This window comes from Streptomyces lacaronensis (assembly GCF_047337785.1).
GTDB lineage: Bacteria > Actinomycetota > Actinomycetes > Streptomycetales > Streptomycetaceae > Streptomyces > Streptomyces lycopersici.
On record NZ_JBLHDK010000003.1, the window covers coordinates 10817542 to 10875212 of the forward strand.

Genomic DNA, 57671 nt, shown 5'->3' on the forward strand with positions numbered 1-57671 from the left:
GCTCATCCCGACCGACAGCTACGCGGCCCTCCCGCCCCAGGAGCGCGAACGCCTCTACGAACTCGCCGACTTCCAGAAGATGAACGGAATCCGCGACCGAGTGGACTCCATCGTCGAGAACACGGCGACGGCCGAGGCCCTCAAGCCCTGGTACCGCTATATGTGCAAACGCCCCACGTTCAGCGACACCTATCTGGACACCTTCAACCGGCCCAATGTCACACTGGTGGACACGGCCGACCACGGGGGAGTCGAGCGCATCACCGAGAAGGCGGTCGTGGTCGGCGGGGTCGAGTACGAGGTCGACTGTGTCATCTTCGCCACCGGCTTCGAGGTCGGCGTCTCCGGAATCACCTCCGGACTCCTCCCGGTGCACGGACGGGGCGGTATCACCCTGACCGAAGCCTGGAGCGGTGGCCCGAAGACACTGCACGGCTTCTACAGCCACGGCTTCCCCAACCTCTTCCAGCTCGGCCCGCTGCAGAACGCCAGCTCCGTCAACTATGTGCACATCCTCGATGAGCAGGCCATTCATGTCGCCGAGGTGCTCGCCGAGGCGCGCAAGCGCGGGGCCCGGTATGTCGAGCCGACCGCCGAGGCCGAGGCGGCGTGGCGTGCCACGATCCGTGAGAAGGCGGCGGACCTGTACGCCTTCCATGCCGAGTGCACCCCCGGCTACTACAACAACGAGGGCATGCCGAGGGAGCGCAGCGAGTCCTTCGGCGACGGTCCGATCGCCTTCCACGAACTGCTCAGGCGCTGGCGCGCGGACGGCGGCATGGACGACGTCCTGGTCCCCTGACACCGATGTGTGCCACTTATACGGAAGGAGAGGCGATGCACCCCAGCCGGTTCGACAACACCGGCCGTACGCAGGTCACGAGCGATCGCATGGAGGTGCGGCGACTCACCCGGGCGAATCGGCTGTGGGGTTCCAACGGCGTCACCTTCGGCCCCGACGGGCGGCTGTACGTGGCGCAGTTCCTCGCCGGACAGATCAGCGCCGTGGACCCGGCCTCGGGTGACATCGAGGTGGTGGTGCCGCTCGACGGCCCGGTGGAGGCGCCGGACGACCTGGCCTTCGGGGCGGACGGCTCGATGTACATCGCCGATCTGACCCCCGGCCGGGTGTGGCGGCGCGGCTCCGAGGGCGAGTACACGCTCGTCTCCGACCAGGTGTCGGTGCCCAACGGCATCACCTGTGTCGGCGACCGCCTCTTCGTCAACGAGATGAAGATGAACGGCCGCCTGATGGAGCTGTTCCCGGACGGTGGCGACCCGGCGGTGCTGACCGACGGACTGGCCCTGGGCAACGCGATGCAACTCGGCCCGGACGGCTGTCTGTACTACCCGCAGATGATGCGCAACCAGGTCTGGCGGATCCCGCTTGACGGCGGGGTGCCCGAGCTGGTGGCCGAGGAGGTGGACGACCCGGTCGCGGTGCGGTTCGACCGTGGCGGCGTCCTCGTCGTCCTGTCCCGTGGCAGGGCCGGGGTGGTGACCCGTATCGATCAGAACACCGGGGCCCGGTCGGTCGTCGCCACCGGCGTCGTGGGACTGGACAACGCCGCGTTCGACCATGAGAACCGGATGTTCGTGTCCAGCTTCGCCAGTGGCGGGATCGCGGAGGTGCACACGGACGGCCGGACCCGGGTGGTGGTCCCGCAGGGGTTCGACGGGCCCTTCGGCATCACGGTCGACCTCGGTGGCACGGTGTACGCGGCCGATCACTTCCGGCTGGCGAGCCCGGATGCCACCGGCCACGACGGGCAGGAGCCCGGTGTCGTCACCCATGAGCTGATGTACGCCGTGCACAACGTCACCGCCGACGACGGCCTGCTGCACCTCACCTCACAACTCGGCGATGTGCGCACCCACGACCCCGTGGACAGGACCACCCGGGTGCGCGCGACCGGGCTGGACCAGCCCACCGGGATCGCCGTCGCACCGGACGGCTCCCTCGCGGTCGCCGAGACCGGTGCCGGCCGCATCCTGCGCATCGATGACACCGACACGGTCAGCGTGCTCGCCGAGGGGCTCGACCACCCTTTGGACATCGCCTTCGACGGCCGAGGGCGCTGCTATGTCAGCGACGACCGGCGCGGCGCGGTGCTCCGGCTGGAGGACGGCGGGGCGGTGGTCGTCGCGGACGGGCTCGGCGAACCGCAGGGGCTGGCCGTGCGCGGCGACGAGCTGTTCACGGTGGAGGTCGCGCACCGGCGGCTGCGGGCGATCTCGCTCGCCACGGGCGAGAGCAGGACCGACGCGGAGGACCTGGCGGTCGGCCTGCCGCCCGGGATCACTCGCACCGAACCCGAGCCGATTCCCGGAGTCCCCGGCCGCCCGCGCCAGTTCGCCGGGCTCGCCGTCGCACCGGACGGGGCCCTCCTCGTATCGGCCAACGGGGAGGGGAGTGTGCTGCGTCTGGACGCGCGTACCGAGTGAGCCCCCGCGGCTCCAGGATCCCATCCGGGGTGATTTTCCCTCCTTCGTGTGATCTTCCAGGTGCATGCCCCCATGTACTGGTCTGTTCCTGAACACTGGACGGACAGGGGAGGCACGCCGAGGAGGGGGAGATGGTGGGCGACACGGTTCTGTTCGCGGTGCGGGAGCACCCCGGGGACGACACGGTCGGAGCCGAGCAGCTGCGCAGGATCCGCAAGGAGTTGGAAGCCGGCGGGTTCGCGGTGCGATGGGCCGACACCGGCGCCGACGCCCGGACGGTGTTGCGCACCGAGGCCGGTCTTGCCGCCGCGCTGGTCGACTGGGGACTCGACCCGTGCGGCGGCGCGCATGGTGAACCGGGCGGCCCACCGCGCGACGAACCAGACGGCGAGTTGGGTGGCGCCGCGGTGCTGCGCCAGGTCGGCAGGCGGTTCCAGAATCTGCCGGTCTTCCTGATCGCGGCCGATGAGAGCCTTGAAGAACTGCCGCTGTGGGTGTCGGAGACCGTGGTCGGCTATGTCTGGCCCACGGAGGACACCGCCGCCTTCATCGCGGGACGGATCTCCAGCGCCGCCCGCGCCTACCGCGAGGCCGTTCTGCCGCCGTTCTTCAAGGCGCTGCGCCGCTTCGACGATACGCATGAGTACTCATGGCACACCCCCGCCCACTCCGGCGGTGTCGCCTTTCTGAAGTCACCGGTGGGCCGGGCCTTCCACGACTACTTCGGGGAGCGGCTCTTCCGCAGCGATCTGTCGATCTCGGTCGAGGCCCTCGGTTCGCTGTTCGAGCACACGGGCCCGATCGGCGACGCGGAGCGGAACGCCGCCCGGGTCTTCGGCGCGGACCTCACCTACTTCGTCCTCCACGGCGACTCCACCTGTGACCGCCTGGTCGGCCACTTCAGCGTCACCCGGGACGAGATCGCGCTGGTGGACCGGAACTGTCACAAGTCGGTGCTGCACGGCCTGGTCGTCTCCGGCGCCCGGCCGGTCTACCTGATCCCCACCCGCAATGGCTACGGACTGTCCGGGCCGCTGCCCCCGGATGAGATCCGGGCGGCCACGGTGGCCGCGCGGATCGCGGGAAACCCGCTGACGCGCGGCGCGCTCTCCGCCGAGGCCCAGTACGCGGTCTTCACCAACTCCACCTACGACGGGCTGTGTTACGACGCCGTGCAGGCCGCCCGAGGGCTCGCGGCCAGCACCCCACGCGTCCACTTCGACGAGGCATGGTTCGCCTACGCCCGTTTCCACCCCCTCTACGCCGGGCGCTACGGCATGTCGGTGGGGCCCGACACCTTCCCCGGGCCCGACCGGCCCACCGTCTTCGCCACCCAGTCCACCCATAAGCTGCTGGCCGCGCTCTCGCAGAGCGCCATGGTGCATATCAGGCCCGCGCCCCGGGCCCCGGTGGAGCACGACCGGTTCAACGAGGCGTTGATGATGCACGGCACCACCTCGCCGCTGTATCCGATGATCGCCTCCTTGGATGTGGCCACCGCGATGATGGACGGGCCACAGGGCCGCTGGCTGATCGACGAGGCGCTGGCCGAGGCGGTCCGCTTCCGTCAGTCGGTGGTGCGGATCGGGCGCCGTATCAAGGCCGCTGGGGACCGCCCCAGCTGGTTCTTCGGGATCTGGCAGCCGGAGACCGTGACCGACCCGGCCGGCGGCGAGCGGCTGCCCTTCGACGAGGCCCCGGCCGAACTGCTGCGCACGGACCCCTCGTGCTGGGAGCTGGAACCGGACGCCGAGTGGCACGGTTTCCCGGGGCTCAGCCATGGCTACTGCATGCTCGATCCGCTCAAGGTCACCGTGACCTGCCCGGGGATCGACGCAAGTGGCCGGATGGCCGATTGGGGCATCCCCGCCCGGGTCCTCACCTCCTATCTGGCGACGCGGCACGTGGTGGTCGAGAAGACGGACAGCTACACCACCCTGGTCCTGTTCTCCATGGGCATCACCAAGGGCAAATGGGGGACCCTGCTGGACGCCCTGATGGACTTCAAAGCCCTCTACGACGAGGACGCACCACTGGACCGCGTCCTGCCCGAACTGGTCGCCGCGTACCCCGGCCGCTACACCGGCCGGACTCTGCGTGAGCTGTGCCAGGAGATGCACGACCAGCTGCGTGAGGCGAGCCTGGTCCGGCTGCTGGACACCGCCTTTCAGGAGCTGCCGGAGCCGGTCGTCCCGCCACAGCTCTGCTACCAGCGACTCATCCGCGGCGGCACCGAGCGGGTGCGGCTTTCCGAGGCGGCGGGGCGGGTGGCCGCGGCCATGGTCACCGTCACACCACCCGGTATCCCGGTGCTGATGCCCGGCGAGGGCATCGGCACGCCCGACGGTCCACTGCTGCGCTATCTGACCGCGTTGGAGACGTTCGACCGGCGCTTTCCCGGATTCCGCAGCGAGACCCATGGCGTGACCCTCGACCCGGAAACTGGCGACTACCTGATCGAGTGTCTGTCCCAGGGCGAGGAGGCTCCCAGAGCGGCCCTGGGCGATGCGCGCGGGCTCACTGTCCCGGCTCCGGCCACGGCTCCGGTCGCAGCTCCGGCGGAGCGCCCCTGAGCCCGTCGGCGGCGCCCGCCACCAGGGCGGTCGCCCCTCCGACGCCTCAGGACAGGTCGACCCACACCTTCCCCGACGCGGTGTACGCCGCGGTGAACGCCTCCTGGACGTCGTCCAGGAGGTAACCGTCGCTGACCACCGCGCCGAGCCGGGGTGGGGTCTGGGACTCCAGGGCACTGACGGTCTGTGCGAAGTCCACCGGATGGTCGTAGATCATGCTGCCGATGAGGGTGATCTGGCCCGCCACCAGATCGCGCGGCGAGATCCCGAGCGGGGCGGTGTTCATCCCGATCAGCACGGCGGTGCCGTGTTTGGCGAGTCGTCGCAGCCCCTGCTCGACCACGCCGGGGGCTCCGGAGGTCTCGAAGAGACAGGGGAGCCCTGCCACGTCCGCCGGCAGGGGCGTCGCGCCGAGGGAGCACGCACGGTCGAGCCGGGCCTCGTTGGGCTCCTGGACGAACACCGTCACTCCGTGGTCGACCAGCGCCTGGCACAGCAGCAGACCCTGGGAGCCGGCCCCGATAACCAGGCAGCTCTGCCCCGGTGCGATCCCCGAGCGCCGCATCGCCGCCCGTGCCACCGTCGCGGGTTCCACACAGACCAGATCCTCAAGGGGCAGACGCGGGGCGACCGGCCATACGAACGCGGCCGGAGCGACCACGTAGTCACTCAGCAGACCGGGGACGGTCAGTCCTACGGCGGCCCGTCCTTCACAGGCCGATGTGCGCCCGGCGAGGCAGGGATCGCACATCAGACAGCAGTAGTCCGGTTCGATGACCACGTCCTGGCCGATGCGCAGACCGCTGACCTCATGGCCCAGCTCAACGATCCGCCCCGTCCCCTCGTGGCCCAGGACCCAGGGCAGGCTCGGTGGCCGCCGGCGTCCCGCGTGCACCGCGAGATCGGAGCCGCACAGCCCCGTGCCCCGCATACGGATCAGCACATCCCCCGGGCCGCAGGACGGCTCCGGCACGGACACCACGGACAGCGCGCCGGGCTCGGTCAGCACGGCGGCCCTCACGGGAACGCCTGCTTTCCGATGGGACGCGCCGTCGGCATCATGCCAAGAGCGTGCCACACATGATCCGCGCGGCGGTAGACCACGCCGCCTGACCAACACCACATACCCATGCCACCAGCCCACCTGAGCGAGTCCCCGGCCACCGCACACCTCGTACGCGTACGCTGTGGGCGCAATCGACTTATCTGAGTTAGGAGTTGGAACGGCCATGACGGACAGCACCCTGGCCCCCGATATCGATCAGGCCCTGTACGCACTCTCACCCGAGGGCCGGAAACTTCTCTTCACCGAGGCCAAGACGGCCTATGACTTCAGCGACAAGCCGGTGGGCGACGACCGTCTGCGGGCCATCTACGAACTGTTCAAATGGGCCCCGACATCGGCGAATATCAATCCGCTGCGCATTCTGTACGTACGGACCGAGGAAGGAAAGCAGCGGCTGCTGCCCGGGGTGGCGCAGCCCAATCAGGAGCAGACCGCCTCGGCCCCGGTCACCGCGGTGCTGGCCGCGGACACCCGTTACCCGGAGTATGTGCCGTTCCTCGCTCCGTCCAACCCGCAGTTACAGCAGATGCTGGAGGCCAACCAGGAACTGCGCGAGACCCACATGGACTTCAACGCGGTACTCCAGGCAGGCTACTTCGTGCTGGCCGTCCGCGCGGCGGGGCTCGCCGCCGGGCCGATGAAGGGATTCAACGCCGAGGCGGTGGACAAGGAGTTCTTCCCCGATGGCCGGTGGCGCTCGCTCCTGCTGGTCAACATCGGCTACCCGAGCCCCGAAGCTTTCCGGGACCGGCTTCCTCGGCCCTCGTACGAGCAGGCGGTACAGCTGGTCTGACCTCAGCGGAGTGATGTGAGGCGCCCACCTCCATGGGGTCAGGCCACTCTAGCCGCGGTGGCCTGATCCCCCTTCGCGCCGGTCTTCGCCGGGGTCTCCACCTGGCTTTCGCGCCGGGCGGCGCGACCCTCGGGCGTGTCCGTCCCGCCCGACAGCGGCACGCCGAGCCCCTACGAGGAACCCATCAAGCACCGTCGATTTTCGGCCCAATCGCCGAACCCACCCCCTCGCCCACACCGCCCGTACGGTGCCTTCCCACGGCGACGAGGGCCACGTAGCATCGGCCGAAAAGTGCGGCGTGATCGTTTCGTGATATATGACTCATTCGCTTGACAGCGCGGTGCGCCGGGACCTACGCATAGGACCCGAGAGTGCCCCCTACCCGGTGCATGTCGCCCCCTACTCGGTGCATGTCACAGCCGCCACACGCTGTTTGCATGCTGTTGAAACACAAGACTCCGGCCGGCTCGCGTCTTTCCCTCATCCATTTCCCTCCCCCTGGCGGTAGGCCACGGGCATCAAGGGTGGACAACGCACCTGTGCCGCTGAGGAGTTCTGCCTGCTCGTCATGCGCTTTCGCGCGGGCACGCCCCATGAGGGCCGCGCGGATGGAGAAATGTCAGAAAGCGGGGTGCCTGTGAGCTTGTTGGAATGCCACGATTCCACGGTTGGCGCCGGTCGGTCGGCGATCGGTTTCCGGAAGGACCAGGAGGACCGGGGAGACGAGGGGGGCCGCGCGCCCGGCGGGGCGCTCCCCGACCTGGTCGACCGCGATGACGTCCTGGCCGGCCTGGGCCGGCTGCTCGCCGATGCCACGAGGGGCAAGGGGCAGCTGGCCGTCGTGGACGGGCCGCTGGGAAGTGGCAAGAGCAGGCTGGTGCACGAGTTCCTCGAATCCCTCGAACCGGGCGGCGCCCGCGTGCTGAGGGCCACCGCCTCGCTCCGCGAGCACCTTCTGCCGTTCGGCGTGGTGACCCAGCTCTTCCACGGCATGACGATTCCGCCGCCCAGCCGGGACCGGGTGCGCGGGCTGCTCGCCTCGGCGGTCGAACACACCGTCACCGATGGGCGGTTAGCCGGCGGCGGCTGGGAGACGCAGGTCGTCGACGTCTTCCAGAAGCTCACCATGGAGCTGGCCCATCTGGCCGAGGCCACCCCCTTGGTGATCTGCGTCGACAACGCCCACTACCTGGACCCGCCCTCGCTGCACTTCCTCGCCGGTATCGTCCCCTGGCTGCATTCCGCCCGCATTCTGGTGCTCCTCACCGATGACCACACTCTGCGGTGGCCGCGTTCGCCCCTGCTGGCCGGGCTGCTCTCGCAGAGCCCCAACGCCCACCGGATCGCCGTGCGGCCCCTGAGCCGCAGCGGAGTCGACGCCCTGGCCATCCGGCTGCTCGGCCCGCACACCGCGTCCCCCCGGCTCACCGCGGAGTTCCACCGCATCAGCGGCGGCAACCCCTTGGCCGTGCAGGCCCTGATCATCGATCAGCAGGCGGGTGGCGCCTGCTACCCCGAGGGCTACGGACGGGCGCTGCTCGAGCTCGTGGCGCACTCCCGGCCGTCGATGCTGTCCGTGGTGCGCGCCCTCGCCGTGCTCGGCGGTGCGGCACCGGTGGCGGACGTGGCCCGGCTGGCCGGGGTGGACGCCACGGTGACCGGCTGGGCCCTGCACGCCCTGGCCAGCGCCGGACTGCTCACCAAGGGCCAGGCGTTCCGCCATCCGGTGGCCGCCACCGCCGTGCTGGACGACATGCCCGCCGACAGCCGGGCCGCACTGCACCGCGCGGCCGCCGAGCTGCTGCACGAGGCCGGGGCACCCGCGCTGACGGTGGCCGGGCAGTTGCTGAGCGCCGGGAGCCCCGGTGCCGACTGCGCCACCGAGGTGCTGGTCACGGCCTCCGACGAGGCGCTGGCGACCGGCGATGTGGGCACCGCGCTCAGCTGCTTGGACCTCGCCCAGCACACCCGGGCCGACGACCCCACCGCGGCTCGCATCCGCGCCCGGCTCAGCAGGCTGGAGTGGCAGCTGAAACCGCAGGTCGCCGTCCGTCATCTCCGCCCCCAGCTACGCGACTTCACTGCGGGCCACCTGGACCGCCGGGAGGTCTCCGAACTGGTGCTGGGCCTGGCCCAGGCCGGTGCGCTCGATGAGCTGACCGCCCTGCTGGACGCCCTGCGCACCCGCGCCCACCGGGGCGCCGGCCCCGGAACCGAGGACATCCGCCCCCTGACGGACTGGGCGGCGATGGCGTACCCCCTCCACACCGGACTGCGGAAACTGGCCCACTCGGTGGCCGCCGCCACCCCGGAGGCCGCTCCCTGCCACGACCCATGGCTGCCCTCGGCGGTCACCCTGGCCGACGATCTGGTCCGCGGACGCAACGACCAGCTGACGCACCGCGCCGAACTGCTGCTGCGCACCTTCCACCTCGACCACGGCTCGCTGTGGAGCGCCGAGTCCGGAGCGCTCGCCCTGCGCGCGCTGCTCCACGCGGGCCGCCCGGACGAAGTCGTGGTCTGGTGCGAAAAGCTCGAGACCGAGGCAGCCGCCCACCAGGCCGTCGCCTGGCAGGGGAAGTTCCTCGCCCTCCGCGCCGAGGCCCATCTGCGGCAGGGACACCTGATCTCCGCCCACGACCTGGCGGCCCGCGCCATGGTCCTCGTACCGCCCCAGGGCTGGGGCATCGACCTGGCCGGGGTCCTGGGCTGCGCCATCCTGGCCGCCACCCGCTCCGGCAGGCTGGAGCAGGCGGAGAAGTATGTGGCCCAGCCGATCCCCGAGCAGGCCCTGTACAGCCGCCACGGCGCGCACTATCTGCACGCCCGGGGCCACTACCGGCTGGCCACCCACCACCCTCAGGCCGCGCTCGCGGACTTCCTGGCCTGCGGCAGATTCGCCGAGACCTGGCAGGCGCCCGGCGCCGACGTGGTCCCGTGGCGCACCAGCGCGGCCGAGGCATGGCTGGCACAGGACGACCAGGAGCAGGCCAAACGTCTGGTACGGGAGCAGATGGCCCGGCTGCTCCCGGGCCCCTCCCGGACCCGCGGGTTGTCTCTGCGCACCCTGGCGGCGGTCAGCCGGGTCACCCGCCGCCCGCAACTGCTCACCGAGGCCGTCGACATGCTCAAGGACAGCGGTGACGACTACGAGCTGGCCCGTGCGCTGATCGACCTCAGCATCGCCTTCAAGGACACCGGGGACCAGCGCAACGCGCGCCGGGTGGCCCATCGCGCCTGGCACCTGGCGAAGCAGACGGGGGCCGAGCACCTGTGCCGGGAGGCCGCGCTCGATCCCATCGACCCCGAGGCCGCGATGTCCGCGCACCACCGCCAGGACGGGCTGTCCGCGCTCACCACACAGGAGCGGAGGATCGCGCTACTGGCTGCCAAGGGTTACACCAATCGCGAGATCGCCGCCAAACTCTACATCACCGCCAGCACGGTCGAGCAGCACCTCACCCGGGTGTTCCGTAAAGTCAACGTCAAGCGGCGGCAGGATCTGCCGCACTTCCTCTAGCCTCCTTCTCGGTCCGGTCACTTCAACAGCCCGGACCTGAACTGACCGACCAGTCCGGTCAGTTCACGTGAGGTGCGGGCCGCGCCGTAGATGTGGTGATCCGGGCGCACCAGCAGGAACCGTGCCCGTGCCGCCCGCAGAACCGGCAGATACACCTCGTCGACGTCGATGACGGCGCCCGGTGCCGCCTCGGCGCCCGCCGCCACCATGTGCACCACACGCGTACCGAGCCCGGTGAGGAAGGTGAGCTCGGACTCCTCCAGCGCCACGGCCGGATCCGCCGACCCCAGCAGCACCGGACCGGTGCCCACCACCTCGTCGAACAGACCGGTCACGCCCTCGTACCGCACCCGGCCCTGGGGCATCACCTCCCCGGCCGGTGGCACCGGCGCCGTGCCGATGCCGGTGTACAGCAGGCCGGTCCGCAGTGGCGGACCCGCGACGCCGTGCTGCCCGCCCCGGCCGGTGTCGGTGCCGCCCGCGAGCAGCGAGGCGTCCCGGCTCGCGGCGGTGGCGGCGTCGGTCACACACAGCACTCTGCCCAGCCGCACCGCCGTGTCGATGGCCTCCCGCACATGATCGACGCGCTCTCGCGGATAGGTGTCCAGCAGCCCCTCACCGCCGGCGCCCCGCAGCACCAGATCCAGCTTCCAGGACAGATTGAGCACATCCCGGATGCCCGCACACATGCCCTGACCGGTGAACGGCGGCATCAGATGGGCGGCGTCCCCGGCCAGCAGCACTCGCCCCCGCCGCCACTCGTCCGCCCAGGCGGCCTGGAAGCTGTAGACGGTGTGCCGGTGCAGGGTGGCGTTCTCCGGGCTGACATCGAAGCGCTCCAGCAGCCGCCAGGCCGTCTCGGCCCGGTTCAGCTCGGCCACGCTCTCCCCGGGCAGCCGCATGAACTCCCAGCGCCTGCGCCCCGGTCCGCTGCCCACCGCCGTCGTGGGCCGGGCCGGATCGCAGTGCTGCACATTGAGCGGGGAGAACACCCGCGGTTCGTGGAGCACCACATCGCACAGCAGCCAGTCGAAGGAGAAGCCGAGATCCGTCCGGCGCACCCCGATGTGGTCGCGGACGAAGCTGTTCGCCCCGTCGCACCCGACCACCCACGAGGCGCCGCACCGCAGCAGCTCGCCCGCCGTGTCCATCGCGGTGAGCTCCACCCCGGTGCCGTCGTCCACCAGGTCCGTCGCCTCGTAACCGCGCAGTACCCGCAGATTGGGCAGCCCCTCGGCACGGGCGCACAGCACCGCCTCCAGCGCGGGCTGGTGCATCGTGGTCGTCTCCGGCCAGCCGTGCACACCGCGCTCGGCGAGCTCGACCCGTAGCAGGGACCTGCCCTCGGCGTTGCGCCAGTCGTAGGCGTCGGCCGACAGACCGATCTCCGGATACGAACCGGCCACCCCCAGGGACGCCAGGGTCCGGGCCGTCTCACCGTCGAAGCTGGTCGCCCGCGGCAGTGTGTACGGCTTCTCCCACCGCTCCACGACCAGCACCCGCCACCCCTGGGTGGCCAGCAGGATGGACAGCACCTGACCGATGGGTCCATAGCCGACGATGAGCACATCCGCATCCGGCGTTTCCGGCTCCCTGCCAGAGCCCGCAGAGCACATCCGCGCCTCCCTCCTCCGGTGCCGCGAAGCTATCAGCGGAGGCCGAACGGACCGGGACAAAGGGGGCTTGACGATCACGAAGTAAGGGGGGATGAGGGGGGTGAATCAGGGGATTCTCCTAGTTTTCCGGTGTGAAGCTGGAGTGGGTGAAGCCGCTGACGCGTCACCTGGAACCCTGACCGCAGGGAGGGTAGAGGTGGCATGCTGCGCACCGAACTGATCCGCCCGATCCAGGACCTCCTCACCGAACAGAGTCGCCGTTTCGGCGCCAAGACCGCTTACGCCGACGCCCGGCGCGCCATCAGCTACGCCGAACTGGAGGCGCGCACCCGCCGGCTCGCCGGCCATCTGGCCGGACTGGGCCTGCTGCCGGGCGACCGCGTGGCCATGTACCTCGGCAACCGCGTCGAGATGGCGGAGAGCTACTTCGCCGTCGTCCGCGCCGGGGGGATCGGCGTCCCGGTCAATCCGCATGTCTCCCAGGCCGAACTGGAGCATCTGCTCACCGTCAGCGGCAGTCAGGTCGTCATCACGGACTCCGCCCACCTGCCGCTGCTGCGCCGGCCCGACCCCGCAGCGAGTCCCCTGACCGTGCTGGTGGTGGGGGAGGACCAGGTCCCCGCGGGCTGCCTGTCCTACGAGCGGTTCGCCACCACCGAGCCGGACACACCGGCCCGCGACGACCACGGCCTCGACGACATCGCCTGGATGCTCTTCACCTCCGGCACCACCAGCAAGCCCAAGGGCGTGCTCGCCACCCAGCGCAACTGCCTCTGGTCGGTCGCCGCGTCGTACGTACCCGCGCTCGGCCTCACCGCCGAGGACCGTGTGCTCTGGCCGCTGCCCCTGTTCCACAGCCTCTCCCACATCGTGTGCGTGCTGGCCGTGACCGCCGTCGGAGCGACCGCCCGGATCACCGACGGACACTCCGCCGAGGACGTGCTGGAGCAGTGGGGCCAGGAGCGCTCCACGGTCATCGCCGGAGTCCCCACGCTGTACCACTACCTCGTCCGCGCCTCCAAGGCGCCCGGGTTCACCGCCCCGGAGCTACGGGTGGGTCTGGTCGGTGGTGCCGTGACCACGGCGGCGCTGCGGCGCTCGGTCGAGGACGCCTTCGGGGCCCCGCTCATCGACGCGTACGGCAGCACCGAGACCTCCGGCTCGATCGCCATCAACTGGCCGACCGGGCCCAGGGTCGAGGGCTCCTGCGGACTCCCCGTCCCCGGCCTCGCCCTGCGGGTGGTCGACCACCGCACCGGCCTTGACGTGCCCGACGGGACCGAGGGCGAGGTGTGGGTCCGCGGCCCGAACATCATGGCGGGCTACCACGACCAGCCCGAAGCCACCGCCGAGGCGCTGCGGGACGGCTGGTTCCACACTGGCGACCTCGCCCGCCGCGACCGGGACGGCTATCTGACGGTCACCGGGCGGCTCAAGGAACTCATCATTCGCGCCGGGGAGAACATCCACCCCGTCGAGGTGGAGGACGTCCTGCGGATGGCGCCCGGCGTGGCCGACGCCGCCGTGGTCGGCAAGCCGCACGACGTCTTCGGTGAAGTCCCGGTCGCCTTCATCGTCCCCGCACCCGGCGGATTCGACCCGGCCCGGGCGCTCGCCCTGTGCCGGGAGCGGCTCTCGTACTTCAAGGTGCCCGAGGAGCTGTACGAGATCGAGCGGATCCCGCGCACCGCGACCGGCAAGGTCACCCGGCACCGGCTGCTGGACGGCCCGGCACGGCTGCGCGCGGTGGGCAACGCCTACCATGACGCGCTCTTCCGTACGAGGTGGATCCCACAGCCGTCTGCCTCACAGCCGTCGGCCTCTCAGCTGTCTGCCTCACGGCCTCGGCCTGACCGTTGGATCCTGCTCGGACGGCATGCCCCCGGGTTCGTCGGCCTGCTGCGGGCCTCGGGCGGTGCCGAGTTGGGCGAGCACATCGACGCGGCCGACCTGAGAGCGGCGGTGGCCGCCGGAAGTCCCCCGCCCGCCGTAGCTCTGCTTTCGGCCCCCGTGGACACCACCGAGGGTGTCCTGAGGGACGTCGAGACGTGGCTGGACTCGGCAGAGCTGTCCGATGCGCTGCTGGTGGTGGTCACGCAAGGCGCCGTGGCGACGACCGCGGGCGAGGATGTGCCGAACCCGGAACAGGCCGCGCTGTGGGGGCTGGTGCGCTCACTGCAGACCGCTCATCCCGGCCGTATCGCCATCGCCGACCTCGACGCGCCCGATGACGAGAGGTGTGTGGGTGGGCTGTTGGCGGCGGTGGCGTCGGGCGAGCCCCAGAGCGCGGTGCGCTCGGGCGTCGTGCTGCTGCCACGGCTTGAACGGGTGGCCCTGGACGTGGGTCTGGGCATGGGTCCGGATGCCGAGCGGGATGCGTCCGTGGCCTTCGACCCCCATGGCACCGCGGTCGTCACGGGAGTGGACACCAGGCGCGGCGCCGCGATCGCCCGGCATCTGGTGACCGGTTACGGCGTCCGCCAACTGTTGCTGATCGCTCCACCGGGGCAGGGCGGCCGGGCCAACGAGCTCTGTACCCGGCTCACCGATGCCGGAGCCGATGTCCGACTGGCCGAATGCGACCTGGACAACCGCACCAAACTCAGGCGGGCACTGGCCAAGGCCACCAGCCCCTTGAGCGTGGTCGTCCACGCATGGGAGGCCGTGGACGAGCCGTCGGACGGTCGGGTGGCCGCCGAGGCCAGGACGCTGTACGAGCTCACCCGGAACGCCGATCTCACCGCGTTCGTGCTGTCCTCCTCGACCAAGGGGTTGCTGGGCGCGGCAGGGGAGACCACCGAGGCCGCCTCCGCCGCCTTCCTCGATGCCTATGCCCAGCATCTGCGCGTGCGAGGGGTACCGGCTCAGTCCATCGCGTGGGGGCCGTGGGAGGGGGAGACCGGCGAGACGACCGGTGCTCTGAGCGCCAGGGAGGCGCTCGCCGCGCTGGACGCCGCCCTGGGCGTGGACCATGCCCAACTCGTCGCCATGAAGCTCGACCCGACCGCCGTGCCGACCGGAACGACCTCCCCGCTGCTCCAGGACCTGATCGACGTTCCGGCCCGTACCGCCACCGTGGACGAGGCCGTCACGGTCGCCCTGCGGGAGCGGCTGTTGGAAAGGCACGAGGCCGACCGGGACCGGCTGCTCACCGATCTCGTCCGCGAACACCTGGCCGACCTGCTGGGACTGGCCGACAAGCAGACCGTCGAGCCCGAGCGGGCCTTCACCGACCTGGGCCTGACCTCGGTCACGGTGGTGGAACTGCGCAACCGGCTGAGTGAGGCCACCGGGCTTCGCCTGCCCGCCACCTCCGCCTTCGACCACCCCACACCACTGGCGTTGGGGAGCCTGCTGCGGCGGGAACTGCTCGGCGGTACGGGAGTGCCGACCGTCCCGGACTTGGCTCCGGCTTCGGACCCGGCTTCGACTGTGGTCGCGGGGGCGGGTCTGGTCGATGACCCGATCGCGATCGTGGGGATGGCCTGCCGGTTGCCGGGCGGGGTGGGGTCGCCGGAGGAGTTGTGGGAGCTGGTTCTGGCGGGTGGTGAGGGTATCGGGGAGTTCCCGGCGGATCGGGGGTGGGATCTGGAGCACCTGTTCGATCCGGATCCGGATCACGCGGGTACGAGCTATGCGCGTCGGGGCGGGTTTCTGTATGACGCGGGCGAGTTCGACGCCGGTTTCTTCGGGATCTCGCCACGTGAGGCGCTGGCGATGGATCCGCAGCAGCGGTTGCTGTTGGAGACGTCATGGGAGGCGTTGGAGCGGGCCGGAATCGATCCGGTCTCGTTGCGGGGCCAGGACGTGGGCGTCTTCGCCGGGATGATGCATCAGGACTACGGAATCGGCTCCACCGGCGGAGCAGATGCCCCCGCCGGTCTGGAAGGCCATCTGATGACCGGCACCTCGGCGAGCGTGGTGTCGGGTCGGGTGTCGTATGTGCTGGGGTTCGAGGGTCCCGCGGTGACGGTGGACACGGCGTGTTCGTCGTCGTTGGTGGCGTTGCATCTGGCGGGTCAGGCGTTGCGGGCGGGGGAGTGCTCGATGGCGCTGGCCGGTGGGGTGACGGTGATGGCCGGGCCGGACGCCTTCGTGGAGTTCTCCCGTCAGCGCGGGCTCGCCGCCGATGGGCGGTGCAAGTCGTTCGCGGCGTCGGCGGATGGTACGGGGTGGGCTGAGGGTGTGGGTGTGGTGGTTTTGGAGCGGTTGTCGGTTGCGGAGCGGAACGGTCATCGGGTGTTGGCGGTGGTGCGGGGTAGTGCGGTGAATCAGGATGGTGCGTCGAATGGGTTGACGGCGCCGAATGGTCCGTCGCAGCAGCGGGTGATCCGGCGGGCGTTGGCGGGTGCGGGCCTGGTGGCGGGTGATGTGGATGTGGTGGAGGCGCATGGGACGGGGACGGCGCTGGGTGATCCGATTGAGGCGCAGGCGGTGCTGGCTACGTATGGCCAGGATCGGCCTGAGGGGCGTCCGTTGTGGTTGGGGTCGTTGAAGTCGAATATTGGTCATGCGCAGGCGGCTGCGGGTGTGGCTGGTGTGATCAAGATGGTGTTGGCGTTGCGGTGTGGGGTGTTGCCGAGGACGTTGCATGTGGATGAGCCGTCGCCGCGGGTGGATTGGTCGGCGGGTGCGGTGGAGCTGCTGACTGAGCAGCGGGTGTGGCCTGAGGTGGGGCGTCCGCGCCGGGCGGGGGTGTCGGGGTTCGGGGTGAGTGGGACGAACGCGCATGTGATTTTGGAGCAGGCGCCGGGGACGGCGGTTGATGTGGCGCCGGCGGTGGTGTCGGAGGCTCCGGGTGGTGTGGTGCCGTTGGTCGTTTCGGGCTCTGATGGTGCGGGGTTGCGGGGGCAGGCGCGGAGGTTGCTGGACTTCGTTGAGGGTCATCCGGGTGTGGGTTTGGTGGAGCTGGGGGTGGCGTTGGCTTGTGGTCGGGCTGGATTGTCGGATCGTGCGGTGGTGGTGGCGGGGGGTCGGGAGGAGGCGTTGGCGGGGCTGGCGGTGGTGGCGGAGGGTGGTGGTGCGGGGAGGGCTGATGTTCGGGGTCGGGTGGTGTTGGTGTTTCCTGGTCAGGGGGCGCAGTGGGTGGGGATGGGTGCGGAGTTGTTGGGAGAGTCGGAGGTGTTTGCGGAGTGTTTGGTTGAGTGTGCGGGGGTGTTGGATCCGTTGACGGGGTGGTCGTTGGTGGATGTGGTGCGGGGTGTGGGGGGTGCGGGGTTGTTGGAGCGGGTGGATGTGGTGCAGCCGGTGTCGTTTGCGGTGATGGTGGGGTTGGCGCGGGTGTGGTTGGCGGCTGGTGTGGTGCCGTCGGCGGTGGTGGGTCATTCGCAGGGGGAGATTGCGGCGGCGTGTGTGGCGGGTGGGTTGTCGTTGGAGGATGCGGCGCGGGTGGTGGTGTTGCGTAGTCGGGCGATCGCGGCGGGGCTCTCGGGCGGTGGCGGGATGGTGTCGCTGGCTGTGGGGGTGGGCGAGGCGGAGTTGCTGGTGTCTCCTTGGGCGGGTCGGGTTGAGGTGGCGGCGGTGAATGGGCCGTTGTCGGTGGTGGTGGCTGGTGAGGTGGAGGCGTTGCGGGAGTTGGTGGGTGAGTGTGAGGGGTCGGGGGTGCGGGCGCGGTGGGTCGATGTGGATTACGCCTCGCATACGGCGCAGGTGGCGGCGATTGAGGAGGAGTTGGTCGGGTCGTTGTCGTGCATCCGGCCGGTGTCCTCGCGTATCCCGTTCTTCTCCACGGTGGAGGGGGAGTGGGTGGATACGGCAGAGTTGGACGCGGGGTACTGGTATCGCAATCTGCGGAGCACCGTCCGGTTCGCTCCGTCCATCGAGCGCCTGCTGGAGGAGGACTTCCGGGCGTTCGTTGAGGTGAGCGCGCATCCGGTGCTGACGATGAGCATCGAGGCGGCGGCGGAGCAAGGGGACGCCGGGCCGGTCGTGGTGACCGGGACACTCCGCCGGGACGAGGGCGGTATGCGTCGCATGCTCACCTCCCTGGCCGAGGCGTACGTACGCGGTGTCCCCGTCGACTGGTCCGCCCTGCTCGGCAACGTCCCCGCGCACGTGGCGATGGATCTGCCGACCTACGCCTTCCAACACCAGCACTACTGGCTCAAGAGCGGCCCCCGGACCGGTGAGGTGACCGCCATCGGCCTCGCCGGTGCTCAGCATCCTCTGCTGGGCGCTTGGGTGGAACTGCCGGACACGGACGGGGTGTTGTTCACCTCCCGACTGTCGCTGAGCACCCACCCGTGGCTGGCCGATCACACGGTGGCCGGTACGCCCGTCCTCCCCGGATCGGCCTTTGTGGAGCTGGCGGTGCGTGCCGGTGACGAGGTCGGCTGCGGCACTGTCGACGAGTTGCGGATCGAGGCCCCGCTCGTGCTGACGACGGGCATGAGTGCGCAGCTCCAGGTCGTCGTCGGTGGGGCGGATGACTCCGGCCGACGGCGCCTCACCGTCCACTCCCGCCCGCAAGGCAACGGGTCGGGGTCGCGCAGCACGGACTGGACCCGACACGCCACGGGCACGCTCGTCCAGCCCACCACCGCGCCCGACATCGACCTCACGACGTGGCCGACACCCGGAGCCACCCCCATCGATGTGGACCAGGTGTACGACGCTCTGACACGGGCCGGACGTGGCATCGGCCCGGCGTTCCGTGTGCTGCACTCGGCGTGGGCCCGTGGCACCGACGTGTTCGCCGAGGTCGAACTGGCCGACGACCAGCAGGCCGAAGCCGCACGTTACACACTGCACCCCGCCCTGCTGGAAGCCGTATGCCACGCCGACACGCACGCCGAGACATCGGCGCTGCCCGTTGCCTACCGCGCGGTGTCCTTGTCCGCGACCGGCGCGACCGCGCTGCGCGCGCGCATCAGCCCGGACGGTCAGGGCGGCGTGACGCTGCAACTGGCGGACGCCGCCGGGAGAGCAATCGGGTCCGTGGGATCGGTGACGTCGCGGCCGCTTCCGGCCGACGTATTGGTGTCGGCAGCCGGGACGGATCCGCAGGACGCGCTGTTCGAGGTGGAGTGGTTCCCCCTCCCTGTTCTCCCGGTCACCTCGGATCCGGCGATAGTGACGGTGACGAGTCCGGCCGAGTTGACAACGTTGGCCGACCACGGCGACGAACCGCCCCTCGTACGTGTGGACCTGACGGACACCACACATGGCCTTCGGGCGCTCACCTCGCAGGCGCTGGAGTGGGTCCAGGCGTGGCTGGCCGCACCGGAGACGGATGCGCGGCTGGTCATCGTCACGCGTGAGGTCACCGACCCGATTTGCGCGGCCGTCTGGGGACTGGTGCGTTCGGCACAGTCCGAGGCCCCGGACCGGCTGGCCCTGGTGGCGATGGACGAGGACGACGCCTCCGGCGCGTTGCTCCCCGCCGCCCTGGCCACCGGCGAACCGCAGATCGCCATCACCGCCGGGATGGCATCCGTACCGAGGCTGGTGCGCGTCGCGCCGAATGAGGAAGAGCCACGACGGCCGCTGGACCCGACCGGCACGGTGCTCATCACCGGTGGCACCGGTGCGCTGGGCCGGCTGTTCGCCCGGCACCTCGCTGCCGAGCACGGCGTACGTAACCTCCTGCTGGTCAGCCGCCGTGGCGGCGCGGCCGAAGGCGCGGCGGAGCTGGAGTCCGAACTCGGTGCGCTGGGCGCGTCCGTACGCACCGTTGCCTGCGACATCGCGGATCGGACCGCGGTGGCGGACCTGTTGGCCTCGCTCCCCGCCGAAGCGCCCCTCACGGCGGTCGTCCACACTGCAGGGGTCCTGGACGACGGCGTGGTCACCGCCATGACACCCGAACGGCTCGACTCCGTCCTCCGTCCCAAGGCGGACGCGGCCCTCATCCTGCACGAGCTCACGCGCGACATGGAGCTCGCCGCCTTCGTGATGTTCTCCTCGGCCGCGGGCGTCTTCGGCAACCCCGGACAAGCCAACTATGCCGCGGCCAACGCCTTCCTGGACGCCTTCGCCCAGCGGCGCAGGGCGCAAGGGCTCCAGGCCACCTCCCTCGCCTGGGGCCACTGGGCGCTCAGCAGCGAGATGACCGCACATCTCACCGCGGCCGACCTGCGTCAGCACACCCGGCGCTTCGGCATGACCGCCCTGTCGGAGGAGACCGGCCTTGCGCTGTTCGACGCCGGTTTGCGCAGCGCCACGCCCGCGCTGGTGGCGGCCCGCCTGGACCTCGCGGGACTCCGCGCCGGCGCGGCGGCCGCCACTCCGGTCGTCCCTCTGCTGCACAAGCTGGTGCCACCGGGCCGCCGGGTCGTGAGCCGTACGGCAGCGTCGCGGACCGACCTCGTACGGCGGCTGGAGTCGGCGGACCCCGCCGAGCGGGAGCAGACGCTGCTGGACCTGGTCACACACCATGCCGCCCAGGTGCTCGGACACTCATCGACGGACGGCGTCGCCGCCGAACGGGCCTTCCGGGAGCTAGGGTTCGACTCCCTGACGTCCGTGGAACTGCGCAACCGACTCAACACGGCCACCGGCCTCCGGCTGCCTTCGACCCTGCTCTACGACCACCCCAGCCCACGGGCGCTCACCCGGCATCTGCACACCGAGCTGCTGGGGGCGCCGAGCGCCCCCGCCACCCCGGTGCCCGCAAGCAAGCCCCCGGAGGACGGCATCGCCATTGTGGCGATGAGCTGCCGGTTCCCGGGCGGGGCGAACAGCCCCGAGGACTTCTGGCGGCTGATCAGCGAAGGTGGTGACGCCGTCGGCGACTTCCCGGACGACCGTGGCTGGGATCTGTCCGCGCTCTACGACCGCGACCCGGACCACCCCGGCACCTCCTACGTACGGCACGGCGCCTTCCTGGCCGACGCCGCCGGGTTCGACGCCGAGTTCTTCGGCATCTCGCCGCGTGAGGCCCTGGCGATGGATCCGCAACAGCGGCTGCTGCTGGAGACCTCATGGGAGGTGTTCGAGCGGGCCGGGATCGACCCGACCACGTTGGGCGGCAGCGGCATCGGGGTGTTCACCGGAATGAACACCCAGGACTACGCGATCCGTCTGCGCCACGTTCCGGACGAGGTCGAGGGACACCGGATCACCGGCGTCTCCGCGGCCGTCCTGTCCGGGCGCGTGGCCTACACCCTGGGCTTGGAGGGGCCCGCGGTCACGGTGGACACGGCGTGTTCGTCGTCGTTGGTGGCACTGCATCTGGCCGCACAGGCGCTGCGGGCGGGGGAGTGCTCGATGGCGCTGGCCGGAGGGGTGACGGTGATGGCCGGTCCCGATGCCTTCGTGGACTTCTCCCGCCAGCGCGGACTGTCGGTCGATGGCCGGTGCAAGCCCTTCGCCGCCTCGGCCGATGGCACGGGGTGGGCCGAAGGTGTCGGTGTGCTGCTCCTGGAGCGGCTGTCGGACGCGGTGCGGAACGGCCACCAGGTGCTGGCGGTGGTGCGGGGCAGTGCGGTGAACCAGGACGGCGCGTCCAACGGTCTGACGGCGCCGAATGGCCCGTCGCAGCAGAGTGTCATCCGGCAGGCGCTGGCCGGCGCGGGTGTGTCGGCCGCCGAGGTGGACGTGGTCGAGGCGCATGGCACGGGTACGGCACTGGGCGATCCCATCGAGGCGCAGGCCATCCTCGCCACCTACGGCCAGGACCGCGACCGGCCGCTGTGGCTGGGCTCGGTGAAGTCCAACATCGGCCATGCCCAGGCCGCCGCGGGCGTGGCCGGTGTGATCAAGATGGTCATGGCGATGCGGCACGGTGTCCTGCCGCGGACGCTGCACATCGACGTCCCCACCCCGGAGGTGGACTGGTCGGCGGGCTCGGTGGAACTGCTGACCGAGGAGCGTGCGTGGCCGGAGACGGGGCGTCCGCGCCGGGCCGGGGTGTCCGCGTTCGGCGTCAGCGGCACCAACGCCCATGTGATCGTGGAGCAGGCACCGGTGATCGTGGGGCAGGCACCGGTGATCGTGGGGAAGGCACCGGCCACCGCCGCCGAGCCCGCCGCACCGGACCCGGAAGCGCTCCCCGCCATACCGTGGGTGATCTCGGCCAGGAGCGCCGACGCGCTGTACGGCCAGGCGGCCCGGCTCGCGGAATTCGCCCGCGCCCACCCGGAGTTCGACCCGAGCGACATCGCACACTCCCTGATCACCGCACGGGCCACATTCGACCACCGGGCCGTGGTCGTGGGCACGGGGCGTGCGGAGTTGCCGAGCGGACTGGATGCCATCGCCGGGCCGAGCGATGGTCCCGTGGTACGAGGTGTGGCGAACCCCGGCAGGCTCGCGGTGCTGTTCACCGGGCAGGGCAGCCAACACCCAGGGATGGGCCGGGAACTGCACGCACGCTATCCCGTGTTCCGCGGTGCCTTCGACGCGGCCTGCGCGCGACTGGACCGCCATCTGGTCGACGCCGGGCATGCCGCGCGCCCCGTCCGGGACGTCGTGTTCGCCCGGCCCGGGACCCCTGAGGCGGAGTCGCTCGACCACACCCTGTTCGCTCAGGCGGGGCTGTTCGCGCTGGAGACCGCGCTGTTCAGGCTGTACGAGTCCTGGGGAGTGCGCCCCGACTTCCTCGCCGGCCACTCCGTGGGTGAGCTGACCGCGGCGCATGCGGCGGGCGTGCTGTCCCTCGAGGACGCGGCCGCGTTGCTGGCCGCGCGGGGGCGGCTGATGCAGGCCCTGCCCGGTGGTGCGATGGTCGCGCTCAACGTCCCCGAGCCGGTGGTTCGCCCTCTGATGGCCGACGTGCCGGGCGCCGTGGACATCGCCGCCGTCAACGGGCCCGCTTCCGTCGTCGTCTCCGGTGACCAGGACGCCGTGGTGGCCATCGAGCGGATATGCGCGGGCGAGGGGTACCGGACCAAGCGGCTGCGGGTCAGCCATGCCTTTCACTCCGCGCATATGGACGGCATGCTCGACGAGTTCCGCGCCGTCGCCGCCGGGCTGTCGTACGCGCCTCCGGCGGTGCCGATCGTCTCCAACGTCACGGGCGAGCTGGCCACCCCCGACCAGCTGTGCTCCCCGGAGTACTGGGTCGGGCACGCACGCGGGACCGTCCGTTTCCTCGACGGCGTCACCACACTCCACGCCCAAAACGTCACCACCTTCCTCGAACTCGGCCCCGGTGGCGTCCTCACCGCCATGGCGCAGGAAGCGCTGGGCGACGGCGCCGACCCGGCCATGTTCGTCCCCACGCTGCACGGGGGCGAACAGCCCGATCCGGTCGCCGCTGTGGCCGCGCTCGCTCGGCTGCATGTCCGTGGTCTCCCGGTCGACTGGACCGCGCTGCTCCCGGGAACCTCGCGACGCGGGGTCGACTTGCCGACGTACGCCTTCCAGCACCGGCGGTACTGGCCGGACGCTCCCGTATCGGACGCCTCCGCGGTGGGTGAGCCGGGTCCTCGGTCGCTGCCGGAGACCGCGACGCCCAAGGGCGGCGCCACGGCCTTCGCCGAGCGGCTGAGGTCCGGCACCGGGGCCGAGCAGCACCGGCTGGTCCTCGACCTGGTGCTGAGCAGTGTGGCCGCCGTGCTGGGGCACGACGACGCGTCGGCGATCGACGGCGAACGGGCCTTCCAGGATCTCGGCTTCGACTCCCTGAACGTGGTCCGGCTCCGCAACCGCCTGCGAGACCTGACCGGTGCCGAGCTGCCCACCACGCTCGCCTTCGACCATCCGACACCGGCCGCGCTCGCGTCATTCCTGCATACCCGGCTGCTCGGACAGCACACCGGACGGACCGAATCGGTGTGGACGGCGGGCGATCCCACGGAGCCGATCGCGATCGTGGGGATGGCCTGCCGGTTGCCGGGTGGCGTGGCCTCGCCGGAGGAGTTGTGGGAACTGGTCCTGGCGGGGGCCGAGGGCATCGGGGAGTTCCCGGTGGACCGAGGCTGGGATCTGGAGACCCTGTTCGACCCGGACCCGGACCACGCGGGGACCAGCTATGCGCGACAAGGTGGTTTCCTCTACGACGCGGGGGAGTTCGACGCGGACTTCTTCGGGATCTCGCCGCGCGAGGCGCTGGCGATGGATCCGCAGCAGCGGTTGCTGCTGGAGACGTCATGGGAGGCGTTGGAGCGCGCCGGGCTCGACCCGGTCTCGCTCCGTGGCCAGGACATCGGTGTCTTCGCCGGAATGGTCAACTACGACTACACCAGCCGCCTCGACACGGCCCCCGACGGTTCCGAGGGCTACCTCATGACCGGCGGCGCGGGCAGCGTCCTGTCGGGTCGGGTGTCGTATGTGCTGGGGTTCGAGGGTCCCGCGGTGACGGTGGACACGGCGTGTTCGTCGTCGTTGGTGGCGTTGCATCTGGCGGGTCAGGCGTTGCGGGCGGGGGAGTGCTCGATGGCGCTGGCCGGCGGGGTGACGGTGATGGCCGGGCCGGACGCCTTCGTGGAGTTCTCCCGTCAGCGCGGGCTCGCCGCCGATGGGCGGTGCAAGTCGTTCGCGGCGTCGGCGGACGGCACGGGATGGGCCGAGGGCGCGGGTGTGCTGCTGGTGGAGCGGTTGTCGGACGCCCAGCGGCGTGGCCATCGGGTGTGGGCGGTGGTGCGGGGCAGTGCGGTGAACCAGGACGGTGCGTCGAATGGGTTGACGGCGCCGAATGGCCCGTCGCAGCAGCGGGTGATCCGGCGGGCATTGGCCGGTGCGGGGCTGGTGGCGGAGGACGTGGACGCGGTCGAGGCCCATGGCACGGGCACACCGCTGGGCGATCCGATCGAGGCGCAGGCGGTGCTGGCCACGTATGGCCAGGATCGTGACCGGCCTCTGCTGATGGGGTCGTTGAAGTCCAACATCGGTCATGCGCAGGCGGCCGCGGGTGTGGCTGGTGTGATCAAGATGGTGTTGGCGTTGCGGCATGGCGTGTTGCCGAGGACGTTGCATGTGGATGAGCCTTCGCCCGAGGTGGATTGGTCGGCGGGTGCGGTGGAGCTGCTGACGGAACAGCGTGCGTGGCCGGAGGTGGGGCGTCCGCGCAGGGCTGGTGTGTCCGCGTTCGGCGTCAGCGGCACCAACGCCCACGTCATCCTGGAACAGCCCTCGGACGTCCCCGACTTGGCTCCGCCCCCACCGCGGACGCCGGGCGGCCTGGCTCTTCTTCCGGTGTCCGCGCGAGGCGAGGGCGCCCTGCGGGCTCAGGCGCAGCGGCTGTTGTCCTTCCTGGATCATCGACCTGACCTGGATCTGGGCGAGTTCGCCCGTGCGCTGGGTTGTGGTCGGGCGCAGTTGCCGGATCGTGCGGTGGTGGTGGCGGGGGATCGCGAGGAGGCACTGGCGGGGCTGGCGGCGGTGGCGCGGGGCGAGTCGGCCGCGGGGGTGGCGTCCGGTTCGGTGGTGCGTGGTCGGTTGGGGGTGTTGTTCGCTGGTCAGGGGTGTCAGCGGGTGGGGATGGGGCGTGGGTTGTATGAGGCGTTCCCGGTGTTCCGGGAGGTCTTCGATGCGGTGTGTGAGGCGCTGGACCGGGAGTTGGGTGCGGGCGAGGTGTCGGGTTCGGTGCGGGAGGTGGTCTTCGGGGACGGTGAGCTGCTGGAGCGGACGGTGTTCGCTCAGGCCGGGCTGTTCGCCCTGGAGACCGCGTTGTTCCGGCTGGTGGAGTCCTGGGGCGTCGCGCCGGATGTCGTCGGTGGGCATTCGGTCGGTGAGGTGACGGCGGCGCATGTGGCGGGTGTGTTGACGCTGGAGGACGCGGCCGTACTGGTGGCGGCGCGGGGGCGGTTGATGGAGGCGTTGCCGGAGGGCGGCGCGATGGTGGCGGTGGGCGCGGGTGAGGAGCGGGTGCGTCCGCTGCTGGTGCCAGGAGTGGATCTCGCGGCGGTGAACGGCCCTGCGGCGGTGGTGCTCTCCGGTGATGAGGAGCCGGTGCTGCGGGTGGCGCGGGAGATGTCGGAGCAGGGGTGCCGGACACGGCGTCTGGCCGTCTCGCACGCGTTCCACTCCACCCGGATGGAACTCATGCTTCAGGAGTTCCGGGAGGCGATCGCCGGTCTGTCCTTCACCGCACCGCTGATCCCCCTGGTCTCCAACGTGACGGGCCGACTGGCGGGGGAGGCGGTGTGTTCGCCCGAGTACTGGGTGGAGCATGTGCGTGCCGCCGTGCGCTTCGCGGACGGAGTGCGGGCGCTTGCCGACCATGGTGTGAGTACCTATCTCGAACTGGCGCCGGACGCCGTGCTGTCCGCGATGGTCGGGGACTGTCTGCCGGAAGAGGCGGCCGAACGGCCCGTGGTGGTCCCGTCGCTACGGCGTGATGGCGACGAGCCCCGGGCGCTGATGTCCGCCGTCGCTCACCTGCATGTGGCAGGCGTACGCATCGACTTCAGCGCTCTGTTCGGCGGCGCCGTGCCGCCCGTTCACCTCCCCGATCTGCCCACGTACGCCTTCCAGCGCGCCCACTACTGGCTCCATGACACCCGGCCCGCCTCTGCCCCCCAGAGCCCCGCCGGTGCCTCCGACGGCACCGACGCCATCGACGCCCGGTTCTGGGCCGCGGTCGAACGCGGCGACCTCGGCTCGGTGGCCGAAGCGCTTGACCTCGCCGACGCCGACGAGAACCGTGCCGCTCTGGACGCCATGGGCGGTGCGCTGGGCGTGCTGTCGGACTGGCGGCGCAAGCGCGGTGAGAGGTCCGCGGCGGACCGGCTGCGCTACCAGGTCACCTGGAAGCCACTCCCCGGCGCCACCTCCGGCGTACCCACCGGCACCTGGCTGGTCGTCCTGCCGTACGGCTGCCAGGGCGAGGAGTACGCGGCCCAGGTGGCCCCGGTGCTGAATCGCCAGGGTCTGCGCACCACGACCCTGCGGCCCGACGGACCGGAATCACCCGACCGCGCGGCCTTCTCCGAGATGCTGCGCGGCGCGCTGGCGGACCAGGACGACATCGCCGGTGTGCTGTCCCTGCTCGCTCTCGACCAGCGCGTACGTCCCGGCTCCGCGACGCTCACCGAGGGGGCCGCGGCCACGTTGGCGCTGGTACAGGCCCTCGGCGACCTGGGCCCGGCAGGTTCAGCGGGCTCGGGGCATCGTCTCTACTGCGCCACCCGAGGCGCGGTGACCGTCGGCGCGACGGACCGGCTCATCGCCCCGGAACAGGCGGCGGTGTGGGGGCTCGGCCTGGCCGTGGCGCTGGAGCAGCCGGACCGATGGGGGGCGCTGGTGGACCTCCCGGACGTGTTCGACGACCGGGCCGCCCGGACCCTGCTCGCCGCGCTGGCCGATCCGGGCGATGAGGATCAGCTCGCGATCCGCGCCACGGGCGCGTTCGTACGCAGGCTGCGGAGCCATCCCCTGCCCACCGGCGCGACGAAGCCGGAGTGGCGGCCGCGTGGCACCGTCCTGGTCACCGGCGGTACGGAGGGTCTCGGCAGGCATGCCGCGCGCTGGCTGGCCGGTGCCGGTGCCGAGCACCTGGTGCTGACCGTCGGCTCGGATCCGGAGGCGCCGCATGAAGCACCACACGTGGTGGCGCTGCGCGACGAGCTGAGCGGTATGGGCGCGAAGGTGACGGTGTGCCCGACGGACCTCACCGACCGGGACGCGGTGGAACGGCTGCTCACCGGCCCCGCCGCGTATCCCGAGCTCTCCGGTGTCGTCCACACCGCCGACCTGGCGCGGATCGCCCAGACCGACGCCACCGGCGCCGATGAACTGGCGGAGACGTTGGCGGCCAAGGTCGACGGTCTGCTGCATCTCGACACCCTCCTCGACGATCGGGAGCTGGATCTGTTCGTGGTCTTCTCGTCGGTCGCCGGCGTCTGGGGCGGTGGCGGCCAGGGGCTGATCGGCGCGGCCAACGCCCAGCTCGACGCCCTGATCGAGCGGCGCCGTGCCAGGGGCCTGGTGGCCACCTCGGTGGCCTGGGGTGTGATCGACGGCTTCGGCGTGGCCGCCGACGCCACGGCCCAGGAGCAACTGCGCCGCCGTGGTGTGCTGCCCATGGCACCCGAGGCGGCCATGGCGGCCCTGACGCACGCCGTCCGCCACGACGACACGCTCGTGGCCGTGGTGGACATCGACTGGTCGGCGTTCGTTCCGGCCTTCACCTCACTGCGGCCCAGTCCGCTGATCGGTGATCTGCCGGGCGTTCAGGAGATCGTCGACAGCCTTCGTACGGACGACGCCACCGACGAATCCGCCTCGGAATTCCTGCGCGAACTGGCCGCGGGCTCCGACGCCGAGCGGGAACGCGCCCTGATGAAGGTGGTGCGCGAGAACGCGGCCATCGCGCTGGGCCACAGCGGTGTCGAGGCCGTCAAACCGCAACGGGCCTTCCAGGAGATGGGTTTCGACTCCCTCGCGGCCGTGAACCTGCGCAACACCCTCGGCGCCGCACTGGGCACCCGGCTCCCGGCCACTCTCGTCTTCGACTACCCCACGCCCACCGCGCTGGTGGAGTACCTGCGCACCGAGCTCCTGGCAGACCAGGGCGACGACGAGGCCACCGAGGCCGATGAGGAGGAGATCCGCCGCGTACTGGCCGCCGTGCCGTTCAGTCGGTTCCGCGAGGCCGGAGTGCTCGATGCGCTGCGGTCGCTGGCCAGGACCGAAGCGGCCGCACGGGACGGCAGCCGGCCGTCCGCTGATGAGGAACTCGACCTGATCGATGGAATGGATATCGCCGGACTGGTCCAACGGGCGTTCGACGGAACCCAGTTGTGAGCGCAGCCGACTCGGTGGGAGGCAGTCATGAGCAGCAGCCAGAGCGAACAGATCGTCGACGCCCTGCGCGCCTCGCTGAAGGACAACGCCCGGCTGAAGCACGAGTACGACAAGGCGGTCGCGGCCACCTCCGCCCCCATCGCCATCATCGGGATGGCCTGCCGGCTGCCGGGCGGGCTGAGCACACCGGAAGACCTGTGGGAGCTGGTGTCCACCGGCGGTGACGGCATCTCCGGCTTTCCGGTGAACCGCGGCTGGGACCTGGACAACCTCTTCCACCCCGATCCGGACCACCCCGGCACCAGCTATGCCACGGAAGGGGGATTCCTGCACGACGCCGGTGAGTTCGACGCGGGCTTCTTCGGCATCTCGCCCCGGGAGGCCGTGGCGATGGACCCCCAGCAGCGGATCATGCTGGAGCTGTCCTGGGAGGTGTTCGAGCGCGCCGGGATCGACCCGACCAGCAAACGGGGCAAGGACGTCGGCGTCTACTCCGGTATCGCGTTCCACGACTACGGCTCCGGTCTCGCCGAGGTCCCCGAAGGGCTGGAGGGCTTCATCCTCACCGGTGGCGCGGGAAGTGTGCTGTCCGGACGGGTCTCCTACGCACTCGGCCTCGAAGGCCCCGCCGTGACGATCGACACGGCGTGCTCCTCGTCGCTGGTGGCGCTGCATCTGGCGGCGCAGGCGCTGCGGGCGGGTGAGTGCTCGATGGCGCTGGCCGGTGGCGTCACCGTGATGGCGGCCTCCGACGCCTTCGTGGGCTTCTCCCGCCAGCGCGGACTGGCCCCCGACGGCCGGTGCAAGGCATTCGCGGCCTCGGCGGACGGCACCGGATTCTCCGAGGGCGCCGGTGTGCTGCTGCTGGAGCGCCTGTCCGACGCCGTCGACGCGGGGCACCCGGTACTGGCGGTGGTGCGCGGCTCGGCGGTGAACCAGGACGGCGCCTCCAACGGCCTCACCGCGCCCAACGGCCCCTCACAGCGACGTGTCATCCGCCGGGCGCTGAGCAGCGCACGGCTGACGGGCGCCGATGTGGACGTGGTGGAGGCACACGGCACGGGTACGGCGCTGGGCGACCCCATCGAGGCGCAGGCCCTGCTGGCCACGTACGGCCGGGACCGCGACCGCCCGCTGTGGCTGGGGTCGGTGAAGTCCAACATCGGCCACACCCAGGCCGCCGCCGGTGCGGCCGGTGTGATCAAGATGGTGATGGCGCTGCGGCATGGCGTACTGCCCAAGACGCTGCATGTGGACGCGCCCACGCCCCAGGTGGACTGGTCGGCCGGTGCCGTGGAACTGCTGACCGGCGAACAGCCGTGGCCGGAGACGGGACGGCCGCGACGGGCCGCCGTATCGGGCTTCGGCATCAGCGGCACCAACGCCCATGTGATTCTCGAAGAGGCCCCGGCCCTCCAGCCCGGCGAACCCGGCCCCGCGACCGGTGCCACCGCGGAAACCAGCACCGCCGCCACCGAAGCGGCGCCGTCGTCACCACCGGGCCTGGACGGCGCCCCGGTGCTCAACGACGCCCCGGTGCCGCTTCTGGTGTCCGGACGGGGCGAGTCGGGGCTGCGCGCTCAGGCCCAGCGCCTGCTGTCGTACCTGGACGAACGCCCCGACGTGGCCCTGCCGGACCTCGGCTGGTCACTGGCCTCCGGACGCGCCGCGCTGGAGCAACGCGGTGTGGTGCTGGCCACCGACCGGGACGCGGCGCTGCGCGGCCTGGCCGCACTGGCCCGGAACGCACCCGCACCCGAGGTGATCCGCGGCACCGGCCCGGCCACCGGGCACATCGCCTTCGTCTTCCCCGGCCAGGGCTCGCAGTGGCAGGGCATGGCGGCCGAACTGCTCGCCTCCTCACCGGCGTTCGCCGCCCGGTTCGCCGAATGCGACGACGCGCTGGGCCGCCTCCTGGACTGGTCCGTCACCGAGGTGATCCAGGGGGCCGAGGGCGCGCCTTCCCTGGACCGGATCGAGATCCTGCAACCCGCGCTGTTCGCGGTGCACGTGTCCTTGGCGGCGGTGTGGGCGGCGGCCGGGGTCGAACCCGCGGCGGTGGTCGGCCACAGCCAAGGGGAGATCGCGGCGGCGTACGTGGCCGGGGCGCTGTCGCTGGAGGAGGCGGCCAGGATCGTGGTCCTGCGCAGCGCCCTGTTCGCCGAGGAACTGGTGGGCAAGGGCGCGGTGGCCTCGGTGGCGGTGTCGCCCGACGCGGTGGAGAAGCGGCTGGCGGACTGGGGCGAGCGACTGGTGATCGCCGGACGCAACGGCCCCTCGGCGGTGACCGTCGCGGGCGAGGTGGCCGCGCTGGAGGAGTTCGTGGCCGGCTGCAAGGCCGACGGGATCCGGGCGCAGCTGGTGGGCTCGACGGTGGCCTCGCACTGCGCCCAGGTCGATCCGTTGCGGGACCGCATCCTCGCGATGTTCGCCGACATCACCCCGCGCCGCGGCCACATCCCGTTCTACTCGACGGTCACCGGCGGTGTGCTGGACACCGGAGAACTGGACGCCGAGTACTGGTTCCGCAACGCGCGCCACCCGGTCGACTTCGAGGGCGCCGTCCATGAACTGCTCACCGACGGATTCGGCTTCTTCGTCGAGTCCAGCGCCCATCCCGTGCTGGTGACGGCCATGCAGCAGATGTTCGAGGAGGCCGGGGCCGACGCGGTGGCCGTGGGTTCCCTGCGGCGCGAAGAGGGCGGTGCGCGGCGGTTCCTGGCCTCCCTCGCCGAGGGCCATGTGGGCGGGCTGCCGGTGGACTGGGCCACGGTGTTCGCCGGTTCGGACCCGCGCCGGATCGATCTGCCCACGTACGCCTTCCAACGGCACCATTACTGGCTGGAGTCGAACGACACCTTCGGCGACGCGTCCGGGCTCGGCCTCGAACCGGCCCAGCACCCCCTGCTGGGCGCCGTCGCCGAAGTCCCCGAGTCCGGCGGGGTGTTGTTCACCTCCCGGCTGTCGCTGCGTACGCATCCGTGGCTGGCCGACCACGCGGCGGGGGGCACGGTGCTGCTGCCCGGGGCGGCGTTCGTGGAGCTGGCGGTGCGCGCCGGTGACGAGGTGGGCTGTGGTGTCGTCGAAGAGCTCGTCATCGAGGCACCGCTCACCCTGGCCGAGGGCGACGGCGCGCGCCTTCAGGTGTTCGTGGGCGAGGCGGGCGACTCCGGGCGGCGCCCGCTCTCCGTGCGCTCCCGCGCGGAGGGAAGTGGCCCGGGGGCGGCCTGGACACGGCACGCCACCGGTGTCCTGGCCCCGGCCGCCGTCGCCACCCCACCCGACACCGGCCTCACCCAGTGGCCACCGGCCGGGGCGGTCGCGGTGGACACCGAGCGGGTGTCCGAGGCGTACGAGGACATGGCGGCCGCCGGTTACGGCTACGGACCGGCCTTCCGGGGGCTGCGCGCGGTGTGGACCCGGGGCGAGGAGGTGTTCGCCGAGGTCACCCTGGCCGACGACCAGGGGCTCTCGGCGGATGGCTTCGGACTGCACCCGGTGCTGCTCGACTCCGCCATGCACGCGATCGCCTTCCGCGACCTCGGCGCCACCCAGGCCACGCTGGCGCTGCCGTTCGCCTACCGCGATGTCGCCCTGCACGCCGCCGGGGCCTCCGCGCTACGCGTCCACATCGCACCGAACGGCCCCGAGGAGGTGGCGCTCCAACTGGCGGACACCGGCGGCGCGGCCGTCGCCACCGTCGGATCGGTGGTGTCCCGGCCGGTGGCCACCGAACTGCTGCACACCGGCGCCGGCCCCACCCGGGAGTGGATGTTCCGCGTCGGCTGGGACGAGCTCCCGGCACCTTCGGCCGACACCCCGCCGGACACTCTCCACCCCGTACCGGTGGCGACCGCCGAGGACATCCGCGAACTGGCCGAGACGGCAGACCTGGGTGTGCCCGACGCGCTGCTCCTGGACCTGGCCGCCGACGGCCAGGAGCCGAGCGCGAGCGGCGTACGGGAGGTGACCGGCCGGGTACTGGAACTGCTCCAGACCTGGCTGGCCGCACCCGAACTCGAGGACACCCGGCTGCTCGTACTCACCCACGGCGCGGTGGCCGTGCACCACGACCGCGAGCTCACCGACCCCACCTCCGCCGCCGTATGCGGTCTGCTCCGGTCCGCCCAGGCCGAGAACCCCGGACGGATCACCCTGGTGGACACCGACCGGGCCCAGGCTTCCCTGGCCCTGCTGCCCGGCGTGTTCACCGGCGGAGAGCCGCAACTCGCCCTCCGCGACGGCATCCGCTACGCCCGCCGCCTCACCCGCGCGGACACCACGGGCGCGCTGGTCCCACCCGCGGGCGCGACGGCCTGGCGGCTCGAGCCCGGCACCGACGGCACCCTCGAAGGCCTGGCGCTGCGCCCCGCACCCGCCGCGCTGGAACCGCTGGCGGCCGGTCAGGTCCGGATCGAGGTCCGGGCCGCGGGACTGAACTTCCTGGACGTCCTGGTGGCGCTGGACATGAACCGGGTCGACGCCACCATCGGCAATGAGGGCTCCGGAGTGGTCACCGAGATCGGCCCCGGAGTGGCCGGGCTCACCGTGGGCGACCGGGTGATGGGGCTGTTCCCCGACGCCGTCGGCCCGCTGGCCGTGGCCGACCACCGCACCGTGGTCAGGATCCCGCACGACTGGTCCTTCCAGCAGGCCGCCACCGTGCCCATGGCGTTCCTCACCGCCTACTACGGGCTGCGCGACCTCGCCGGTCTGCGATCCGGTGAGTCCGTACTGATCCACGCCGCCGCCGGCGGCGTCGGCATGGCCGCCGCGCAGCTCGCCCGCCACTGGGGCGCCGAGGTGTTCGCCACCGCCGCCCCCGCCAAATGGGAAGCCGTACGCGCCACCGGGATCAGCGCGGAACGGCTCGGCAACTCGCGCACCGTGGACTTCGAATCCCGCTTCCTGGACGCCACTAAGGGCCGGGGCGTCGATGTGGTACTTGACAGCCTCGCCGGGGAGTTCGTGGACGCATCACTGCGGCTGCTGCCCCGAGGAGGCCGGTTCCTGGAGATGGGCAAGGCCGACCTGCGGAGCCCCGAGGAGGTCGCAGCCACCCATCCCGGCGTCTCCTACCAGGCGTTCTCCCTCTACGAGGCGGGCAACGACCGCATCGGGGAGATGCTGAGCGAACTGGTCGACCTGTTCGGCCGAGGAGCGTTGCACCCGCTGCCGCTGAACACCTGGGACGTACGCCACGCCCCGGCCGCCTTCCGCCACATGAGCCAGGGACGGCACATCGGCAAGAACGTGTTCACCCTGCCCCGCTTCCCCGACGCCACCGGCACCCTCCTGGTCACCGGCGGCACCGGGTCGCTGGGCCGCCTGGTGGCCCGGCGCATGGTCATCGAACACGGAATGCGCCACGTCGTCCTGGCGGGGCGGCGTGGCAGGGACGCCACGGGGATCCCCGAACTGGAGGACGAGCTCAGCGCGCTGGGCGCCACCGTGCGCACGGTGGCCTGTGACCTCGCCGACCGCGAGGCGGTGGCCGCACTGCTCGGCTCGATCCCCCAGGACACCCCGCTGACCGCCGTGGTGCACGCCGCCGGACTGCTGGACGACGGTGTGATCACCACCCTGACCCCGGAACGTCTGGACACGGTGTTCCGCCCCAAGGTGGACGCGGTGCTCAACCTGCACGAGCTGACCCGCGACCTCGACCTCGCCGCGTTCGTCCTCTTCTCCTCCGGGGCGGGCACCTTCGACTCCCCGGGCCAGGGCAACTACTCCGCCGCCAACGCCTTCCTCGACGCGCTCGCCCGCTACCGCCACGCCAACGGGCTGCCCGCCACCTCCCTCGCCTGGGGCCTGTGGGGGCAGGTAACCGACATGAGCGCGCACCTGGACGACTCCGACCAGCGGCGCATGGCCCAGGGCGGCATGCTCGCACTCTCCGTACCCGAGGGCATGGAGCTGTTCGACACCGCGTTGCGCGGCCCCGACACCGTACTGGTCCCCGCACACATGGACTTCGCCGCCCTGCGCACCCTGGCCGCCTCCGGCTCGCTGCCCGCACTGCTGCGCGCCCTCGTCCGCACCCCGCGCCGGGCCGTCGACAACGCGGCGGCGGACACGGACGACCTGGTGAGCAGGCTGGTCAGGGCAACCGCCGGCCAGCAGGAGAAGATTCTGCTCGACCTGGTCCAGCAGGAGGCCGCCGCCGTCCTCGGCCACGCCTCGGCCGACCTGATCGAACCCGACCAGCCCTTCAAGGAGATCGGCTTCGACTCACTCACCGCCGTGGAGCTGCGCAACCGGCTCTCCCGCCGGGCCGGGGTACGGCTGCCCGCCACGCTCATCTTCGACCACCCCGCCCCCGCGTCCCTCGCCCGCTACCTCCTGGCCGAACTGGGCCAGGAGGTCGACACCTCGGAGGTGCTGATGGCCGAGCTCGACACCGTGGCCACCACTCTGGCCGAGGTGACCCCCGACGCCACGACCCACGCCACGGTGCTGGCCCGCCTCCACCTGCTGGTCGAGCAGTGGGAGACCACGGCAGGCGCCACAGCCGCGGACCAGGACGAGGAGTTCGACGTGGACACCGCGACCGACGAGGCCATGTTCGAGCTCATCGACCGGGAGTTCGGCACCTCGTGACCGACCGGCCCCGCGCGACGACACCCCACATGCCGCCGACCCTCCAGCAGACGCCACCGTTTCCTTCGGGAGTGAACACTCATGGCAGATGACGGGAAGCTGCGCGACTACCTCAAGCGCGTGCTGGCGGACGCCCGCCGCTCCCAGAAGCGGGTCCGCGAGCTGGAGGCCGAGAAGACGGAGCCGATCGCGATCGTCGCGATGGCCTGCCGGCTTCCGGGCGGGGTGTCGTCCCCGGAGCAGCTGTGGGAGCTGGTGGTGCACGGGCGGGACGGGATCACCGGCTTCCCCGTGAACCGTGGTTGGGACTTGGGAGATCTGTTTCATCCGGACCCCGACCACCGGGGCACCAGCTATGTCCGTGAGGGCGGATTTCTGCATGACGCCGGGGAGTTCGACGCGGGCTTCTTCGGGATCTCCCCGCGCGAGGCGGTCACGATGGACCCGCAGCAGCGCATCATGCTCGAGCTCTCCTGGGAGGCGTTCGAAAGGGCGGGGATCGACCCGACCGCGTGGCGCGGCAAGGACGTCGGTGTCTTCTCCGGGTTCGCGGGCAGCGACTACGGAGCCGGGCTGCCGGAGCTGCCCGAGGCCCTGGAGAGCTATCTGATGACCTCCGACGCCGGAAGTGTGCTCTCCGGCCGGATCTCCTACACCTTCGGATTCGAGGGCCCCGCCGTCACGGTCGACACCGCGTGTTCCGCGTCCCTGGTGGCACTCCATCTGGCGGCGCGCGCCCTCCGGGCGGGGGACTGCTCGATGGCGCTGGCCGGTGGCGTCACCGTCCTGGGCACGCCCCGGGCGTTCATCGGCTTCTCGCGTCAGCGCGGACTCGCCGCCGACGCCCGCTGCAAGGCATTCGCCGCGGCGGCGGACGGCACCGGCTTCTCCGAGGGCGCGGGAGTGCTGCTGCTGGAGCGGCTGTCGGACGCGGAGCGGCTTGGCCATCGGGTGTTGGCGGTGGTGCGGGGCAGTGCGGTGAACCAGGACGGCGCGTCGAATGGGTTGACCGCCCCGAACGGTCCGTCGCAGCAGCGTGTCATCCGGCAGGCACTGGCCCATGCGCGCCTTGGTCCATCCGAAGTGGACGTGGTGGAGGCCCATGGGACCGGCACGGCGCTGGGCGACCCGATCGAGGCGCAGGCGCTGCTGGCCACGTACGGCCAGGGGCGACCGGAGGACCGCCCGCTGTGGCTGGGCTCGCTCAAGTCCAACATCGGCCATACCCAGGGCGCGGCGGGCGTGGCCGGGGTCATCAAGATGGTGATGGCGCTGCGGCATGAGGTATTGCCCAGGACGTTGCATGTGGATGAGCCTTCGCCACAGGTGGATTGGTCCTCGGGTGCGGTGGAACTGCTGACCGAGCGGCGGACGTGGCCTGAGGTGGGGCGTCCGCGCCGGGCGGGGGTGTCGGGCTTCGGGGTGAGCGGGACGAACGCCCACGTGATCCTGGAGCAGGCTCCGGAAGCGGCGGCTGAAGCGGCGCCGGTGGCGAAGGCTCCGGGGGGTGTGGTGCCGTTGGTGGTGTCGGGGCGAGGTGATGCGGGGTTGCGGGCCCAGGCGCGTCGGCTGCTGGACTTCGTCGAGGGCCACCCGGAGGTGGGGGTGCCGGAGCTGGGTGTCGCGTTGGGTTGTGGTCGGGCGGGGTTGTCGGATCGTGTGGTGGTGGTGGCGGGGGGCCGGGAGGAGGCGTTGGCGGGGTTGGGTGCGGTGGTGCGGGGTGAGTCGGGTGTGGGTGTGGTGTCGGGTTCGGTGGTGCGTGGTCGGTTGGGGGTGTTGTTCGCTGGTCAGGGGTGTCAGCGGGTGGGGATGGGGCGTGGGTTGTATGAGGCGTTTCCGGTGTTCCGGGAGGTCTTCGATGTGGTGTGTGAGGCGCTGGGCCGGGAGTTGGGTGCGGGTGGGGTGTCGGGTTCGGTGCGGGAGGTGGTGTTCGGGGACGGTGAGTTGTTGGAGCGGACGGTGTTTGCTCAGGCGGGGTTGTTCGCGGTGGAGACGGCGTTGTTCCGGTTGGTGGAGTCGTGGGGTGTGGTGCCGGATGTGGTGGGTGGGCATTCGGTGGGTGAGGTGGTGGCGGCGCATGTGGCGGGTGTGTTGTCGTTGGAGGATGCGGCGGTGTTGGTGGCGGCGCGGGGTCGGTTGATGGAGGGGTTGCCGGAGGGTGGGGCGATGGTGGCGGTGGGTGCGGGTGAGGAGCGGGTGCGTCCGTTGCTGGGGGAGGGGGTGGGTATCGCGGCGGTGAATGGTTCTGCGGCGGTGGTGCTTTCCGGTGATGAGGAGCCGGTGTTGCGGGTGGCGGAGGAGTTGTCGGGGCAGGGGTGTCGGACGAGGCGTCTGGCGGTTTCGCATGCGTTCCACTCCGCCCGTATGGAACCGATGCTGGAGGAGTTCCGGCGGGTGGTTGAGGGCCTCTCGTTCGCGGCCCCCGAGATTCCTCTGATGTCGAACGCGACCGGGGAGTTGGTGGATGCGGAGGTGGTGTGTTCGCCGGAGTACTGGGTGGAGCATGTGCGTTCGGCGGTGCGGTTCGCGGATGGTGTGCGGGCGCTTGCCGAGTACGGGGTGAGTACGTATCTGGAACTGGGCCCCGATGGCACGCTGTCCGCGATGGGCCGCGAGTGCCTGGACGACGGGCACGCCGCCTTCGTACCGGCCCTCCGTCGGGAGGGTGACGAGACCCGCGCCCTTGTCACGGCTCTGGCCACCTGCCATACGCGTGGCGTGCATGTGGACTGGGCGACCGTGCTGGGCGGAACGCATACCGGTTCGGTCGATCTGCCGACGTACGCCTTCCAGCGGGAGCACTACTGGCTGATGGGGGAGCGGCGAGCGGTGGGTGATGTGGCGTCCGCGGGCTTGGTGGGCGTCGGGCATCCGTTGTTGGGTGCGGTGATGGAGGTGCCGGGGTCGGGTGAGGTGTTGTTCACCTCGCGGTTGTCGTTGGGGTCTCATCCGTGGCTGGCTGATCATGTGGCCGCGGGTGTGGTGTTGTTGCCGGGGGCGGCGTTTGTGGAGTTGGTGGTGCGGGCCGGTGATGAGGTCGGGTGCGGTGGGGTGGAGGAGCTGGTGATGGAGGCTCCGCTGGTGTTGGCGGAGAGCGGGGCGGTACAGGTGCGGGTGAGTGTGGCGGAGGCCGATGAGGGCGGTCGGCGTGTGGTGCGGGTGTATTCGCGGGCGGAGGAAGCGGGCGTGGGCACTGCGTGGGTGCGGCATGCGAGCGGGACGTTGCGGCCTGCGGAGGGGGTCTCCGCTCCTGATGTGGGGCTGTCGGTGTGGCCTCCGGCGGGTGCGGTGGCGGTGGATCCGGGGGAAGTGGAGGGCTTGTATGACGGTCTGGAGCGGGCCGGGTATCGGTATGGGCCGGTGTTCCAGGGGGTGCGGGCGGCCTGGCGGCTGGATGGCGCGGTGTACGCGGAAGTGGCCCTGCCGGAGGAACATCGGGCCCAGGCGGCGGGGTTCGGGCTGCATCCGGCACTCCTCGACGCGGCCCTGCACGCCGCCGCGTTCCAGCACCGTGCGGAGCGTGCCGACCAGCGGACGGCGTTGCCCTTCGTCTGGCGCGATGTGGCGCTGTACGCCACAGGTGCCATGGCCTTACGGGTACGGGTGCTGCCCGCCGGAGGGGACACCCTGACGCTGGAGTTGGCCGATGAGACCGGCGCCCCGGTGGCCTCGGTGGGTTCGATGGTGTCCCGCCCGGTCGAGCCCGGGCAGTTCAAGACCCCATCGACGCATGACCGTCTGCTCCGCCCCGGATGGGAGGAGACGGCGCCGGCGCCGGACGGCACCCCACTGGGCGCGGTGCGGGTGGCCACGGCCGAGGATGTGCGCGCGCTGGCCGAGCGAGGTGACCGGTTCGACGCCGTGACGGTCGAGGTGGCCGAGACCGGAAGTGTGCGCGAGCTGACCAGCCGGGTACTGGAAGTCGTCCAGGCGTGGTCGACCGAACCCGTGCTGGACGGCACGCGGATGGTCGTGCTGACCACGGGCGCGGTCGCCGTCGATCCGGGCGAGCCGGTCGACCCCGCGATTGCCGCCGTATGGGGGCTGGTCGGCACCGCGCAGTCGGAGAACACCGGCCGGATCCTGCTGCTGGACGTCGACAACGAGCCGTCCTCGTACGCGACGCTGAGCACCCTCGTCCCCGCCCTGTTCGCCGCCGACGAGACCCAGGCCGCGGTCCGCGCCGGAGCGTGCTTCCTACGGCGGCTCACCCGGGTGGTGGAACCGCCCGAGGCCGGAGTGGGCGGTGTGGACGTGGGTGGGACGGTGTTGGTCACGGGCGGCACGGGGGCGTTGGGCGCGGTGGTGGCGCGGCATCTGGTGGCGGTGCATGGAGTGCGGAGTCTGGTGTTGGCGAGTCGGAGCGGGCCTGGGGCGCCCGGTGCCGCGGAGTTGGAGGCGGAGCTGGTGGGAGCGGGGGCGCGGGTGCGGATCGTCGCGTGTGATGTGGCGGAGCGGGGTGCGGTGGCCGGGCTGCTGGATGCCGTTCCCGGGGATGTTCCGTTGTCGGCGGTGGTGCATACGGCCGGTGTTCTGGATGACGGTGTGCTGACGGCGTTGACTCCGGAGCGTATGGACGCGGTGTTCCGGCCGAAGGTGGACGGGGCGTTCCATCTGCATGAGCTGACCCGGGACCTGGACCTCTCCGCCTTCGTCCTCTTCTCCTCCGCCGCCGGCACCTTCGGCAGCTCCGGCCAGGGCAACTACGCCGCCGCCAATGCCTACCTCGACGCGCTGGCACAGCACCGCGTCGCCCAAGGGCTTCCCGCGCTCTCCCTCGGCTGGGGCATGTGGTCCCAGGACACGGGGATGACCGCGCAGCTCGGCGACACCGACCACCGCCGACTGGCGCGCGACGGACTCGCGGCGCTGACCTCGGCCGAGGGCATGGAGCTCTTCGACACCGCGCTGCGCACGCGCGAACCCACGGTCCTCCCCATCAAACTGGACCTCGGCGCACTGCGGGCCCAGGCCGCCACCGGTGCGGTGCCGCCACTGTTGCGCGGGCTGGTCCCCCAGCCCCGGCGGAGCCGGCAGAAGGCACAGTCGGCGCATGCGCACGACGCCAAGGCGCTCACTGTGCGACTGGCCGGGGCGGGCCCCGCGGACCGGCAGGCGATCCTGCTCGACCTGGTCCGGGGGGAGGCGGCGTATGTGCTCGGTTACGCCTCGGTCGGCCGTATCGGCGCCGAGGCGGCCTTCACCGACGTCGGCTTCGACTCGCTCACGGCGATCGAGCTACGGGACCGGCTCCTCGCCCGTACCGGGCTGCGACTCCCCGCCACGTTCGCCTTCGACTTCCCCACGCCCCTCGCCCTGGCGGACCACCTGGACACCCGCCTGGGCGCCGAGGCCACGCAGGACCCGGTGCTGGCCGAAGTGGCGAGGCTCGAAGAACTGGTGGCCGGCCGGCCACCGGACGGTGCCAAGAACACGGGCGCCGCCGCCCGGCTCCGGGCGCTGGCGGCCAAACTCAGCACCGATGCCCCCGGGCCGGCCGGAGGCGCCGACATCGAAGCGACGCTCGAGGCGGCGTCGGTCGACGACGTACTGGCCTTCATCGACGACGAGTTCGGAATCGTGGACCCGGCGGATTCCGACCGCGCCTACGAGTGAAGGGAAAGGTGACCTTCGGTGGAGAACGACGAGAAGCTGGTCCGGTACCTCAAGCGGGTGACCGCCGACCTGCACCAGGCGCGGCAGCGGCTCACCGAGATCGAGGCCGCGCAGTCGGAGCCGATCGCGATCGTGGGGATGGCGTGCCGGTTGCCGGGTGGGGTGACCACGCCGGAGGAGCTGTGGGACCTGGTGGTGTCCGGCGGTGACGCGGTCGGTGGGTTTCCGGAGGACCGTGGCTGGGATCTGGAGAACCTCTTCGACCCGGATCCGGACCACCCGGGCACCAGCTATGTCCGCGAGGGTGGCTTTCTGCGCGACGCGGGGGAGTTCGACGCGGGCTTCTTCGGGATCTCGCCGCGCGAGGCGCTGGCGATGGATCCGCAGCAGCGGCTGTTACTGGAGACGTCATGGGAGGCGTTGGAGCGCGCCGGAATCGACCCAACTGGTCTGCGTGGTAAGGACATTGGTGTCTACTTCGGCACTCTCAACCAGGACTACGCCACGGGCGTGGACACGGTCCCCGAGGGCGTCGAGGGCTATCTGATGACGGGCAGCTCGGCGAGCGTGCTCACCGGTCGGGTCGCCTATGAGCTGGGGTTCGAGGGTCCGGCGATGACGATCGACACGGCATGCTCCTCCTCACTGGTGGGCCTCCACCTGGCCGCGCAGGCGCTGCGCTCCGGCGAGTGCTCGATGGCCCTGGCCGGAGGGGCCACCGTCATGTCCACCCCCAGCGCCTTCGTCGGCTTCTCGCGGCAGCGCGGCATGGCCGAAGACGGCCGCTGTAAGTCGTTCGCGGCCTCGGCGGATGGCACGGGGTGGGCTGAGGGTGTGGGTGTGGTGGTTTTGGAGCGGTTGTCGGTTGCGGAGCGGAACGGTCATCGGGTGTGGGCGGTGGTGCGGGGCAGTGCGGTGAACCAGGATGGTGCGTCGAATGGGTTGACGGCGCCGAATGGTCCGTCGCAGCAGCGGGTGATTCAGCAGGCGTTGGCGGGTGCGGGCCTGGTGGCGGGCGATGTGGACGCCGTGGAGGGCCACGGCACCGGCACCACGCTGGGTGATCCGATCGAGGTCCAGGCGTTGATGGCGACCTACGGCCAGGATCGGCCTGAGGGGCGTCCGTTGTGGTTGGGGTCGTTGAAGTCGAATATTGGTCATGCGCAGGCGGCTGCGGGTGTGGCTGGTGTGATCAAGATGGTGTTGGCGTTGCGGTGTGGGGTGTTGCCGAGGACGTTGCATGTGGATGAGCCTTCGCCTCAGGTGGATTGGTCGGCGGGTGCGGTGGAGCTGCTGACTGAGCAGCGGGTGTGGCCGGAGGTGGGGCGTCCGCGTCGGGCGGGGGTGTCGGGGTTCGGGGTGAGTGGGACGAATGCGCATGTGATTTTGGAGCAGGCGCCGGAGGCGGCGATTGATGTGGCGCCGGTGGTGGTGTCGGAGGCTCCGGGTGGTGTGGTGCCGTTGGTCGTTTCGGGCTCCGATGGGGCGGGGCTCCGGGGGCAGGCGCGGCGGCTGGTGGACTTTGTGGAGCGACGGCCGGACGTGGAACTGGGCCATCTGGCCCGCTCCTTGGCGGCGTCGCGGGCGGGGTTGTCGGAACGTGCGGTGGTGCTGGCGGGGGACCGGAGTGAGGCGCTGGCGGGGCTGGAGGCGGTGGCGGGGGGTGAGGTGGCCGGTAGCGATGTGGTGGGACGCGCGGACGCTCGGGGTCGGGTGGTGTTGGTGTTTCCTGGTCAGGGGGCGCAGTGGGTGGGGATGGGTGCGGAGTTGTTGGAGTCGAGTGTGGTGTTTGCGGAGTGTTTGGTTGAGTGTGCGGGGGTGTTGGATCCGTTGACGGGGTGGTCGTTGGTGGATGTGGTGCGGGGTGTGGGGGGTGCGGGGTTGTTGGAGCGGGTGGATGTGGTGCAGCCGGTGTCGTTTGCGGTGATGGTGGGGTTGGCGCGGGTGTGGTTGGCGGCTGGTGTGGTGCCGTCGGCTGTGGTGGGTCATTCGCAGGGGGAGATTGCGGCGGCGTGTGTGGCGGGTGGGTTGTCGTTGGAGGATGCGGCGCGGGTGGTGGTGTTGCGTAGTCGGGTGATTGCTGCGGGGCTCTCGGGCGGTGGTGGGATGGTGTCGCTGGCTGTGGGGGTGGGTGAGGCGGAGTTGCTGGTGTCTCCTTGGGCGGGTCGGGTTGAGGTGGCGGCGGTGAATGGGCCGTTGTCGGTGGTGGTGGCTGGTGAGCTGGAGGCGTTGCGGGAGTTGGTGGGGGAGTGTGAGGGGTCGGGGGTGCGGGCGCGGTGGGTCGATGTGGATTACGCCTCGCATACGGCGCAGGTGGCGGCGATTGAGGAGGAGTTGGTCGGGTCGTTGTCGTGCATCCGGCCGGTGTCCTCGCGTATCCCGTTCTTCTCCACGGTGGAGGGGGAGTGGGTGGATACGGTCGAGTTGGACGCGGGGTACTGGTATCGCAATCTGCGGAGCACGGTGCGCTTCGCCCCGTCGATCGACCGGTTGATCGGGGAAGGCTTTGCGGCCTTCGTTGAGGTGAGCGCGCATCCGGTGCTGACGATGAGCATCGAGGCGGCGGCGGAGCAAGGGGACGCCGGGCCGGTCGTGGTGACCGGGACACTCCGCCGGGACGAGGGTGGCATGCGTCGCGTGCTCACCTCCCTGGCCGAGGCGTACGTACGCGGTGTCCCCGTCGACTGGTCCGCCCTGCTCGGCAACGTCCCCGCGCACGCCGCGATGGATCTGCCCACCTACGCCTTCCAGCGTCAGCACTACTGGCTGGGACGGCGAGGCGGATCGGTGGACGCGACCGCGCTGGGGCTTGTGGGGGCCGAGCACCCACTGCTGGGCGCCGTGACCGAACTGCCCGAGTCGGGGGGCTTGCTGTTCACCTCCCGGCTGTCGTTGCGTACGCATCCGTGGCTGGGCGACCACACGGCCGCGGGCACGGTGTTGCTGCCCGGGGCGGCCTTCGTGGAGCTGGCGGTGCGCGCCGGTGACGAGGTCGGCTGTGGTGCCGTCGAAGAGCTTGTTGTCGAAGCACCGCTCAGGCTGCCCGAGCGCGACGGTGTTCAGCTGCGGGTGAGCGTCGGCGCGGCGGACGATTCCGGCCGACGCCCGGTGGCAGTGCACTCACGCGGCCAGGACGGTGACACGGACACCCCCTGGACCCGCCACATCAGTGGCACGCTTGCCCAGGACACCCCCGATGACCTGGACGCGGACCTGACGCAGTGGCCCCCCACCGGGGCGGTGGCGGTCCCGGAGGAGCGGGTGCGCGGCATTTACGAGGAGCTGGAGGCGAGCGGTTACGGATACGGCCCCGCGTTTCGTGGTCTGCGGGCCGTGTGGACGCGGGGCGACGAGATCTACGCCGAGGTGGCCCTGCCCGAGGAGCTGTCGGCCGAAGCCACCGCGTTCGGGCTGCACCCCGCACTGCTCGACGCGGCCCTGCACGCCACCGCGGTCCGCGACCGTACCGATGACCAGACAGGGCCCACCCTGCCGTTCGCCTATCGGGGAGTGTCCCTGCACGCCTCCGGCGCTTCGGCACTGCGCGTACGTATCACACCCAACGGCAAGGAAGGGGTGGGCCTTCGGCTGGCCGATCCGAGCGGGGCGGCGGTGGCGGTGGTCGAGTCGTTGGTGTCGCGGCCGATGCCGGCGGCGCTGCTGGACGCCGCCGCACGGACCTCGACCGACCGGATGTTCCTCGTGGGCTGGGAGGAGCTGCGGGTCGACACCGCCGATGTACCACTGGACACCGTCTCCGTACACACCGCGCAGGACGTACGGCAGTTGGCCACCCGAGCCGACGCGCCGGTCGCGGCGCCACCGGTGTTGCGGTACGAGATCGGCACCGACGATGCCGTAGCCGACGACATCAGCGCGGCCCGTGCGCATGAGCTGCCGGGCCAAGTGCTGGACGTGCTGCGGACGTGGCTGACCGAGCCCACGCTGGAGGACTCACGTCTGCTGGTGCTGACACGGCGCGCGGTACGAGTCCGGGACAGCGATCCGATCGATCCGGCGGTCGCCGCGGCCTGGGGGCTGGTCGGCACCGCACAGTCGGAGAACCCCGGGCGAATCCTGCTCCTCGACCTGGACTACGCACCGGCCTCCACGGAGGCCCTGCCCACCCTTCTGCCCGCCCTGCTCGCCGGAGACGAACCACAGCTCGCACTACGAGCGGGCGTCTGCCACCAACGCCGTCTGACCCGGGCGACGGCCGACGAGGCACTGGTGGCGCCCGAGGGAGAACCCGCGTGGCAGCTGGGCACCCGCGGCCCGGGAACATTCGATGGCCTGGCGCTGCTGCCGTCGCCGAAGGCACTGGCGCCACTGCCCCCGGGCCATGTCCGGATCGAGACACGTGCCGCGGGGCTCAACTTCCGCGATGTGCTGATGGCGCTGGGCATGTACCCCGGCGAGATCAGCATCGGCAACGAGGGCGCGGGTGTGGTCACGGAGGTCGGCCCCGGCGTCACCCGCTTCGCTCCGGGCGACCGCGTCATGGGGCTCTTCGAGGGCGCGGGCGGCCCCATCGCCGTCGCCGACTGCCTCACTCTCGTCCACATGCCCGAGCGGTGGTCCTTCGAGCAGGCGGCCGCGGTCCCCTGCGTATTCCTCACCGCCTACTACGGGCTGCGGGACCTGGCACGGCTGGAGCGCGGGGAGTCGGTCCTCATCCACGCCGCCGCCGGTGGCGTCGGCATGGCCGCGGTGCAACTGGCACGGCATTGGGGCGCCGAGGTCTACGGCACCGCCGGCCCGGCCAAGTGGGACGCGGCACGTACCGCCGGTGTCCCGGACGGACGGCTGGCCAACTCCCGGACCATGGAGTTCGAGCAGCGGTTCCTCAAGATGACCGGCGGCCGTGGCTTCGATGTGGTGCTGGACGCCCTCGCCGGAGACTTCGTGGACGCCTCACTCCGATTGCTGCCCAGGGGCGGCCGGTTCATCGAAATGGGCAAGAGCGATATACGGGACGCCGAAGAGGTGGGCAATCAGCACCCCGGCGTGGCCTATCGGGCGTTTGACCTGGCCGAGGCCGGTGGCGAGCGCATCCAGCGGATGCTGACCGAGCTGGTCGACCTCTTCGAGAAGGGGGTGCTGACCCCGCCACCGATGACCGTATGGGACGTCCGGCGCGCTCCGGCCGCCTTCCGCTTCATGAGCCGGGCGCAGCACATCGGCAAAAACGTGTTCACCCTGCCGCGCCGACTTGACCCGGACGGCACCGTGCTCATCACGGGGGGTACCGGATCGCTGGGCAAGGTGGCCGCCCGGCGTCTGGTGACCGAGCACGGCGTACGGAATCTGGTGCTGACCAGCCGGAGCGGACCCCAGGCCGCCGGCGCCACCGAGCTGGAGCGGGAACTGACCTCACTCGGCGCGCGGGTACGGATTGCCGCATGCGATGTGGCAGACCGCGACGCCCTGGCCGGATTGCTGTCCTCGCTGCCCGAAGACGCACCGCTGACCGCCGTGGTGCACAGCGCGGGAGCGCTGGACGACGGTGTGATCACCGCATTGACCAGGGAGCGGCTGGACATGGTCTTCGCCCCGAAGGTGGACGCCGCACTCCATCTGCACGAGCTGACCCGGCACCTGGATCTGGCGGCCTTCGTCCTGTTCTCCTCGGCCGCGGGGACGCTCGGCAGTTCGGGGCAGGGGAGCTATGTGGCGGCCAACGCCTTCCTGGACGCCTTGGCACATCGGCGCCGCGCCGAGGGGCTCCCGGGCATCTCCCTGGGGTGGGGGCTGTGGGCACAGGGCGCGGGGGTCGGGCTGACCGGCCACCTCACCGACGCCGACCAGCGGCGCATGGCGCGCGGGGGAGTGGCCGGGCTGTCGGAGGACGAAGGCGGAGCACTGTTCGACACCGCACTGCGCATGCCTCAGCCGGTGGTGCTTCCGATGAAACTGGACCTGGGCGCACTGCGGGCCCAGGGCGCCACCACCGGACCAGTGCCACCGTTGCTCCGTGGCCTCGTCCGGCAGGGTCGGCGCATCGCGCGGACGGCCGCCGATCTGGACGCCTTCACCCAGCGCCTGACCAGGGCCACGCCCGAGGAGCAGGAGCAGATCTTGCTCGGCCTGGTCTGCCGGGAGGCGGCTCGGGTACTGGGCCACGCATCAGCCCACGCCATCGGGCCGGACCTGGCGTTCAACGAAATCGGCTTCGACTCCCTCACAGCGGTGGAACTGCGCAACCGGCTGGCCAACCACACCGGGACACGGCTCCCGGCCACGCTGGTCTTCGACTATCCGACGCCCACCGCCCTGATGCGCCACTTGCGGACGAAGCTCTGCCCGGATGCCCCACCTGAGCGGGGTCTCGCTGGGAGGGAGGAGGACCTGCGCCGCGCGTTGGCCAGCACACCGCTGAGCCGCTTCCAGGAGCTGGGCATCCTCGACACCCTCATGGCGCTGGTCCGGGAACCCGAAGCGGAGCAGCAGGTGGACGGGCAGTCGGCGGAGGAGCGACCGGCTGCCGCGATCGCCGATATGGATGTCGCCAGTCTGGTGCAACGAGCCATGAGCAAGGCCGGGAAGTAATGTCGGTTCGAAATGCGGAGGCCGGGATGACCACTCCCGAAGCGAAGGTCGTCGAAGCGCTGCGTGTCACGCTCATGGAGAACGAGCGGCTCGAGCGGGAGAACGCCGACATACGTCGCGGCCTGTCGGAACCGATCGCGATCGTGGGGATGGCGTGCCGGTTGCCGGGTGGGGTGACCACGCCGGAGGAGCTGTGGGACCTGGTGGTGTCCGGCGGTGACGCGATCGGCGGGTTTCCGGAGGACCGTGGCTGGGATCTGGAGAACCTCTTCGACCCGGATCCGGACCACCCGGGCACCAGCTATGTCCGCGAGGGTGGCTTTCTGCACGACGCGGGGGAGTTCGACGCGGGCTTCTTCGGGATCTCGCCACGTGAGGCGCTGGCGATGGATCCGCAACAGCGCATCATGCTCGAGACCTCCTGGGAGGCTTTCGAACGCGCCGGTATCGACCCGACCGCTTTGCGGGGCAAGGACATCGGCGTCTTCTCCGGGGTGACGTACCACAGCTACGGCTCCGGTGCGCGGATCCCCGAGGAGCTCGAGGCGGTCATGGGAACGGGCACATCGGCGAGCGTCCTGTCGGGGCGGGTGTCTTATGCCCTCGGTTTCGAGGGTCCCTCTGTCGCGGTGGATACGGCGTGTTCCTCGTCGCTGGTGGCGTTGCATCTGGCCGTACAGGCGCTGCGATTGGGCGAGTGCTCGATGGCGTTGGCCGGAGGCGTGACCGTCATGGCCAACCCGGGCATCTTCGTCGGCTTCTCGCGGCAGCGCGGGATGTCCAAGGACGGCCGTTGCAGGGCGTTCGCGGCGTCGGCGGACGGCACCGGCTTCTCCGAGGGCGCGGGGGTGCTGCTGGTGGAGCGGTTGTCGGACGCCCAGCGGAACGGTCATCGGGTGTTGGCGGTGGTGCGGGGTAGTGCGGTGAATCAGGATGGTGCGTCGAATGGGTTGACGGCGCCGAATGGTCCGTCGCAGCAGCGGGTGATCCGGCGGGCGTTGGCGAGTGCGGGGCTGGTGGCGGGTGATGTGGATGTGGTGGAGGCGCATGGGACGGGGACGGCGCTGGGTGATCCGATTGAGGCGCAGGCGGTGCTGGCTACGTATGGCCAGGATCGGCCTGAGGGGCGTCCGTTGTGGTTGGGGTCGTTGAAGTCGAATATTGGTCATGCGCAGGCGGCTGCGGGTGTGGCTGGTGTGATCAAGATGGTGTTGGCGTTGCGGTGTGGGGTGTTGCCGAGGACGTTGCATGTGGATGAGCCGTCGCCGCGGGTGGATTGGTCGGCGGGTGCGGTGGAGTTGTTGACTGAGCAGCGGGTGTGGCCTGAGGTGGGGCGTCCGCGTCGGGCGGGGGTGTCGGGGTTCGGGGTGAGTGGGACGAATGCGCATGTGATTTTGGAGCAGGCGCCGGAGCAGGCGCCGGAGGTGGCTGTCGGGGTGGTGTCGGGGGTTTCGGGTGGTGGTGTGGTGCCGTTGGTGGTGTCGGGGCGTGGTGGTGCGGGGTTGCGGGGGCAGGCGCGGAGGTTGCTGGACTTCGTTGAGGGTCATCCGGGTGTGGGTTTGGTGGAGCTGGGGGTGGCGTTGGCTTGTGGTCGGGCTGGATTGTCGGATCGTGCGGTGGTGGTGGCGGGGGGTCGGGAGGAGGCGTTGGCGGGGCTGGCGGTGGTGGCGGAGGGTGGTGGTGCGGGGAGGGCTGATGTTCGGGGTCGGGTGGTGTTGGTGTTTCCTGGTCAGGGGGCGCAGTGGGTGGGGATGGGTGCGGAGTTGTTGGGAGAGTCGGAGGTGTTTGCGGAGTGTTTGGTTGAGTGTGCGGGGGTGTTGGATCCGTTGACGGGGTGGTCGTTGGTGGATGTGGTGCGGGGTGTGGGGGGTGCGGGGTTGTTGGAGCGGGTGGATGTGGTGCAGCCGGTGTCGTTTGCGGTGATGGTGGGGTTGGCGCGGGTGTGGTTGGCGGCTGGTGTGGTGCCGTCGGCGGTGGTGGGTCATTCGCAGGGGGAGATTGCGGCGGCGTGTGTGGCGGGTGGGTTGTCGTTGGAGGATGCGGCGCGGGTGGTGGTGTTGCGTAGTCGGGCGATCGCGGCGGGGCTCTCGGGCGGTGGCGGGATGGTGTCGCTGGCTGTGGGGGTGGGCGAGGCGGAGTTGCTGGTGTCTCCTTGGGCGGGTCGGGTTGAGGTGGCGGCGGTGAATGGGCCGTTGTCGGTGGTGGTGGCTGGTGAGCTGGAGGCGTTGCGGGAGTTGGTGGGTGAGTGTGAGGGGTCGGGGGTGCGGGCGCGGTGGGTCGATGTGGATTACGCCTCGCATACGGCGCAGGTGGCGGCGATTGAGGAGGAGTTGGTCGGGTCGCTGTCGCGCATCCGGCCGGTGTCCTCGCGTATCCCGTTCTTCTCCACGGTGGAGGCGGAGTGGGTGGATACGGCAGAGTTGGACGCGGGGTACTGGTACCGGAACCTGCGGAGCACCGTCCGGTTCGCCCCGTCCATCGAGCGCCTGCTGGAGGAGGACTTCCGGGCGTTCGTTGAGGTGAGCGCGCATCCGGTGCTGACGATGAGCATCGAGGCGGCGGCGGAGCAAGCGGACGCCGCGCCGGTCGTGGTGACCGGGACACTCCGCAGGGACGAGGGCGGTATGCGTCGCATGCTCACCTCCCTGGCCGAGGCGTACGTACGCGGTGTCCCCGTCGACTGGTCCGCCCTGCTCGGCAACGTCCCCGCGCACGTGGCGATGGATCTGCCGACCTACGCCTTTCAACACCAGCACTACTGGCTCAAGAGCGCGGCCCCCGCCGACGCGGCATCCGCAGACGATCAGCTTCCGGGCATGGCCGAACTGTCCGAGGAGACCGGCGCGTTGACCGCTCGCCTTCGTGGGGAGTCAGCGCAGGAGCAGGAACGCATCCTGCTGGAGACCGTTCGCCAGGAGACGGCAGGCGTCTTGGGCCATCCCTCGCTGGATGCCATTGAACCGGACATGGTGTTCAACCAGATCGGGTTCGACTCGGCCACCGCCGTGCAGTTGCGCAACCGTCTGAACGCACTCACCGACCGGACTCTGCCGACCACCCTGCTCTTTGACTACCCCACGCCCCTGATTCTCGCCGACTTTCTACGTGACGAGCTCATCGGGGACACGGCAGCGGCGCAGGCCCTGGAGAAAGCAGCGAAGCCGACATCGGCGTCTGTAGCTGTGTCGACCGAGCCGGTGGCGATCGTGGGCATGGCGTGTCGACTGCCGGGAGGAGTCTCCACGCCGGAAGAGCTATGGGAGCTGGTGCTTCAGGGCCGGGATGGGATCAGCGACTTCCCGGTGAACCGTGGCTGGGATCTGGAGAACCTTTTCCATCCGGACCCGGACCACCCCGGCACCAGCTATGCGCACCAAGGTGGGTTTCTGCACGATGCCGGGGAGTTCGACGCGGGCTTCTTCGGTATCTCGCCACGTGAGGCGCTGGCCGTGGACCCGCAACAGCGTCTGATGCTGGAAACATCGTGGGAAGCGCTGGAGCGGGCCGGAATCGACCCGACCACCCTGCGGGGCAAGGACGTGGGCGTCTTCTCCGGTGTGACCTACCACAACTATGGGTCGGGTGTGGAGTCGGTGCCGGCCGAGCTCGAGGGCATGCTGGGCCTCGGCGCCTCGGCCAGCGTGCTGTCGGGACGGGTGTCCTATGCGCTTGGCTTCGAGGGCCCGTCCGTCGCGGTGGACACGGCATGCTCCTCGTCCCTGGTGGCGTTGCATCTGGCGGCTCAGGCGTTGCGAGCCGGTGAGTGTTCGATCGCCTTGGCCGGTGGTGTCACGGTGATGCCCACGCCCGGCATCTTCATCGCCTTCTCGCGGCAGCGCGGCATGTCGGTCGATGGCCGGTGCAAGTCCTTCGCCGCCTCGGCTGACGGTACGGGGTGGGCCGAGGGCGTGGGTGTGTTGGCGCTGGAGCGGTTGTCGGACGCGGAGCGGCTTGGCCATCGGGTGTTGGCGGTGGTGCGGGGCAGTGCGGTGAACCAGGACGGTGCGTCGAACGGTCTGACGGCGCCGAATGGTCCGTCGCAGCAGCGTGTTATTCGGCAGGCACTGGCCAGTGCGGGTGTGTCGGCCGCCGAGGTGGATGTGGTCGAGGCGCATGGCACGGGTACGGCGCTGGGCGATCCCATCGAGGCGCAGGCGGTGCTGGCCACATACGGGCAGGACCGCGATCGGCCGCTGTTGATGGGGTCCTTGAAGTCGAACATCGGCCATGCGCAGGCGGCTGCGGGGGTGGCCGGTGTGATCAAGATGGTGTTGGCGCTGCGGCATGGCATCGCACCTCGGACACTTCACGTGGAGGAGCCTACGTCGCAGGTGGATTGGTCGGCGGGTGCGGTGGAACTGCTGACCGAGGAGCGCGTGTGGCCGGAGGTGGGGCGTCCGCGCAGGGCTGGTGTGTCCGCGTTCGGGGTCAGCGGCACCAACGCCCACGTCATCCTGGAACAGGCGGCGCCGCCGGGGACCGAGCCGACCGGCCCGGCGATGTCTTGGCCGAAGGGCGTCCCTGTGCCGCTGGTGGTGTCGGGGCGTGGTGACACGGCCTTGCGGGCCCAGGCGCGACGCCTGCGGTCCTTCCTCGCGGACGAGCCGCAGCTCGATCTGAGCGAGCTGGGTGTCGCGTTGGGTTGTGGTCGGGCGGGGTTGTCGGATCGTGTGGTGGTGGTGGCGGGGGGTCGGGAGGAGGCGTTGGCGGGGTTGGGTGCGGTGGTGCGGGGTGAGTCGGGTGTGGGTGTGGTGTCGGGTTCGGTGGTGCGTGGTCGGTTGGGGGTGTTGTTCGCTGGTCAGGGGTGTCAGCGGGTGGGGATGGGGCGTGGGTTGTATGAGGCGTTTCCGGTGTTCCGGGAGGTCTTCGATGTGGTGTGTGAGGCGCTGGGCCGGGAGTTGGGTGCGGGTGGGGTGTCGGGTTCGGTGCGGGAGGTGGTGTTCGGGGACGGTGAGTTGTTGGAGCGGACGGTGTTTGCTCAGGCGGGGTTGTTCGCGGTGGAGACGGCGTTGTTCCGGTTGGTGGAGTCGTGGGGTGTGGTGCCGGATGTGGTGGGTGGGCATTCGGTGGGTGAGGTGGTGGCGGCGCATGTGGCGGGTGTGTTGTCGTTGGAGGATGCGGCGGTGTTGGTGGCGGCGCGGGGGCGGTTGATGGAGGGGTTGCCGGAGGGTGGGGCGATGGTGGCGGTGGGTGCGGGTGAGGAGCGGGTGCGTCCGTTGCTGGGGGAGGGGGTGGGTATCGCGGCGGTGAATGGTTCTGCGGCGGTGGTGCTTTCCGGTGATGAGGAGCCGGTGTTGCGGGTGGCGGAGGAGTTGTCGGGGCAGGGGTGCCGGACGAGGCGTCTGGCGGTTTCGCATGCGTTCCACTCCGCCCGTATGGAACCGATGCTGGAGGAGTTCCGGGAGGCGATCGCCGACGTGTCGTTCGCTGCCCCGGCGATCCCCCTGGTGTCCAACGTGACCGGGCGGCTAGCAGACCCGGAGACGGTGCGTTCCCCCGAGTACTGGGTGGAGCATGTGCGTTCGGCGGTGCGGTTCGCGGATGGTGTGCGGGCGCTTGCCGACTATGGCGTCAGCACGTACCTGGAGTTGGCGCCGGATGCGGTGCTGTCCGCGATGGTCGGGGACTGTCTTCCTGAGGGGTTGGCCGGAGAGTCCGTGGTGGTGCCGTCGTTGCGGCGGGAGGGCGATGAGCCCCGGGCGCTGATGTCTGCCGTCGCTCATCTGCATGTGGCAGGCGTACGCCTGGATTTCGGTGCCCTGTTCGGCAACACGGTTCTGCCTGCCCATGTCTCGGATCTGCCGACGTATGCGTTCCAACGGGAGCATTACTGGTTGGTGGGGAACGGGGGTGGGGCCAGTGATGTGATGTCTGCCGGGCTGGCGGGGGTGGAGCATCCGTTGTTGGGTGCGGTGATGGAGGTGCCGGGGTCGGGTGAGGTGTTGTTCACCTCGCGGTTGTCGTTGGGGTCTCATCCGTGGCTGGCTGATCATGTGGCTGCGGGTGTGGTGTTGTTGCCGGGGGCGGCGTTTGTGGAGTTGGTGGTGCGGGCCGGTGATGAGGTCGGTTGCGGTGGGGTGGAGGAGCTGGTGATGGAGGCTCCGCTGGTGTTGGCGGAGGGCGGGGCGGTACAGGTGCGGGTGAGTGTGGCGGAGGCCGATGAGGGCGGTCGGCGCGGCGTACGGGTGTATTCGCGGGCGGAGGATGCCGGTCTGGGTGCTGCGTGGGTGCGGCACGCCACAGGGACGTTGTGCCGTGCGGAGGGGGTCTCCGCTCCTGATGTGGGGCTGTCGGTGTGGCCTCCGGCGGGTGCCGTGGCGGTGGATCCGGGAGAAGTGGAGGGCCTGTATGACGGTCTGGAACAGGTCGGCTATCGGTATGGGCCGGTGTTCCAGGGGGTGCGGGCGGCCTGGCGGCTGGATGGCGCGGTGTACGCGGAAGTGGCCCTGCCGGAGGAACATCGGGCCCAGGCGGCGGGGTTCGGGCTCCACCCGGCAATCCTCGATGCCGCCATGCACACCATCGCCTTCCACGATCGCGATGAAGCCGATGCGGAGCTCGTGCTGCCGTTCGCCTATCGCGAGGTGGCGTTGTATGCCTCCGGCGCCTCAGCGCTGCGGGTATGTGTGACACCGTCCGGTCCGAACACCATGTCCCTGGAACTGGCCGATGAGAGCGGTGCCCCCGTGGCTTCGGTGGGCTCGGTGGTGTCCCGACCGGTCAGCGCCGAGCAGTTCGGGACGGCGGCGACGGCGGACCGGATGTTCCGCATCGCCTGGGAGGAACTGCCGGTTCGGCCGGACGGTACGACCGTGGAACCCGTATCGGTGGGCGACACCGAGGACGTACACCACCTGGCCACGACCCCGGAGGCTTTCCAGCCGGACGTGCTGCTGCTGGACCTCGGCGGCGGTAGAGCCGATGCGCGGGAGCTGACCGGGAGGGTGCTGCGGGTCGTACAGGCGTGGCTGGCCGAGCCCTCGTTGGCGTCCAGCCGGCTGGTCGTGGTGACGCGGGGGGCTGTCGCCGTCCGGGAGGCCGATCCGGTCGATCCAGCAGCGGCCGCCGTATGGGGCCTGGTGGGGTCCGCACAAGCGGAGAACCCTGGGCGGATTCTCCTCCTCGACATCGACGAAGCGCCGATACCAACCGCGTTGCTACCCGAACTGCTCGCCGGTGACCAGCGCCAACTGGCCCTGCGCGAGGCCGGCTGCTTCGCCCGACACCTCACTCGTATCGCGGATGTGCCCCAAGCCAGTCCGGGTGGTTTGGGTTCCGGTGGGACGGTGTTGGTCACGGGCGGTACGGGGGCGTTGGGCGCGGTGGTGGCGCGGCATCTGGTGGCGGTGCATGGGGTGCGGAGTCTGGTGTTGGCGAGTCGGAGCGGGTCTGGGGCGCCCGGTGCCGCGGAGTTGGAGGCGGAGCTGGTGGGGGCGGGGGCGCGGGTGCGGATCGTCGCGTGTGATGTGGCGGAGCGGGATGCGGTGGCCGGGCTGCTGGATGCCGTTCCCGGGGATGTTCCGTTGTCGGCGGTGGTGCATACGGCCGGTGTTCTGGATGACGGTGTGCTGACGGCGTTGGCTCCGGAGCGTATGGACGCGGTGTTCCGGCCGAAGGTGGACGGGGCGTTCCATCTGCATGAGCTGACCCGGGGCCTGGACCTCTCCGCCTTCGTCCTCTTCTCCTCCGCCGCCGGCACCCTGGGCAACGCGGGCCAGGGCAACTACGCCGCCGCCAACGCCTACCTCGACGCGCTGGCCCATCAGCGCCAGGCCCAGGGGCTGCCCGCCGTGTCCCTGGCCTGGGGTATGTGGCAGCAGGCCGCCGGAACGGGGATGACCGGCCGCCTCGGCGACGCCGACCAGCGCCGTATGGCACGCGGCGGTGTCGCCCCGTTGTCCCCGGCCGAGGGCATGGAACTGTTCGATACCGCGCTGCGCACGCGCGAACCCACGGTCCTTCCCCTCAAACTGGACCTCGGCGCGCTCCGTGCCCAAGCCGCCAGCGGGGCGGTCCACCCGCTGCTGCACAGGCTCGCCCCGGCGGCTCGCCGAGCCACTGCTCCTCGGGCCACGGCCGATCAGAGCCTGGTGACCGGCCGACTGGCCGGGGCCACCCCCGAGGAGCGGGAGCGGATTCTCCTGGACATGGTGCAGCAGGAGGCCGCTCGGGTTCTGGGACACTCGGCGGCCGCCACCCTCGACCCCGAAGTTCTGTTCACCGAGATCGGTCTGGACTCACTGATGGCGGTGGAACTACGCGATCGCCTGGCCAAGCGCACCGCGCTGCGGCTGCCTCCCAGCTTTGTCTTCGACCACCCGACTCTCCGGATGCTGGCCTGGCAACTGCGGGACGAACTGGAGAAAGCCGATCCGGATGATCCTCCCGGAGCCGTGCCGGCCCCCGGAGCCGCCCGGGAGTGACTCGGCCCAGCACACCCGGTTCAGCGGACCGGCACCGACCGAAGCGGCAAGAAAGGGATCGCACATGTTCAGCACGGACACATACCTGGCGCATCTGGGGTTCTCCCAGCCGCCCGCCCCCACCCTGCCGAACCTGCGGCAGTTGCACCGCAGCCATCTGATGACGGTCCCCTACGACACCAACCACACCCACCGCCTCAGCGCGGAGAACATGGCCGACATAGATATCGACAAGGCGTTCGAGGCCATCGTGCCGACCGGCGACGGTGGCATGTGTCTGGAGCTGAACACCTTGTTCGCCCGGTTGCTCCGCGAATTGGGCTATGACCTGGACGTCATCAGCGGAGGCACGTATCTGCCCGGTGACACCTTCGCCCCCGACCCCGAACACATGCTGATGCTCGTCCGTATCGAGGGGCAGGAGTGGCTGGCCGACGTAGGACATGCCGGTCTGTGCTTCACCGAGCCGCTGCGTCTGTCCGAGGAGGAGGTGCAGTGGCAGTACGGCTGTGCGTTCCGGCTGATCCGGCGGGACGGCTATCTCGTGCTGCAGGCCAAGACTCTGGACCACGACTGGCGCACCACCTACCGCTTCACCACCCGGCCCAGGACCTATGACGCCTGGGCCGGTGTCGGTGAGGGCAATGGCCCGGCCATCCTGGCCGCGATGCGTCGGCGCAGGCGCGCCATCGACAAGGGGCAGGTCTTCCTCACCAACAACATGTTCACGATCGTGGAGGACGGCCATGAGAAGGTCACGCTCCTCGTCGATCCGGAACAGCGCGCGAAGGTGCTCGACACGTACTGGGACGGTCGCGACTGACCGAACCGGTGCCGCCATCCCCGTCCCGGCCCATGGCCCGTCCCAGCCCGCCGCCGACGACCAGCACATGAGAGTGATGATGCGCCATGAAATTCGGCTTGCTGTACGGGGCCCAGCTGCCCCGCCCCTGGACCCAGGACTCCGAACACCGCCTGTTCAAGGAGACGTTGGAGGAGATCGAGCTGGCCGACCGGCTGGGCTTCGACCATGTGTGGTGCCCTGAGCACCACTTCCTGGAGGAGTACTCGCACATGTCGGCGCCGGAGGTGTTCCTCGGCGCGGTCAGCCAGCGCACCAGCCGCATCCGCATCGGCCACGCGGTCGCCCTGATGCCCCCGGGGTTCAATCCGACGGCACGGGTCGCCGAGCGGATCGCCACGCTGGATCTGCTCTCCGACGGGCGCGTGGACTTCGGCACGGGTGAGTCCACCACCCCCACCGAGCTGGGCGGCTTCGGCGTGGAGCGCTCCGTCAAACGGGACCAGTGGGCGGAGGCGGTGGACGCCGTCTCCCGTATGTTCGTCGAGGAACCCTTCGCCGGGTGCGAGGGCACGTATGTGTCCGCTCCCATCCGAAATGTGCTGCCCAAGCCGCGGCAGAAACCACATCCGCCGATGTGGATGGCCTGCGGAAACCGGGACGCGATCCGCATCGCGGCCACCAAGGGCCTCGGGGCGCTGAACTTCTCCTTCTTCGGACCGGCGGAGACCAAGAAGTGGGTCGACGCCTACTACTCGGGCATCGAGTCGGCGGACTGCGTGCCCGCCGGGTTCGCGGTCAATGCCCAAATCGCCGCGACCATTCCGATGTTCTGCCACGAGGACGAGACCACGGCGGTGGAACGCGCCGTCGACGGCGTCCAGTTCTTCAACTTCGGCCTCGGCTTCTACGCGGGTTTCGGCACCGCCGCACCGGGCCGCACCCGGCTGTGGGAGGAGTTCCAGCGCGACCGCGGCAAGCACGGCATGGGCCGCTCCTCCTTCGGCAAGCCCGGTATGCCACTGGGCAATCCGGC

14 protein-coding genes (2 of these 14 only partly in view) are annotated in these 57671 nt (G+C 70.7%); 12 read left to right on the forward strand and 2 right to left on the reverse strand.

The window, feature by feature from the left end; genetic code table 11:
- The 3 genes from ACMTAK_RS46905 to ACMTAK_RS46915 all read left to right on the forward strand — a co-directional run.
- Positions 1 to 802 carry the final stretch of a flavin-containing monooxygenase gene (locus tag ACMTAK_RS46905; RefSeq protein WP_413811810.1) on the forward strand. Its footprint begins 1025 nt before the window's first position, so only the last 802 of its 1827 coding nucleotides appear in the window; its start codon lies off the left edge, out of view; the stop codon is at positions 800 to 802.
- 35 nt (positions 803 to 837) lie between these two features.
- The gene (locus ACMTAK_RS46910) at positions 838 to 2445 is read left to right on the forward strand and encodes a hypothetical protein (RefSeq protein WP_413811811.1); all 1608 of its coding nucleotides are present in this window, start codon (positions 838 to 840) and stop codon (positions 2443 to 2445) included.
- A 131-nt stretch (positions 2446 to 2576) separates the two neighbouring features.
- Positions 2577 to 5018 carry an Orn/Lys/Arg family decarboxylase gene (locus ACMTAK_RS46915; RefSeq protein WP_413811812.1) on the forward strand — a complete coding sequence of 814 codons (2442 nt, stop codon included), beginning with the start codon at positions 2577 to 2579 and terminating at the stop codon, positions 5016 to 5018.
- Between the two features lie 46 nt (positions 5019 to 5064).
- Here ACMTAK_RS46915 and ACMTAK_RS46920 read toward each other — a convergent pair whose 3' ends face one another.
- The gene (locus tag ACMTAK_RS46920) at positions 5065 to 6039 is read right to left on the reverse strand and encodes a zinc-dependent alcohol dehydrogenase (RefSeq protein WP_413811813.1); all 975 of its coding nucleotides are present in this window, start codon (positions 6037 to 6039) and stop codon (positions 5065 to 5067) included.
- Between the two features lie 208 nt (positions 6040 to 6247).
- Between ACMTAK_RS46920 and ACMTAK_RS46925 the strand changes: the two genes are divergently transcribed.
- Together ACMTAK_RS46925 and ACMTAK_RS46930 are read left to right on the forward strand one after the other, a co-directional pair.
- Entirely contained in the window at positions 6248 to 6877 is a 630-nt protein-coding gene (locus tag ACMTAK_RS46925) for a malonic semialdehyde reductase (RefSeq protein ID WP_413811814.1), read from the forward strand.
- A gap of 637 nt (positions 6878 to 7514) precedes the next feature.
- Positions 7515 to 10397 (forward strand): helix-turn-helix transcriptional regulator, encoded by a 2883-nt coding sequence (locus ACMTAK_RS46930; RefSeq protein WP_413811815.1) that lies wholly within the window; start codon positions 7515 to 7517, stop codon positions 10395 to 10397.
- A gap of 17 nt (positions 10398 to 10414) precedes the next feature.
- Here ACMTAK_RS46930 and mhpA read toward each other — a convergent pair whose 3' ends face one another.
- A complete protein-coding gene (mhpA, locus tag ACMTAK_RS46935; RefSeq protein ID WP_413811816.1) occupies positions 10415 to 12013 on the reverse strand; it encodes a bifunctional 3-(3-hydroxy-phenyl)propionate/3-hydroxycinnamic acid hydroxylase MhpA in 1599 nt (532 codons plus the stop codon).
- A gap of 201 nt (positions 12014 to 12214) precedes the next feature.
- On the opposite strand from mhpA, the gene ACMTAK_RS46940 reads away from it, so the two are divergent.
- From ACMTAK_RS46940 to ACMTAK_RS46970, 7 genes are all read left to right on the forward strand, one after another.
- Positions 12215 to 28642, forward strand: coding sequence for a type I polyketide synthase (locus ACMTAK_RS46940; protein WP_413811817.1), 16428 nt, complete (start codon positions 12215 to 12217; stop codon positions 28640 to 28642).
- 27 nt (positions 28643 to 28669) lie between these two features.
- Entirely contained in the window at positions 28670 to 35245 is a 6576-nt protein-coding gene (locus tag ACMTAK_RS46945; protein WP_413811818.1) for a type I polyketide synthase, read from the forward strand.
- 81 nt (positions 35246 to 35326) lie between these two features.
- Positions 35327 to 40861 carry a type I polyketide synthase gene (locus ACMTAK_RS46950; protein ID WP_461773835.1) on the forward strand — a complete coding sequence of 1845 codons (5535 nt, stop codon included), beginning with the start codon at positions 35327 to 35329 and terminating at the stop codon, positions 40859 to 40861.
- 18 nt (positions 40862 to 40879) lie between these two features.
- Positions 40880 to 47410 carry an SDR family NAD(P)-dependent oxidoreductase gene (locus ACMTAK_RS46955; RefSeq protein WP_413811819.1) on the forward strand — a complete coding sequence of 2177 codons (6531 nt, stop codon included), beginning with the start codon at positions 40880 to 40882 and terminating at the stop codon, positions 47408 to 47410.
- 59 nt (positions 47411 to 47469) lie between these two features.
- Entirely contained in the window at positions 47470 to 55833 is an 8364-nt protein-coding gene (locus ACMTAK_RS46960; protein ID WP_413813209.1) for a type I polyketide synthase, read from the forward strand.
- Positions 55834 to 55897: 64 nt separating this feature from the next.
- On the forward strand, positions 55898 to 56656 hold the full coding sequence (locus tag ACMTAK_RS46965; protein ID WP_413811820.1) for an arylamine N-acetyltransferase family protein: 759 nt from the start codon (positions 55898 to 55900) through the stop codon (positions 56654 to 56656).
- Between the two features lie 86 nt (positions 56657 to 56742).
- Positions 56743 to 57671: the 5' portion of an LLM class flavin-dependent oxidoreductase gene (locus tag ACMTAK_RS46970; RefSeq protein WP_413811821.1), read on the forward strand. The gene runs 298 nt beyond the window's last position; only the first 929 of its 1227 coding nucleotides appear in the window; its start codon is at positions 56743 to 56745; its stop codon lies off the right edge, out of view.

Bases quoted from the DNA above. Each gene is read 5' to 3' on its own strand.
- mhpA (WP_413811816.1), bottom strand. From the start codon at position 12,013: ATGTGCTCTGCGGGCTCTGGCAGGGAGCCGGAAACGCCGGATGCGGAT.
- ACMTAK_RS46925 (WP_413811814.1), top strand. From the start codon at position 6,248: ATGACGGACAGCACCCTGGCCCCCGATATCGATCAGGCCCTGTACGCA.
- ACMTAK_RS46910 (WP_413811811.1), top strand. From the start codon at position 838: ATGCACCCCAGCCGGTTCGACAACACCGGCCGTACGCAGGTCACGAGC.
- ACMTAK_RS46950 (WP_461773835.1), top strand. From the start codon at position 35,327: ATGGCAGATGACGGGAAGCTGCGCGACTACCTCAAGCGCGTGCTGGCG.
- ACMTAK_RS46945 (WP_413811818.1), top strand. From the start codon at position 28,670: ATGAGCAGCAGCCAGAGCGAACAGATCGTCGACGCCCTGCGCGCCTCG.
- ACMTAK_RS46915 (WP_413811812.1), top strand. From the start codon at position 2,577: ATGGTGGGCGACACGGTTCTGTTCGCGGTGCGGGAGCACCCCGGGGAC.
- ACMTAK_RS46965 (WP_413811820.1), top strand. From the start codon at position 55,898: ATGTTCAGCACGGACACATACCTGGCGCATCTGGGGTTCTCCCAGCCG.
- ACMTAK_RS46940 (WP_413811817.1), top strand. From the start codon at position 12,215: ATGCTGCGCACCGAACTGATCCGCCCGATCCAGGACCTCCTCACCGAA.